The following is a 57671-nucleotide window of genomic DNA, read 5'->3' on the forward strand; positions in this document are numbered from 1 at the left end:
GTATGGGAGGGAACCGGGCGAACTGAAACATCTAAGTAGCCCGAGGAGAAGTAATCAAACGAGATACCCCAAGTAGCGGCGAGCGAACGGGGCATAAGCCCAAACCTGAGGAGGAAACTCCGCAGGGGTTGAGGACCGTCATACGATAAGGAAGCCTAGCCGAATCTCCTGGGAAGGAGAGCCGCAGGAGGTGAAAGCCCTGTAGGCGAAAGGCGGATAAGGACAGACGGCACCAGAGTACCGCGGGACACGAGAAACCCCGTGGGAAGCCGGGGGGACCACCCTCCAAGGCAAAACACAGATATCGACCGATAGCGCATAGTACCATGAGGGAAAGGTGAAAAGCACCCCGGGAGGGGAATGAAAGAGAACCTGAAACCGTATGTTTACAAGCAGTCGGAGACCGCTTAATAATAAGGTCGACGGCGTGCCTATTGAAGAATGAACCGGCGAGTTATGAGGTCCAGCAAGGTTAAGCAGGAAATGCGGAGCCGAAGCGAAAGCGAGTCTTAATAGGGCGAAAAGTTGGACTGCATAGACCCGAAACCACAGTGATCTACCTATGTCCAGGCTGAAACACAGGTAAAAATGTGCGGAGGGCCGAACCTATATCCGTTGAAAAGGGTTAGGATGAGGTGTGGGTAGGGGTGAAATTCCAATCGAACGTGGAGATAGCTGGTTCTCCCCGAAATAGCTTTAGGGCTAGCCTCGAGGTAGAGATTGCAGGCGGTAGAGCACTGATCAGGAGAGGGACCTACCCGGTTACCAAACCCAGTCAAACTGCGAATGGCTGCAATTATACTCGGGAGTCAGACTACGACTTATAAGGGCCGTGGTCAAAAGGGAAACAGCCCAGACCATCAGCTAAGGTCCCAAATGCCGTGCTAAGTGGCGAAGGATGTGGCGTTTCATAAACAACCAGGATGTTGGCTCAGAAGCAGCCACCATTCAAAGAGTGCGTAATAGCTCACTGGTCGAGAGACGCTGCGCCGAAAATGTCCGGGGCTCAAGCACGGAACCGAAGCTATGGCATTGACGAAAGTCAATGGGTAGGGGAGCGTTCTTACAGGGAAGAAGCATTACCGTAAGGAGATGTGGACATGTAAGAAGTGAGAATGCCGGTATGAGTATCGAAAAGAAAGGTGAGAATCCTTTCCACCGAAAGCCCGAGGGTTCCTGAGCAACGATCGTCGACTCAGGGTAAGTCGGGACCTAAGCCGAGGCGGAGACGCGTAGGCGATGGACAACAGGTTGAAATTCCTGTACCGGATAAGAGCGTTTGAGTGAAGGAGCGACGCAGGAGGGTACATGATCGCGCGGCTGGAAGAGCGCGTCCAAGTGCGTATGCGTGGAGGGAGGCAAATCCCCCTTTACAGAAGCAGAGACATGATGGGGAGTTAAAGGCGACTTTGACGAACTCATGGATCCCACACTGCCAAGAAAAACTCCTGGCGAGCGATTATCCGCCCGTACCGTAAACCGACACAGGTAGGCGGGGAGAGAATCCTAAGGTGCGCGGGAAAACCCTCGTTAAGGAACTCGGCAAATTGCATCCGTAACTTCGGGAGAAGGATGACCCTGAGTAGGCGAAAGGGAGAAACCCCCGGAACAGAAAAGGGTGGCAGAAAAGAGGCCCAAGCAACTGTTTACCAAAAACACAGGTGCCTGCGAAAGCGAAAGCTGAAGTATAGGTGCTGACGCCTGCCCGGTGCTGGAAGGTTAAGGAGAGAGGTCAGCGCAAGCGAAGCTTCGAACTGAAGCCCCAGTGAACGGCGGCCGTAACTATAACGGTCCTAAGGTAGCGAAATTCCTTGTCGGGTAAGTTCCGACCCGCATGAAAGGCGTAATGATTTGGGCACTGTCTCAACGAGGGGCCCGGTGAAATTGAAATACCTGTGAAGATGCAGGTTACCCGCGACTGGACAGAAAGACCCCATGGAGCTTCACTGCAGCTTGAGATTGAATCCCGGTGATACATGCACAGGATAGGTGGGAGGCTTTGAAACAATGTCTTCGGATGTTGTCGAGCCGTTGTTGGGATACCACCCTTGTGTTGCTGAGATTCTAACGCGGAGAGTAACGACCTCGCGGACCATCTCAGGCAGGCGGTTTGACTGGGGCGGTCGCCTCCTAAAGTGTAACGGAGGCGCCCAAAGGTTCCCTCAGGCCGGACAGAAACCGGCCGAAGAGTGCAAAGGCAGAAGGGAGCTTGACTGCGAGACCTACAAGTCGAGCAGAGACGAAAGTCGGGCTTAGTGATCCGGTGGTTCTGAGTGGAAAGGCCATCGCTCAACGGATAAAAGCTACCCTGGGGATAACAGGCTAATCTCTCCCAAGAGTTCATATCGACGGGGAGGTTTGGCACCTCGATGTCGGCTCATCACATCCTGGAGCTGGAGTAGGTTCCAAGGGTTGGGCTGTTCGCCCATTAAAGTGGTACGCGAGCTGGGTTCAAAACGTCGTGAGACAGTTTGGTTCATATCCATCGCGGGCGTAAGAAGTTTGAGGGAGGCTGCTCCTAGTACGAGAGGACCGGAGTGGACGGATCAACGGTGTACCAGTTGTCACGCCAGTGGCACGGCTGGAAAGCCGCATCCGGAAAGGATAAACGCTGAAAGCATCTAAGCGTGAAGCCCGTCCCGAGATGAGACTTCTCATCAGCAATGAGTAAGACCCCTTAAAGACGATGAGGTTGATAGGCTGTGAGTGGAAGTGCCGCAAGGCATGGAGCGACGCAGTACTAATAGGTCGAGGTCTTGACTTAGATTTCACGAAACGCGACCGTGGCGAAAGCCTTCGGAGTTTCTTCTGCGCAGTTTTGAGGGAACAGGCCCTCAGAGATTCAGTGGCGACAGCTGTGAGGATACACCCGTACCCATGCCGAACACGGTAGTTAAGCTCACAAACGCCGAAAGTACTTGGCTGGAAGCGGCCTGGGAGGATAGGAAGCTGCTGATTAAGATAAAAGCCCTAACCGAAAGGTTGGGGCTTTTTACTTTATCCTCATTCCGATGCTATTGGCCGGAATGGCTGGGAGGAACAAGCTGCTGATTAACCAAAAGCCCTAACCGAAAGGTTGGGCTTTTTACGTTATCCTCATTCTTGTGATTTTGGCTGGAATGGCTGGGAGGAACAAGCTGCTGATTAACTTAAAGCCCTAACCGATTTACAGGTTGTAGACCTCCCCTCTTTAGAGGGGAGGGGGACCGCGTCAGCGGTGGTGGGGGGTCTGCTCGTATGGATGGAGCTAAGGGTGATGAGCTCTTTCGCTTTGCCCGCCAACGGGGTTGTGGGTGCTTCGCACCGGGGACGTAAGGTGGTTTAGCGGCGTCGCCGCAGAATAAATTACTGTGAAGGTATTTTGCCCAGTGTGAACTATTCCATAACCATGCAGCCCCTTGGAGATGGAAGTCCTGCAGAGGACTTCCAAGTTTGGCCTGAAATACAAAAGGCGCTTAGCCTGCCCATAAAAGCGCCTTCCTTTTATGCCAAACGGCGCGCAGCAAAGGCTAGAATAGATGCCGCGGATCGGCTGATTCTCTGTAAGCGGTAAGCGGATAGCTCTAAGCCTTTAAATAGCTGAGGGGGAAAAAAATACCTTGCGGGCAAGGTGGCTCATCAAATCTGTAAATTTTCCTTTACATCGTTGTATCCATGTGATACTATATAAAAATCAGTGGTGATAGCTGTGAGGTCACACCCGTACCCATGCCGAACACGGTAGTTAAGCTCACAAACGCTGAAAGTACTTGGCTGGAAGCGGCCTGGGAGGATAAGAAGCTGCTGATTAAGGAAAAGCCTTGACCGATTTGGTCAGGGCTTTTTGGTTTATATCAACACTTATACCCTGAAGTCCTGTCATTTTATATCTAGGTTGGTACATCCACGCCCATCATCTCATACAGCTTGCGCTGTTTCTCTGTAATTTCGGACAGATGGTGAGCCCTGCCGGGTTGCTGGTAATACTCGATGGTATCCAGTTCATCCAAGAATTCCTGCATGGTGTAATTCCTGTAGAGGTCATGGATTTCCATTTGGCGTTTGATGTAAGACATCAGCTCCAGTGCAAGGAATTGTACAAACAGCTTGCCTTCGAGATTTTCCTCTGACGATACGGACATTCTCCGCATATCTAAACGCTCTTTAAGGTTTCCAAAGGACTTTTCTATCAGATCCCGCATGCGGTAAATACGGATTGCCTCGACCGGATCCTTAATGGAGTTGGTCAGGAGGGCAAAATAGCCAAAGTCTTTTTCGGCTTCGCGGATAGCTTTGTCATTATATGCGATGGCTATGCCTCTTGCCGGTGTTTCGTGGACAATGAAATACTTGGCATAGGCACCCTCATGTTCCCGTTTGCGTTTTCCGGTCTGCAGCTCTTCTTCATACCGGTCAAGCATATGGTTAAAACGGTTACGGTCATCTGTACAGTGCTGATCATTATAGTAAATATGCAGGTATACCCGACGCTTTCCCGTTTTAATTGTTCCAAGACGCGGCTTCTCTTCTTCATAATCCCACTGTTCTGTGAATGTGCATACATACAGCTGCAATGCAGGATTGTAGTTTGACCGTGTGACAAAGCTGTCACGGATATCGTCCTATGAACCACAAGTGATATTGTCTCAAGTAACCACAAATGAAAATGTCCCAGTCATGGTATAATCTCATCACAATCTTAACGCAAGTGATGGGAGGAATTTTTATCAGAAAGGTTGAATTAACGATGGACGAGCAGTTCAAATATGAAACAATCAAATCTCTTGTTAATCATCCAGATGGCAACAAGCTCGCAGCAGCTGTCCGGCTGGGGTGCACTGTCCGCACCGTGAACCGGTTAATCCTGCGCTATCGTCAGGAAGGTAAAGCAGCATTTGTCCACGGGAACAGGGGTAGACAGCCCGTAACAACACTTCCAGCCTCACTCAGAGAAAAAATTGTGGCCCTTTACCAGAATGAGTACTATGGCGCCAATTTTACCCACTTTACCGAACTTCTGGACAGACATGAGAATATCCATGTCTCCGTTTCCTCTGTAGCCTCCATTCTTGAGGCAGCCTTTATTCTCTCTCCTAAGGCTACACGGGCCAAAAGAAAACGGATCAGGAGAAAATTGGAAGCAATGAAAAGCAACACGAAATCCAAGAAAAAGCAGATGGAAATACAAGTCAATCTTGTGGCTGCTGAAGATGCCCACAGCCGGCGTCCACGGCATGCTTACTTTGGGGAACAGCTGCAGGGTGATGCCACTCCATATGAATGGGTTCCCGGGAAGATCTGGCATCTCCACCTCTTCATTGATGATGCCACTGGCATCGTGACTGGCGGCTATTTTGACACCCAGGAGACCCTGAACGGCTATTACCATGTCCTCTGGCAGACTCTCAAAGATTACGGAATCCCTGTGGAAATCTTCACGGATAAACGCACTGTGTTCATTTACAAACAAAAAGGATCCCCGTCCATCGACGAGGATACCTATACGCAGTTCGGTTACGCTTGCAGGCAACTGGGGATACACCTTGAGTCAAGCAGCGTACCACAGGCCAAAGGCCGGGTTGAGCGGCTCAATGAGACGCTGCAGTCGCGCCTGCCGATTGAGCTGAGACAGGCAGGCATCACGACTATTGCAGACGCCAATGAATTCCTCAAGTCCTACCTAAAAGAATTCAATGCGAAGTTTGCACTTCCCCCCAATAGTACCAAATCAGCTTTTGTGACGCAACCGTCAGATGAGAGGATCAACCTGATACTGGCTGTACTTACAGGCCGTACGGTAGACAGAGGCCACTGCATCCGTTTCCAGCGTCAGTACTATCGTATGCTTGATTCAGAAGGCCATCAGGTGCATTATGCCAGCGGAACCAAAGTACTAGTCATACGGGCTTTCAACGGCGAACTCTACTGCAGTGTTAACGATACCAGTATCTACGCGCTGGAAGCCATCCCTTTGCGCCAGAAGAAATCTCCTGAGCTTGATGCTGACTATACCAAACCAAAGCCTCAGAAACACTGGATTCCACCGATGAGTCACCCATGGAAGCAGGCATCTTTCCGTCATTACGTCCTTACAAGACCGCATCATTCCAGACAAGATCCAGAAGAACTTGCATCGCGTAACATATTTTAGTAACATACTGGCCTAACCACTCAAAATAGCCCCACTATTGCGGGGCTATTAAATGACAATTCTCGGGACATTTTCAAAAATGCTTGACATGTGACAAAGCTGTCACGGATATCGTCCAGGTGTGTTTTTACCAGTTTCAAGCCGGTTCTGGCTCCAATGAGAAACTTATGGTGGTGCTTCATCAGCTCGTTGATGTTCTTCTGGCTAAAGAACCCTCGGTCCATGCAGAGCTGCAGTTTTACGAGGTCGAGAAAATCCACGTCCTTGATCAGGTTGTCAATGGTTTTTACATCCGCAATATTGCCCGGCAGTTTTCGGTAATACACCGGCAGCATGGAAACTTCGCCAAAGAGGAGTGCCAGATTGATTTGGGGAAGGTCATCTCCTTCTTTGTTCTTGCCATATTTCACTTGCTTCAGCAACTCCGAAAATGAGGAAATAGACGTTGTGTCAAAAGCCAGATATTCCGTTTCACAGCGCCTCTTGGCCTGCCTTTTGAAATAGGCCATCTTCGCATCCTCCGTAATCATCCCAAAGAGCCTGCTGATGCGTTGGGACGGAATATCCGCTCCAAATGGGTGCACATGGGTGTGTCCCCATTTCTTGAATCGATACATCGCCTGACCCTCCTCCAGTACGAGATAGAAGGCAAGCGACATAAGTTCTTTGTAAATATCACCAAAGCAGGCTTTCAGGTCATCACGAAGCCCGATCTTCTCGGCAATGCAGGAAAGCAGATAAACAGCGCCGTAGAAAGACCGTTTGCACGAAGTAACCGGAACCGGCCCAGGCTTTGATGTTTTCTGCGTTTCCAGTTGCTTTTCCAAGAGATACTTCTTATTGAAGACCAGTTTGCCTTCAATTACCTTGCCGATGTACTTGCGTTTATGCTCACCGCGTTTTTTCTCTGAATTCCAGTGTGATTTATCTATGAAAGCATATGTTGTGCCATTAATGACTTGTGTTTTATAGTCCATAGCTGTCCACCTCTAGACATATTTTATATCTAGAGCATAAGGCAGTCAAGTGCTATAGAAGATAGAAAAGGCAGTATTTATCGAATCAATTAAGCTTGTCCTGCCGCAGCATAGATATAAAATGTGCGGACTTCAGGTTATACTTTTACCTGTAGTATGTTGTTGTATGGCAAGATTATTCTATTACCTTCGGTCTTTTTCAATACATTCGTTTTTTGCTTACCGTATGGCTTTCAAATTAAAGTCAGTACTTTTTCCCTTTGCGGGGCTCTCGTGTCGCTTATTCTATATCGCTCTAGTGAAAAGCGGAAGCATCGCTAATTGGAATTAAAAAGAAGAGCCTTTTGGGGGCTCTCCTTTTTAATTTTAAAATTGGAATTCGTAGCCCAGCATGAAGTTCCTTCCCTGCGCGATGTAAGCGTAGGTGGTTTCATTGGGGGCGGTGGCAGTGGTGTAATCATCCCGGTCAAGTACATTGTTGATGTGAAGGAAGATACGATGTGCTTCGCCTGGTTTATAGGAAATATCCAGATCAGTGAAAAGCGCCGGCTTTACTTTTGTTTTTCCATCATCCTCTTTATTGTAGCGGCAACCCAGATAGTTGGCAGTGAGGGAACTGCTCCATTTGTCCTTGTGATAGTTAATACCGGAAGTGAATTGGATACGGTTATTGGTATGTATCCAACCGCCGGCCATTCCATTTTCATCCACTGTTCTTTCCTGCGGGTTGCTGTAAGAAATTCCCCAGGTGCTGTTCCAGTTTTCGTTGTGACGGATTTCAGCGGAAAGTTCAATACCTGTATTTTTGCTGTCCGTATTAATATACTGCATATCGCCGGTGAGCGGTGATACCCCTTTGATGCTCTGGATGGAGTCTTTAATGTCATAGTGGAAGATGGCCGCACGCCAGGAAATATTGCCCCGGTTCAGTTTATAGCCCATTTCATAGTGGGTGCCGTGTTCCGGTTTCAAATCTAGGCTGGGGAGCATGGCAGCGCCGCCGAACAGTTTTGTCAGTTCGGGGAGGCGGAAGGATTTTCCTGCTTTTGCATAGAAGGACGCATTGTCGTTCAGCTTTCTGAGGTATTGGATTTCCGGAGTAAATTTATTCTGATTTTTCTGGACAGAATCGGTGACCGTACCATCAGTCATATTGGTGGAAGAACCGTCAGCTCGGCGTACGAAGGTTTCCCGGGCATTGAAGATGAGGCGGTCCCTTTCATTCATCTTCCAGTTATAGGAAGTATAGAGGGAGTATACATCTCTTTCATAAGCCCCTTTCTTTGGTGGCTGGGCAGGGCGGGATCCCATCTTTTTGGTACCTGCAGACTTTATATCCAGGTCTTCCCGGTTAAAGGAGGCACCGATGAGGAACTTGTTCTCTCCGGCGAGATCAAATTCTTTCTGAATATTCAGATTGGTACTGTGAGATTTACGCCAGCTGTAGAGACCAGATTCAGAAATCGCGCCGGTCTTTTTATTATAGGTGTCCTGATCGTAATTCCTTTCCTGCGTGCCATAGGAAGCAAAAGCGGTGAGGCCGTCATGATCATCATAATTCAGCAGGAATGTATTATTGTGGTCTTCATATTTCTTTGCCTGATAGAGGCCGCCTTTATAAGAATCATCAGAAAGGGTGGCGGTGTTCTTGGTGTGAACATAATTATGGCTGAATTTCAATTTGTCTGTCAGTTGATAATTCCAGTATACGCCCCGGTCCTGACCTTCTTTATAGTTATACCAGCGGTTAGATGTTTTTTTCATGGCAGTCACGAGGACCGTACTGGTGGCGTGATTGATAGCGCCCCGGTTTTCCGCATAGGCAGAAATATTGAACCGGTCGGTACCAGCGGTGACTGCGTATCTCTGGCGGTCATAATTGCCTGCAGAAACCTTTACGCTGTTTTTCAGATGAGAGCGGGTAATAATATTGATCACCCCGCCGGTGGCTTCTGAGCCGTAAAGGACAGAACCGCCGCCTCTTACGATTTCGATGTGGTCAATGGCTTCGGCACCGATATCTTCCAGATTGTACTTGCCGTCCTGGTTTATCGGTACCCCATCTACCAGAACCAGAGTCCCCTTGTCTACACCGCGAATATTGATTTTACTTGTCATGGAACCCATGCTGACTCCGTTTGGAAGCTGGGTGCTGGCAAATACGCCCAATGTATTCCTTAATACTTCGAAGGCATTTCCACCACCGGTCTGTTCGATCTTCTCACGGCTGACGACTTCTACAGAAGCCGGCGTATCCAGATCGTGGCTGGCTACACGCTGTGCCGTCACCGTTACTGGATTCAAATCATACACGTTGGCGGCATAGGTGGTTGAACAGAGTGAACAAATCCCCAAAGATGCCAGAATTAAAGCCTGAACCTTTTTCTTCATTACAATCCCTACTCTCCTCTAAAAAAAAAACACTGAATTTTAAAATTCAGTAGAATTATTTTAATTATAATTTAAATATTGAATGGCGTCAAGGCTTGGGATGGTGGAGGCGGTGCATAAATGGGAAGTGCCGCTGATTTATATAGAAAACTTCTCCTCTTTAGAGAGGGGAGGACTGTATCAGCGGTACGCAGTAAACTGATTTTGCAGGGAGCCATAGGCGACTGGGAACCAGTGAGTCCCTTTCCCCTCGGGGGTGGGGTGCCTGATAGGGTGGATGGAAATAAAGGTGGTGGGTCGGGCGTAAGTTGATCGGCCAGCCGCCAAAGGGAAAGCTTTTTGGTGTGCAGTATAAGAGCTAACTTGCGGCTGGCGTGCAGGTCCTCTGTAGGACCTGCACACTTTTTCTGTATATCAAAGCGCCTTCCTTTTGTGCCTGACATGTGGGTGTTATGCACAGCGGCGTGAGGTAGATCAGTGGTTTCGCCGCAGATAAACACCGTGTGTTTATCTGTCTTAAAGTGAGTTAATCGCAACCATGCAGCCCCTTGGAGAAGGGGCGCGGCAAAGCCGCAGGATGGATTGCCGCGAAGCGGAAGTTTCCCTGTAAGCAGTAAGCTGATAGCTGTTAGCGGATAGCCGTTTTTTGGCCTGTTCAAGAGATTGGTGTGGAAGATGATGCTATCATCAGAACCGATGACTCTCTTTTAGTCCCGGTGCCATTGATGGTACAATGGATGTGTAGTTTTCCGTTTATTGTGCTTTCGGAAGAAAGGATACCTATGGAATTACGGTATACCGTGACTGCGCCCCATGAGGGGCAGCAGCTCAAGGGATTTGTGAAGGGACGAAGGGAGCTGTCTTCTTCGCTCTGGAAGAAGATCAAATGGACCGGAGAGACCCTGGTCAATGGGGAAATTGTCCATAATGCCCGCCTGGTACTCCATGAGGGGGATGAGATTCTTTTCCGGTGGTCCGAAGACAACGATATCGTGCCTTCCGATATTCCCCTTTCCATCGTTTATGAGGACCCGGACATTCTGGTGGTGAATAAGGGACCGGGCATGATTATTCATCCCACGTCCCGGGAGGCCCATGATACTCTTGTGAATGCGGTGGCCGGATACTTTCAACGTACTGGTGAAGAAGCAGGCATCCACCCGGTGTATCGGCTGGATCGAAATACTACAGGCCTGGTGGTGGTAGCGAAATCGGCCATTGGGCAGTATGGCCTTTCTAAAAGCCATGATTCCATATATCGGGAGTACCTGGCTCTTGTGGAAGGGGTGGTGGAACCGTCTAAGGGGACCATTGAGCTTCCCATAGGACGGAAACCGGGGAGCATCGTGGAGTGGATGGTCCGGGAAGATGGGAAATGGGCGGGGACAGAGTACCGTGTATTGGCCTCTACTCCCCAAGTAAGTCTACTGCGGATTCATTTACTCTCCGGCAGGACTCATCAGATTCGTGTCCATTTCTCTTATTTGGGCCATCCTCTCCTGGGGGATGATCTATATGGGGGATCTCTGTCAGAAATCGGCAGGCAGGCTCTCCATGCCTTTTCTCTTTCTTTTACCCATCCCCTTACTGGAAAGGCCATGCATTTTACAGCGCCCATGCCGAAAGATATGGAAACCCTGGTCCGCAGGTTCTGGGGTTCGTTGGATATGATCAAGGAGGATACAGAAAATGATTGAAACGAAGGAGGGTATTGCTTTTCTTACATTTTCTATCTTTAGTGGATTTCCATTAAAAGCAGCTGTTTCCTGCAGGACCGGCGGTGTAAGCCGGTACCCTTTTACGAGTCTGAATATGGGGCTTCATGTGGGAGACTGCGTGGAAGATGTGCTTGAAAACAGGAGACGTTATTTCCATGCCCTTGGAATAGAGGCGGAACGGCTGATCAATTGCTGCCAGGTACATGGTACCCATCTGGAAAAAGTATCAGAAAAGGACTGCGGCCGCGGGGCATTGTCGTTGGATACAGCCATTCCAGATACCGATGGTCTGGTTACGGGAGACTTTGGAGTGCCGCTTACCATGAATTATGCGGACTGTACGCCCCTCTTTTTCTATGACCCGCTGAAAAAGGTGGCCGCCCTTTCCCATGGTGGATGGCGGGGAACTGCCGGAAATATTGTGGGAAAAACGGTGGATTTCATGGTTCAATCCTTTGGCTGCCACCGGGAAGATATATTGGGGGCCATCGGACCGGCTATCGGCCTGTCAAACTTTGAGGTAGGAGAAGAGGTCATTGATGCCATGAGGCTGCTTTTTAAGGAAGAGGAATTTTCCAGGCTTTATAGGCAAAAGCAAAATGGAAAATACCTTTTTGCGCTGGCTGACGCCAACTACGTCCTTATGAAGAAAGCAGGGCTCATGGAGGAACATATCGAAGACTGCCATATAGATACATGGGAAAGGAATGATCTTTTTTATTCCTACCGCAGGGAGAAAGGACAGACCGGGCGACACATGGCTGTGCTTATGATGGAACCATGAAAAAATCCATTGCCATTGTTACCGGCGCCTCTTCAGGATTGGGTATGGAATTCGTGAAAGAACTCTCTCTTCAAAGTAATATAGATGAAATATGGATACTTGCCAGGAGGAGAAAAAATCTGGAAACCCTGGCAGAGCGTATTCCCAAAGTTATTCGTATTCTTTCCGGGGACCTGCTCGAGGAGGATACTTTTGAGAAGCTGGACAGGGCGCTTCAGCAGGAGAGACCGGTTATTGCTTTTCTGGTGAATAATGCGGGCCGGGGAAAACATATTTCATTTGAAAATGAATCGGAAAAAGATGTCGTAGATATGATGCGGCTTGATATGGAGGCCCCCGTGAAAATGGCCAAGCATTGCCTGCCCTTTATGGATAGCGGGTCCCACATCCTGAATGTTTCTTCTGCGGCTGCTTTTGTACCGCTTCCGGGGCTTTCTATTTACAGCGCTTCCAAAAGCTTTCTCCTTTCTTTCAGCCGGTCTTTGGGAAAAGAATTAACCGAAAGACATATCACCGTAACCGCCCTCTGTCCTTACTGGATAGGGGACACGGAATTCATGGAAAAGGCAGGTGTAGAAAATCATCCGGCGGGGCTCCTTACGGCCGCCGGGACTGCGAAAGCAGCGCTTCGGGACTGCTGCCGAGGCAGGAGCCTTTCCATTCCCGGGGTTATGGGAAAATTGACCTTTCTGGGAGGCCGTTTCCTCCCGCTCTCTTTCCTCCTGTTCATGAAAAAGATATTCCATGCATGAAATAAGAAAATTCCTGTTTCCAATTGTGGAAACAGGAATTTTTTATTGCAGTGTATTTCTTCCAAACAGGGGATGTGTGGTCTGCCGAAGGCTTCGTTTTTCTATGATTTCTAACGCTTTTTCCATGGGAATATCTTCCCTGCTGCCGTTTTGTTCATAGACAAGCACAGGGGAAGAGGAACCTAGTTCACTTCCCGGCAGATAGACATATTCCTCAGTCCGGCTATCACCATAAATAAAGCCGGCCAGCAGCCGGCTTTCTACCAGTTTATGCATGGGAATCCTCCAGATCACAAATAAAGTGGGGCTTGAAATCGAGATAATCGGCAGAGGTCAGATGGAGATGGATTCCATCCAGTTCCTCCGGAAGATTAACAAAATTGGATGCCCCGTGGATATGGCCATAAATACAGTCTGTTACGTGATGGGCTTTCATGATTTCCAGCATATGGTTTGGCCTTTTCATCTCGTCAAAGGGGGGATAATGAAGGACGGCCATAATACGGGGAGTCCCCATTTTCTCAGCCAGCTCCAGGGAACGCTCCATGCGGCCTTCTTCTCTGGCAATAATCGGTTTGTCAGCTTCCGTCAGTTTTGGGGAAGTTTCAGAAATCCAGCCTCTGGTCCCTGCCAGGGCTACGCCGCCAACATTGATGGCGGAATTAAAAAGGAATTCAAAGGCTCCATCGGTCATACGGGTCATTTTCGTTACCGTATCCCACCAGTAGTCATGATTTCCACGGCCCACTATTTTACGGCCAGGAAGGGTCCCCAGCATCTTCAGGTCGGCAATGGCATCGCTCATATTCATGGCCCAGGACAGGTCACCGGCCATGATGACCACATCATCTTCACGAATTGTATCGAGCCAGGCGTTAATGATTTTTTCTCTGTGGTTTTTCCAGTGATCCCCAAAAATATCCATGGGCTTCGTGGGGGGATCTCCGGACAGGTGAAAATCGCTGAATGCGTATAATTTCATCGAATTGCGGGTTCTCCAAAATATTTATCCGATGCCAGCATATCCATCATCCGTTTTTGGCTTTCACTGTCCATGACATGGGTAATGCGGTATCCCATGTACAGGGGACTTGCCGAATAACGGGGGAATATCTTGGCATTGATATGGTGTTTGACATGATAAAAGAAAATATTATAACTGGTGCAGGGCAGGGGAAAATCATTCAGTACGAACCGGGCCAGCTTCTGGATGGTATCTGCGAATTTTTCCGGAGAAGCATCCTTTTTCAGGGTTACATTCAGTTCCCCCATGCAGCTTAAGGGATAGTCAGAAATGGTGGCATAGCAGTCTTCATCTTCATGGACCACGGGGCCAAAGAAGTTTTCACCCAACAGATTATCCCGGTAATCGTAATCTTCCAATCCGATGATCTGGGAGTGGGGGTGCCGCTGGGAACCACCGGAACCGGGGCCATAATTCTTGAAATAAATGACTGATTTGAAGCGGTGGTCCTTTTCCAGCTCCAGCCAGTGGGAAAGGCCGAAAGAAATGACATCATGCAGCTTCTGGGGCTCATAGGTGGTGAGTTCTGCATTGTGGTCAGCGGTTTCAATAATGACCGTGGGCCAGGTTTTTTCAAAAACGGGGAATTTATTCATGAGCCAGATAATATCCCCTTTTTGTTCCAGTATGCCCGTCAATTTCTCCGGATGGCAGAAGGGACATACCTTCTGGGTCCCGGAATGGGGTTTCCTGCTTCCGATGGATAGGTTGAATGTGATTGGTGTATTCATAATTTTATCCTCAGCTTTCCCTCTTATTATATCACAGGGAAAAGCAGGAAATAGAGTACTCTCAATGTAAAATATCCGTAATATGAGGCAGAATGAAAGAACTCTTCGGTCGGGATTTTATAGCCTTTCCCTCTTGACAACGGAAGAAAAATTGAGTAATATATTGTCATAGCAATTCTTTAACGAAATAAAGTAATAAAGAGAGGGGTAAAGATTATGAATCTGAAGAAAATGGTTATTGCAGGAGTTCTGGCACTGGGTGCGGTTGGTCTGATTGCCGGATGCGGCGGTGGGAATCAGAAAGCTGCCAGCACGGCAAAATCAGCTGCTGCCGGTGCTAAGCCCACCAAGATTATTGCCGGTATGGATGATACCTTTGCGCCCATGGGCTTCCGTGATGATAATGGCAACATTGTGGGTTTTGATATCGATATGGCCAAGGCTATTTCTAAAGAAATCGGCGTAGAAATTGAATTCAAACCGATTGACTGGGCTTCCAAGGAAACGGAACTGAACTCCGGCCGTATCGACTGCATCTGGAATGGCTTCACCATGACTCCGGAACGGCAGAAGAAACTGGCTTTCACAAAGCCCTATATGGATAATATTCAGGAATTTGTGGTGCTGAAAGATTCTCCTTACCAGTCCATGGCAGACCTGAAGGGAAAGAAAATTACCATTCAGGAAGCTTCCACAGCGGAAACTGCACTGAACAGGGATCCCCAGCTGAAGGCCTCTTTCGCGGAAGTTAAAGCTTACCCGGATCTTACGGCTGCATATATGGATCTGGAATCCGGCCGCTGCGATGCCGTACTGGCAGATACGGTGCTGAATGAATACTACATGACAAAGAAACCGGATCAGTTCCGTGAATTGCCGGACCAGGTATCGAAGGATACATTTGCCATCGGCATTAAGAAGGACAACCAGGCACTGGTGGATCTCCTGAACCAGGGCATTGATAAAGTCATCGCCAGTGGGGAAGCGGCAAAGATTTCTGAAAAATGGTTTGGCAAGGACGTTGTTCTTAAGAACTGAGAAACGGAATCATCCATTCCTGCCCCTTTGAGCGGGAATCAGAAAATCACCGGGGCAGGCTGCGCTCCGGTGATTTTCGATTGAATGGACAATTGCGGTTTGACGAGCTGTTGGGGTTTGGTGGTTGGCATGTTTGCGGATAGAGTCACTCGCATGGAGCTCCTGGCTTCTGGCGGCTAGCTGTTAGGAAGGCTGATCCGCCTGCGGTGCTTCCACCCGGTATTTCCGTCAGTCATTCGTGCTGTAGGCTGGCCAGCTTTCCTTGAAGCTAGCAGCTAACAGCTAGAAGCTCTCACGCGTTTGATTCTCTCCACCAGCGTCGCCCCAATAGCTCGACAAACCGAAATTGACACCTATAAGTTTTATAAATTCTGTTTCTCTATCTTGTTAAATGATTGAAGTCAGTGTATGATATTCATACGTGTATAAAGGAAGTGCCTGCCCGGCATTTTCCGGATTTTTGTAAGGAGTCACTGATGGATTATATTCTTCACATTCTGCCGAATATGTTTTCCGGTCTTGGCGTATCGGCAAAGATTTTTATTCTGACCTTTGTATTAGCACTGCCCATAGGGATCCTGCTGGCCATGGTCCGCATTTCCCATGTGACCATTTTTCGGAAGCTGGCGGCCATGTACATCTATGTGATGCGGGGAACGCCGCTCATGCTGCAGATCATGTTTATTTATTATGGCCTGCCGCTTATGCTTCATGTACAGGTGAGCGATTTTCCCGCAGCTATTATTGCCTTTGTGGCCAACTATGCAGCCTATTTTGCAGAAATTTTCAGGGGCGGCATCCAGTCCATCAGCAAAGGGCAGTATGAAGGGGCCAAGGTCCTTGGTTTTTCCTATCGCCAGACCATGTGGCACATTATCCTTCCCCAGGTAGTAAAGAGGGTTATCCCGCCACTGGGCAATGAAACCATTACCCTCCTGAAGGATACATCCCTGGTGTACATCCTTGCCATGAATGATCTCATGCGTGTTACCCGTGCCTTTGTACAGCGGGATTTCGATACCACCCCGTTCCTGGTGGCCGCTGTATTCTACCTTGTATGCACGGCTATACTGACGAAGATTCTGGCATATGTAGAAAAGCGGTATGCCGTTTATGAAGAATGATGAGGTGAAGGCATGAGTTTTATTGAAATGAAAGATATCCGTAAGGACTTTGGGAAACTGACCATCCTTCACGGTGTAAATATGAATCTGGAAAAGGGCGAAGTCCTTTCTATTATCGGTCCCTCCGGTGCAGGAAAAAGTACGCTGCTCCGGTGCCTGATCCATCTGGAGACCATCCAGGGGGGATCTATACGGGTAGATGGCGATACACTGGCGGAAGAAAAGAATGGAACAGTGGTCTATGCGGATGAAAAGAAACAGAAAGAAATCCTTGGGAAAATGGGCATGGTTTTCCAGTCCTTTAATCTGTTTCCCCATATGACAGTGATTGATAATGTGATGGCGGCCCCCATTTATGTAAAGGGCATGAAAAAGGAGGAAATCCTCCCGGTAGCAGAAGACCTCCTGAATAAAGTGGGACTTCTGAACAAGAAAGATGTGTATCCGGGCAGTCTTTCCGGCGGGCAGAAGCAGCGGGTAGCTATTGCCCGTGCCCTGGCCATGAATCCGGACATCATGCTCTTCGATGAACCTACATCGGCACTGGATCCGGAACTCACCGGAGAAGTGCTGAAAACCATCCAGCAGCTGGCCGATGAAAATATGACTATGGCCATTGTGACCCATGAAATGGCCTTTGCCAAATCCGTTTCCGACAAAGTGCTCTTTATGGTAGATGGCAGGGTGGAAGAAGAAGGTACCAGTGAGGAAGTCTTTGACCATCCACAAAATGAACGGACCAAAGCATTCCTGAAATCTATTCTCCGGGCATAAATCAAAACAAAAAACTGCGCTTTTGCGCAGTTTTTTATTGCCTCAATGAAACAGTCATCCATATGCTGGCCTTGAGAATTTTCACCCTTTGGAAAACGAAGAGCATATCGATTGGCGAAAGGGTATCAACGTGGGAACCATAAGATGTAAGGGTTCCTTAGAGTCCCAATACCACTCCGACTACGGCAGAAATAGCAATGTAGATAACCGGATGCCAGCGGAATTTCACAAGCCCCACATAAATGATTACGGCAAGGAGGAGGGAGGGCCAGCGGAAGAGGCTCATGAGAGAACCGGTGGAAGAGAAGAGGGGAAGATTCAGGAGGGAAATCTTGGCAACACCCAGACCGGCAGCCGCGATGAGAGCCGTGGAAGCAGGGCGAAGTCCGTAAAAGATGCGGGCCATGGCATCGGATTCCTTGAATTTCTTAAGAACCGCATATACGATGCTGATGACAATAAGGGCGGGAGCGGTGAGGGAAAGGGTGGTGTAGATGCCGCCCGGGATGCCCAGGGCCTGGAATCCGGCATAGGTAGCCATGTTGACTCCCAAGGGCCCTGGGGTGGATTCGGAAATGGCAATCATATTGGCTATATCTTCTGCAGTGAACCATCCGGTACGCTGGGAAATATCATACAGGAAAGGAAGGGTTGCCAGGCCGCCGCCTACAGCAAAAAGGCCGGCTTTAAAAAATTCCCAGAACATCTGGAGCCAGATCATTTGGAAGCACCTTCTTTCTTATCCGAGGGTTTCAGGAAGAAACCCACAACACCGGCAAGTACTACGGAGAATACCGGAGAGACCGGAGCAAAGAGGGCGACGGCCAGTATAAGCAGGAATATGGCAAGCGTTCTTTTGTCCCGTACCGATTTCTTTCCCAATTTTATGACGGCATCGAGAATCAGTATGCATACGCAGGCGCGGATGCCGGTGAATGCATGGACCACGTAGGGATTCTCCTCAAACTGGGTGAGGAACATGGCAATCACAGTAATGATGATCATGGAGGGGGTAATGACACCGATGGTAGCAAAGAGGCCGCCCCAGAATCCTTTCAGTTTGAGGCCTATAAAGGTGGCTACATTGACGGCAATCATGCCGGGAGTTACCTGGCCAAGGGCATAATAGTCCATAAGTTCTTCGTCAGTGGCCCAGTGGTGGTTATCTACCACTTCCCGCTGCAGGATGGGAAGCATGGCATAACCGCCGCCAAAAGTGATAGCGCCCATCTTGGCAAATATCAGGAACAGCTGGATTAATAGTTTCATTGTTTTTTACCTCCGAAAATGGCTTAGCAGGATTTCAGACTATTGCGGTTTGTAGATATGTTTGGTGGTTGGAATTTGACTCGCATGATTCCGGTCGTAGTCACGAGCCTTGAGCAGTGAGCCTTGGGCCTTGAGCTGTTCGGCGTCTTCGACGCAAATGCACCCCCTCAGCCTTCGGCAGCTCACCCTACGGGAAAGCGACTCACGATGATTTGAGCGTCGCGTTGCTCCTCCAAATCATGTTCGCTGCCACCCCGGTGGGGGAGCCAAGACTTGCTACCCCCTCCGGGGTGGCAAGGGAACTGGATTCGCAGGGAGCCGTAGGCGACTGAGAATCCAGTGACACGCTTCCCTGTGCGGGAAGTCCCGCGTAGCGGGCGAGGGGGGTGCATCTGCCGCGTAGCGGCTATTCAGCTCAAGGCTCAAGGCTAAAGGCTATGACTACAACCATCAGCATGCCAAACTACCTGTCGCAACAGTTTGCAATACTGAAGTTGGCAGTACTTCGGACCATCCACTTATGGAAACACATAAACCCCAACAGTGTTATCCTTAGCATCCTGTCAGCAGCTAACTGTTGCACTCTTTAAGGAATATATGTATCATAACAGGTGGAGAGATATATGAAAAATATTTATTTCATCAATAAGCATATGGAGAAGATATATATGGACTTGAGGCAGCTGAGATATTTTAAAACCATTATAGAGGAAGGAACTATTACCGGGGCAGCCAGGAAGCTTCACATATCCCAGCCGCCCCTTTCGAGCCAGATGCATCTTCTTGAAAAGGAACTTGGCACGTCCCTGTTAGAAAGGGGAGCCCGGCAGGTGACGCCTACGGAAGCCGGCAGCCGACTGTACCGGTATACCCTGGAGATGCTGGATCTGGAGACTGCGGCCAGGGAAGAAATCAGTACGTTGAAGACGGGTCACCAGGGAGTGCTCCGTCTTGGGCTGGTGTCATCCGGCGGTCATAGGAAGCTGTACCGGCTGCTCAAACAGTATGAAGACCGGTATCCCCATATACAGATTAAGGTGGTGGAAGGAAACAGTTATGAACTTCTGGATAAGCTGAGGAAAGGAAAGCTTGATGTTTCCCTTCTTCGTTCCCCCTTTTCTACCTATGGGCTGGAAATGGTGGTACTGGACAAATCTCCTATGGGTGTCGGTATCCTGAGACCATGGAAGGGAGAGGTGTTCCTTAAGGATTTGGGGGATAGTCCTCTTATCCTGTACAGGCGGTGGGAAAAGATCATTCTGGGGGAATGCGAAAAGGAAAAATTCCGGCCTAATGTGTACTGTGTGGCTGATGATGCAAGGACCTGCAGGGAATGGGCAGAAGCGGGACTGGGATTGGCACTGGCACCGATGTCTGTCCTTCAGGAAAGTTCCCGCCTGTCGGTGGGGATACTGAAAGAAGATGCCCTTTTTTCCACCCTCTGTCTGGCCCGGAGAAAGGGGAACGGAGAATCCCAGAGCGGCCGGCTCCTGTTCCGGATGGCTCGTGAGATGGAAGGGGCAGCGGATTATCCTGAACGGATGTAATCATAAGCAGTCATTTCTGTATGGCAGCAAAGCAGGGACCGTAAATTCTCAAAGTAACTTCCGGTCGCCTGAAACTGGCGATAAGTTCGAGAAATTTGCTGGAAGTTAGTTTGGGAAATTGTAAAAATCGCCTTAATTTTCGTTGTTAATTGTGAATTTTAGAGCAATAAGACTGTTTCAGCGCATGCTAAAAGAAACTTTGAATTGTTATTTTTCAAAGTAAATTCCGGTTGACATGAAGTTGCTTTGAGAAATACTCCTGGCTCTAAAACAAGAAGATGCTGTTGAATTTGTTGCTGGTAAAAGCAAGCAGTTGACAATATCCATTCCGGGGCTGCTGATTTTCGCCTGTTCTCCAATGCTTGTCAAGACGAAAGACATGTCTTGACAAGCATTGGAGAACAGGCGGTCAGCTGGCCAGTCCGGAAATGGATTAGAATGCTACAACTCCAAGTATCTGGAGCAGCTTTGTCGTCTGCACAACGTTTTCAGCAGGAACTTTGCAGATTCCTAAAATGTGGGCAGCCTCCGTACCATAGATGTGGGTAAACATTTCGTAGGCGGTTTTGCCATTAAAGACTGCCCTTTTGGTTGAATTTATGTGGGAAAAGATTATATCTACTTTTTCCTGCGTCAGATTGTCGAAGTTGGCTCCTTTCGGCAGGATGTCACGGAGGAGTGTGTGATTCTTCTCCACGCGGGGCTTTTGGCTGGAGCGCATAGGATCGCAATAAAAGAGGCGTGTTTCCCTCGTTCCGGCCGCATTCATCTCGATGCCATCTATATTGGCGAATTCTCCCCCGTTATCTGTAAGGATAAGAGAGAAACAACTGGCAAAGGGAATGCCGGCATCGGTGAATTTCTGACGGAGGGTTTGAAACTGCTCCGTTACAGCCTGGGCCGTCTTGTTGGGCAGCAGCCTGCCAAACATGAAATTGCTGTTGGTAAAGAGCATTGTAAGCAGTACCTTGCCTCCGACACGTCCAATTACAGTGTCCATCTCAACCCAGTGCGTAATATGATTTGCAGCGATATGCTGCTGGAAATCTTCATATGCGCGGCCTTTCTTTGCTCCATACGGCACATATTCAAGCTGACGGGGCTTGCGGGATCTGAATTTGACCATACGGGGAAGTTCGATCGGGCTGAAAGAGCAGTATCCTTTCTTGATATAGCGGTAAACAGTAGCCTGCGACGCCTGAATTTCCTCGGTCTGCATAATGTGGTAAATATGCTGCCCTTTCTTTATCCCTTCCCGGAGCTTCCTGTCAGTATCCCAGAAACTGGCTTTATTAAGTGCAATACCGGTTCTGGATTCTGACCTGAGGGCCTCATAATCTTTTTGGGCAGATTTGGCTCTATAGACCAGACGTTTAAGATGACAGTATGGCTTTTGCTTACAGCCATTGCAGACATAAGGCGAATGGGTGAGTTTGGGACATTCGTCGTTTAAGACACGGCCACTGTCATCGCGGCGAGTCCAGTTGTTTGCAGCCAATTCCCGATGTTTACGTACTTCCTTAGATATTGTGCTGGCATCCTTTCCAATAGTACGTGCAATCTCGGAGAAAGTAGATTGGGATTTGAGCATCGCTTCGATGGTGAGTCGGTCATCAAAGGTGAGATGTTTGTTCTTCCTTGTAGAATTGACAATGTTGCTCATAGTTAACCTCATATTCCACGAGTATTTCTCAAGTTAAATTCTACCAAATGTCAGTTCTCAAAGTAAATTCCAGAATGACCTTCAGAGCTGGAACTTACTTTGCGAAATTGCTGCAAAGCAGGGGCAAATAATAATTATTCTGTAGATATTTGTTTTTTAAGACCTTTTGTGCTAAAATATAACTTGCGATTTATCGTGCATTGTAGGACCCTGAAAAAGGTATCAATTTGTCGGTTAGCCGACTTAAGGAGGAATATTTTTTATGAACGTAAAAGTTGAGGCACTGGATCAGCACAAGGTTTCTGTGAGCATTGAATTGCCGGCTGAAGTTGTACAGAAGGGATTCAAGAGAGCTGTATCCCGCATTGCGAACCAGGTGAAAATCCCCGGTTTCCGTAAGGGCAAAGCAAGCCGCAAGATCCTGGAAATGCATTTCGGCAAGGCCGCTGTAGAAGCAGAAGCTAAGGACATTGTCATCAATGAATCCCTGCAGCAGGCTCTTTCCCAGGAAAAACTGATTCCTGTAACCACACCGGACGTGAAGGAAGGCAAGTTCTCCGAAACCGATGGTGCTGATTTCACTGCTTCCTTTGTAAAACGTCCGGAAGTGGAACTGGGCGAATACAAGGGCCTGGAAGCCAAGAGAGATAACCCGGAAATCACCGATGACCAGGTTCTGGACCAGCTCAAGGCAGCTGCTGAACAGAATGCAAGACTGGAAAAAGCAGAAGACGGCGCTGAACTGAAAAAAGGTGACTTTGCTATTATCGACTTCAAAGGCACCGTTGATGGAAAACCTTTTGAAGGCGGCGAAGGCAAGACCTATCCTCTCGAAATCGGTTCCCAGAGTTTTATTCCCGGCTTTGAAGAACAGCTGGAAGGACATAAGGCCGGTGATGATGTGGTTGTAAAAGTCACATTCCCGGAAAACTATTTCGTGGATGCCCTCAAAGGCAAAGAAGCAGAATTTACCGTTCATATCAGTGATGTAAAGCGGAAACAGCTCCCGGCTCTGGATGATGCATTTGCAAAATCTATCAGCCAGTTTGAAACCATGGATGACCTGAAGGCTGCTGTCAAACAGCAGATGCAGCTTTCCGCTATCCAGCAGGCAGAAGAAGCTTATCATGAAGCTCTCGTAAACCAGGCTGTAGCCAACGCTAAAGTTGATATTCCTAAGGAAATGGTTGAACAGCGCATCGATGAAATCGTAGATGAAATCAAGCTGAATATGGAATCCAGAAATTCTACCATGGAAGATTACCTGAAGAGCATCGGCAAGACCATGGACGATTTCCGCAAGGACTATGAAAAGACAGCAGAAGAACAGGTTCGCCAGGGCCTGGTTCTTGAAACCATTGCTGACAAGGAAGGCCTGGAAGTTACCAATGAAGACCTGTCCATGGAAATCTACAGCATGGCTCACCAGTTCAATGCTGACCCCAACGATGTAATGAAGATCATCAGGGATGAAAACCGCGTAGGCATGCTGGTGAACTCCGTACTCCGCAAGAAGGCTGCTGCGTTCATCTATGGCGCTGCAAAGAAAGCAGAAGCTGACAAGAAGGAAGCAGAAGCTGCTGCGGAAGCTCCGAAGGCTGAAGAAAAGGCCGAGGAGGCACCGAAAGCGGCGGAAGCTCCGAAGACCGATGACTATGAATCCATGACAGTGAAGGATCTCAAAGCCTATGCCGCAGAAAAAGGCATTGCATTGGAATCCAAAGCCAAGAAAGCTGAAATCATCGAAACTATCCGTAAAGCAGAAGCAAAATAACCTGCTTTTCGGCATACAATCCATTTGAATGCAGCATCAGACAGCTGATGATGTGGTTAAAAGAGACGCGGGGATAACCGGCGTCTCTTTCGCCCATATACTGTATTTCCTGTTTACCCTACTTTTCCGATCGGAAAAGAGTGTACCCATAAAGAAAGGGTGTTACACATATGGCATATGTACCGATTGTAGTTGAACAGACAGCACAGGGAGAACGGTCCTACGACATTTACTCCCGACTCCTGAAGGATCGCATTATTTTCCTGGACGGACAGATTGAAGACCACATGGCCAATGTCATTATTGCCCAGCTCCTGTTCCTGGAAGCAGAAGATCCCTCCAAGGATATCCATCTTTACATCAACAGCCCCGGTGGCGTGGTGACCGCAGGCCTTGCTATTTATGACACCATGCAGTATATCCGCCCCGATGTTTCTACCATCTGTATCGGATCCTGCGCCAGCATGGCGGCGGTACTCCTGACGGCCGGTGCCGCAGGCAAGCGCTATGCACTGCCCCATTCCAATATTATGATTCACCAGCCCCTGGGCGGCGTACAGGGCCAGGCTACGGAAATTGAAATTCACGCCCGTGAAATTCTCCGCCTCCGCAGCGAACTGAATGGCATCCTGTCCAAGCACAGCGGACAGCCCCTGGAAACGATCCAGAAGGATACGGAACGGGATAACTTCATGACCGCTGAAATGGCTAAGAATTACGGGCTCATCGATAAGATCCTGACCCGCAATGATCTTCATAAGTTAACTGCCAAATAAAGGAGGCTCCCATTGGATAGAAAAACAGAAGGAACTCCGGTCTGCAGTTTCTGCGGCCGCTCCGGGGATGAGGTAGAAAAACTGATTGCCGGCCCGGGAGTCTATATCTGCAACGAATGCATTGAAGTATGCTCCAATATCCTCCGGGAGGAACTGAAGGCGGACAAGAAGAAATCACTTCCTAAGTTCAAGCTGCCTACGCCGGAAGAAATCAAAAAGTACATGGACCAGTATGTCATCGAACAGGATGATGCCAAAATGGCATTGGCCGTGGCGGTGTACAACCATTACAAACGAATCGAACATGAAGGGGAAGACGATGGTGTGGAACTGCAGAAGTCCAATATCATCATGCTTGGACCTACGGGCAGCGGGAAAACACTTCTGGCCCAGACCCTGGCCCGGTTCCTGGATGTTCCCTTTGCCATTTCCGATGCTACGACGCTGACTGAAGCAGGCTACGTAGGGGAAGATGTGGAAAATATCCTTCTCCGCCTGATCCAGGCAGCGGACTATGATATCGATAAAGCAGAACGGGGTATTGTCTATATCGATGAAATCGATAAGATTGCCAGAAAGTCTGAGAACCCCTCCATCACCCGGGATGTATCCGGTGAAGGAGTGCAGCAGGCTCTCCTGAAAATTCTGGAAGGTACCGTAGCCAGCGTACCGCCCCAGGGAGGACGGAAGCATCCGAACCAGGAAATGATCCAGATCGATACGACGAATATCCTCTTTATCTGCGGTGGCGCCTTTGCAGGCATTGACAAAGTCATCGACCGCCGTCTTACGAAGAGTGTCATGGGATTTGGCGCGGACATTGAAAAGAAAGATGAAAAGGACATGGAGGAACTGCTGCAGCAGGTACAGCCGGAGGATCTCCTGAAATACGGCCTGATTCCTGAATTCATCGGCCGCCTGCCGGTTATCGTTCCCCTTCATCCACTCAATGAAGATGCATTGGTCAAAATCCTGACGGAACCAAAGAATGCACTGGTCAAGCAATACCAGAAACTGCTGGCCATGGACCATGTGGACCTGGAATTTGATGAGAAGGCCATCCATGCCATCGCCAAACAGGCTATCGAACGGAATACCGGTGCCCGGGGACTTCGTGCCATCATTGAAAAAATCATGCAGAAGGTTATGTACGAGATTCCAAGCATGAAAGATGTGACGAAGTGCACCGTTACGGAAGATGTGGTACTCCACCATTCTGATCCGATCCTGACACGGAGCGGGACGAAGGAATAATCGGAATTCTCCCGGAAACAGAGAAAAAGAAAGGGACTGTAAAAAGATGGTTTCATCTATTTACAGCTCCTTTTTCTTTCTTTTAAAAAAGCCGATTCTTCTTCCCCCTTCGGCGGTAGTTTGTAAAAAATCTATTAAATTCATACTCTTCCATGTGATACAATATATGTTATGGAGGAATCATATATGACTGAAATGGTAAAAGAAAACAGTGCCCTCACCCTGCCGCTGGTGGCGCTGAGGGATATAGTGATTTACCCTCGTATGACGGTAAATCTTGATATAGGACGGAAAGACTCCATTGCCGCCGTACGGTTCGCCGGCAAAGGAGATCGCTATATTGTGACGGCCATGCAGAAGAATGGAGCCATAGAGAATCCGGACCCCGATGATTTATATCGGGTAGGGACTGTGGTAAAGATTAACCAGATGCTGCAGCTCCCGGGCGGGCTCATCCGGATCCTTGCAGAAGGGGTATCCCGGGTAGATATTCTTTCTATTACAAATACGGACCATGGTTTTTCGGCAGAGGTAGATGACCTGAAAGAAACACCGGCTGCCGATGAGCTTAAAGCAGAGGCCTATCGGAGGACCATTCTTAAAAATTTCTTTGAATGGCTCCGGAATACAAAACAGGGGCTTCCCGATGACCAGATGGAACAGCTGAAGCTCATCACCGATCCCGGTGAGATGGCGGATTTTATTTCTGCCCAGCTTCTGATTACGCCGAAACGGCGGCAGGACCTGCTGGAAGAGACTGATATCATGACCCGCCTGCAGATGGTGCAGCGGCTTCTTGACCAGGAAATCCAGATTGGCCGGCTGGAAGCGGAAATCAATGGGGATGTCCGTGCCAAAATGGACAAGGAACAGCAGGACTACTACCTGCGCCAGAAAATCAAGAGTATCCACGATCGCCTGGGAGATACGGTGAGCCAGGAGAAAGAGGCCGATGGATACAGGAAAAAACTTCAGGAAACGAATATTCCGAAGGAATACAAAGATAAACTGGAAAAGGAAATCAATCACCTGGCCGCCATGCCGCCTATGATGGCAGAGACCGCGGTGGCCCGGAATTATCTGGACTGGATATTCAGCCTGCCTTGGAACAAAGAAAGCCAGGATAAGCTAGACCTGAAACAGGCCAAAAAGGTACTGGACCATGACCATTTCGGACTGGAAAAAATCAAGGAACGGATTCTGGAATATCTGGCAGTCCGTGTGCTGGCTCCTGATGCCAAGGCACCTATTATCTGTTTTGTCGGCCCTCCTGGCGTAGGCAAGACTTCCCTGGCCCAGTCCATTGCCAATGCCATGGGCCGGAAGTTTGCCAGGATTTCCCTGGGTGGCATCCATGATGAAGCGGAAATCCGGGGCCACCGCCGTACCTATATCGGCGCCATGCCGGGCCGCTTTATTGAAGCCATCGGACAGGCCGGGACAAAGAATCCCCTTATCCTGCTGGATGAAATCGATAAAGTGGGAGCTGATTTCCGAGGAGACCCTGCGTCTGCCCTGCTGGAAGCCCTGGATCCGGAACAGAATAAGGCATTCCATGATAACTACATTGATATCCCCTTTGACCTGTCAAAAGTCTTTTTCCTGGCTACCGCCAACACGGTGTCCACCATTCCACCGGCCCTGCTTGACCGTATGGAACTCATTGAACTGACGGGATACACGGAAGAGGAAAAACTGAAAATCGCCAAGCAGTACCTCATTCCCCGGCAGAGGGAAAGAAACGGTCTCAAGGCTGGTGATATCCGCTTTACGGACCTCATGATTCGCAAGATTATCGAGGGATACACCAGAGAAGCGGGAGTCAGGGAACTGGAGAGAACCATCGGTGCTCTGTGCCGGAAGGTTGGCAAAAAAATCGTCATGGATGACGAGTCCCTGCCTGCCCTTTCTGCAAAGACCCTGGAAAAATACCTGGGGCCGGTGAAATTCATGCCCATGGCGGAAGAGCATCCCGATGCGGTGGGCCGGGTGAATGGACTGGCCTGGACCATGGCTGGCGGTGAAGTGCTGGATACAGAAGCAGTCACTATTAAAGGCAAAGGCCATCTCATCCTGACAGGGCAGCTGGGAGATGTGATGAAGGAATCGGCGGAAACTGCCTATACCTGCATCCGCAGCCGGGCAAAGGAACTGGGGCTGAAAGAGGATTTCTATGAATCCCTGGATACCCATATCCATTTCCCGGAAGGGGCAGTTCCTAAGGATGGGCCCTCTGCCGGCGTCACCATGGCTACAGCCATGGCATCTGCCTATACCGGAAGGAAAGTGAGAGGCGATACAGCCATGACCGGGGAGATTACGCTCACCGGAGAGGTCCTTCCCATTGGCGGTGTCAAAGAGAAGGTACTTGCTGCCAACCGGCTGGGCATTAAACAGATTCTTCTGCCGGAAAAGAATAAGAGGGACCTGGAAGAGCTGCCGGAATCGGTGAAAAATAAACTTCATTTTGTATATGTAAAGAATGTAGACGACGTGCTGGCCCATGCATTGGTGAAGTAAGAAGCGGACCAGCGGCAGGAGTCTAAGTTGAGCTGCTGTATGTCCGGGAGGGGGCGGCGTCCTCTCCCGGAGTAAAAGGAGGTATCCCTGTGGCAGAAGTTAAAGAAATGGATGAATTTCATATATTTTCTTCCGCTTACTTCAGCGCTGCCGTGAATCGGAGCCAGTATGTAAAGGATGGGAAAAAGGAAATAGCCTTTATCGGCCGGTCCAACGTAGGAAAGTCTTCTCTCATCAATTCTCTCTGCGGAAGGCGGAAACTGGCCTTTGTGAGCCGGGAGCCGGGAAAGACGAGGACCATTAATTATTATGCTATTCAGTCAAGGCGGATAGAAGAAGCAAAGGAAGAACGGCAGGACTGGTATCTTGTGGACCTTCCAGGGTATGGGTTTGCAAAAACCAGCCAGCAGAATAAGGACAGCTGGTCCGACTTTATCGGTGACTACCTGGAAAACTCAAAGAGCCTGATGATGATCGGGCTGCTGATCGATATTCGCCATCCGGGCCTGCCTATAGATATGAAGGCCTATGAGTGGCTTCGCCGCATTGCTCCCTGCCTCCAGATTATCGGGACGAAGGGGGATAAATTGAAGCGGAATGAACTGGTAAAGAATAAGAAGCTTCTGGATAAGTATTTCCCCGGCGATGGTCCGGCTATTGCCTATTCCTCTTTAAATGGAGACGGTCGGAATGAGCTGCTCCGGGTCATTGAAGGAAAGATTTGTGACTGATATGAAAAAAACAGCATTTCTTGCAGCCCTCTTTGCAGCGGCATCGATTACCGGCTTTGCCTATAACGTGTATGCGCCGAATTCTTTTGACCCGGTGAGTCCGAAGTCCTGGGATTACCGGACTGTGTATACCCTGACGGAAGAAGGAAAAGCTCCTTCTTATACGAAAGATTTTTTCAGCCGCGGTGGTATTACCCGGTATGAACTGGCCAGCGTGATCAAAAATATGCTGGAACACCATGATGAGAAAGACAGGGACCATGAAGCACTGATGAAATTGAAAAAGGACTATGCCCGGGAATTGGAATCCCTGGGATACAAAGAGGCTAAAGATCTTTCCCCCAGAAAAGGCATAGATTTTTCCGGCGATGGCCGCATCCGCTACAGCGATGGCAGCAGCGTGGATGGTCGGGTCCGGGTCAATACGACGTGGCATATAGATGATGGTACATCCATACAGGCCCGGGGGACAAAGAATGTAAAATGATAGTACAAAGCCCTGGTGAAATGGCAACTCCATTTCATCAGGGCTTTTTGTATGCATACGAGAATCAGCAGATTTTCCGGAATATATCGGCGGGCGGAGAGAAGAGATGAGATGGCTTGGTCATTCTTCCTGCTTCCCTTTTTATTTCTCATGGATTATAATAAAAACGTCAATTTCATGGAAAAATGGGCAACGGGGCCTGCAGCACAGCTTTGCTGCGGGCTTTTTGTGTATTTTCCGGTCAAAAGAGCCAAGAGGCTTCTTTAATTCATGAAGGGGGATTTATTTATGTTCAGTCTGGCAGCACCCCATGCAAAGGGTAAAAGTGCAGAAGATAATATTTTCGCAGCCAATAACAGGGCTATTGCACTGGCAGAGAAAATCGGCAATGACCAGGTAATCAACGGTACCGTAGGTTCCATTCTGGATGAAGATGGAAATCTGGTGGTACTGGATGTCGTCAAAAATGCATTCAAGGAACTGACACCAAAGGAAATCTGTGCCTATGCGCCTATCCAGGGATACCGAAAATTCCTGGACGACTGCATCGACCAGTGCTTTGGTGAATCCCGTCCGGAAGGATATATTGATGCCTGCTCCACTCCCGGCGGTACCGGCGTACTTCATCATGTTATCCACAACTATTCGGAAGTGGGAGACGAAGTACTGATTACGGATTGGCACTGGGGCGCTTATGACAGCCTCATTGATGATAACAACCGGAAAGTCAGAAGCTTTTCCTTCCTGACAGAGGATGGACATTTCAATACATCCGCTTTCCGGGATGCGGTAACGGATATCCTTTCCAGACAGGATAATATCGTCATCATTCTGAATGGTATTGCCAATAACCCTACGGGCTACTGCATGTCTGTGGATGAATGGCAAGCCGCTGTGGATGTGCTGAAAGAGGCCACCAAAGGTGGTGATAAGAATGCGATCCTTGTTCCCGATGTAGCTTATCTTGACTACAGCGGTGAAAAGCAGGAGTGCCGCAAGTTCTTCAAAGTCTTTGGCGGACTTCCGAAAAACATTCTTGTGGTTTGTGCCTATACCCTGTCCAAGGGATTTACCATGTATGGCCAGCGCATGGGTGCCATGATCGGCATTACTTCCGATAAGGATGTTATTAAGGAATTTGTGGATATCAACCAGTATAGCAGCCGGGCTACCTGGTCCAACTGCAACAGTGCGGCCCAGAATGCAATGATCCGCATCTGTGAAGATCCGGAAAAAATCAAGGAACTGGATGCGGACCGCGCCCGGTACTTCCGGCTGATTCAGGAAAGGGCCGCCATCTTCATGAAGGAAGCAAAGGAAGAGGGAGTGAAGTTTGTTCCCTATATTTCCGGTTTCTTCATTACCATTCCGGTCACAAACTCCCAGGCGGTCTGTGATGACCTGGAAAAACAGCACGTATTCCTGGTTCCCTTGAAGAAGGGCATCCGCCTGGCAGTCTGCTCCGTATCCAAGGCAAAAATGGAAGGCCTTGCCCATAAACTGGCCCTCGCCATCAAAGCAGCCGGAGCCAAACAGTAAAAATCCGGTTCTGGCAGGATGAAATTACGGGTCTATGATCGGCAGTATTCCCGGCAAAGAACCTCAGGGAGGAAGGCGGTATTGAATATTCCGCAACAGGTGTACCGCCTATCCGAAAAAGCGGTACCGCCTTTCCGCGGAAAGTGTACCGCTTATCCGCCAAGGTGTACCGCTTATTCTTTAGGTTATGATGTTAAAATAATTTAGTCATTTTTCGCATCGGTGCTATTCAAATATTCTCTCATATTCATTGATCCGCAATTGATGTGGTAGGCATTGTGAATGATTCTGTCCATAATCGCATCGGCCAGAACCCCATCACCGAGGCGCGGATACCATTCTGAGCTTTTGTACTGGGAACAGAAAATAGTAGAATGGGCATCGTACCTGTTTTCCAAGATTTCAAGAAGATACTGCTGCTCCACTTCCGTCGGCATCTCGAGAAGCCATTCGTCGATGATGAGGAGATCGTAGCCGGAGAACTTCTTTACAATGCTGGCCACGCTCCGTCCGACTTCGGTTCCATAATTGAACTGTTCCATAAGCTCCGGCATGCGGAAATACTTGACCCTGTACAGATGGCGGCAGGCCTCTTTCCCTAAAGCACAGGCGAGGTGGGTCTTTCCTACTCCGGTAAATCCGTTGATGATCAGATTCTTATGGCGTTCAATGTAACCGCAGCTGGCATAGCCCAGGATTTCTTCGCGGCTGAAACCTCTGCCCTGCATGATAAGGGTGTGAACATCGGCATCAGGATAGCGAAACTTAGCAATATGCGTCAGCCTCCGGATGCGATCATCCAATTTTACTGAATAGCATTCATCGATGGCCAGTGTCAGCCTCGAATCGAAGTCCAAAGGGGCATAAGATTCCAGATCACTCTGCTGGTTCTGCAGGGCTTCTACCAGAGGTTCCATTTTCATGTTGCGGAGTTTCCGCTGTGTTTCTTCATTGATCATTTTGTCTTTCCTCCATAATAGTCTGCGCCGCGGATGTAAGCGCCTTTTTCGGAAATACTGTGTTTTCCGGTATTTTCATAACGGGCGGAATGTACGCTGTCCAGGATTTTGTCTTGATTGTTCCCTAATACAGCTTTAAGATAGTTGTAGCGGGGCGATGTTGTGTGGGCTAAAGCATACTGGCAGGCATTCTCGAAGCGGTCCTTCGGATATTTCTGACTGAGATGCAGAACGGCCAATGCAGCATTATAGCCCTGCTCTTTTATGGTTACACTGTCAAAAATCCTCCTGATGACTTCCGACGTACAAGGTCCGATCTTCTCTGCCCAGGCACAGATGCGGTCCTTGTCCATTTCCGGCTGGTTGAATGTATCCGGCATATCTCCCGGGCGTGTGGAATAGTGGTTGGTCATGTAGTCAGGAAATCTGATATGGGAGGCAATACGCCGGTTTCCGCAGTAGATTTCCACAAGTTTGTCGGTGTAACGGATATCCACGGACTGCCCGCGGTATACGTAGGGAACGGAGTACCAGTTTTTCTTAAAGGAAACGTGGAAATTGGGATATACTTTCCTTCCCAGAATAACCGAGGCGATTTCATAAGGAGCTCGTGGAAGAGCCCGGAGATATTTCTTCTCGTCCAGCCATACTTCATAGCGGCTTCCCTGCCTTTTCTGGAAGGGCTGCCGGTTGTACTTATCTGTAGCAGTCACTACATCCTTCTGCAGCTCGCCAAGAGTAAAGTAAACCTTATTGCGAAGACGGGCGATGATAGCGGTGGCAATATTTCCAACCGTATTCTCCACGGATGCTTTCTGCTTGGGCTTCCGCACACCGGCAGGCATAATAGCAGTTGAATAATGAAGCCCAAGTGCCTCATAGGCATCGGTGAGAACCACTTCACCCTCTTTGGGATGCTTCACAACGCCGGTTTTGAGATTGTCACAGACTGTCCGCACAGGAACGCCGCCAAATGCCTCGTACATGTGAACATGGCACCGGAGCCATGTATCCATCTTCATATCCAGCGTGGCCTCCACGTAGGCATACCTGCTGTATGTGAGGCAGGAAACAAAGAGATGCACGGAAATGGTCGCGCCGGTATCACGGTCGATGATCTGCATGGTCGGCCCGCTCCAATCGACCTCGCACTGGGCTCCGGGCTTATGCTCCAGATGATTGGTCAGGTCATGGGTTGTGCAGTACCGGCCGTAATCCTCACAGAACTTGGTATGCCCTACAGCAATGTTTCCATTCTGGTGACACCTGTCACGATACTCCGTCCAGAGCAATGAAAGAGTCACACTCGGCTTCTTGAGCTCTTTATGGATGGATTCGTAATCCGGCAGCTCGTACATGTCTGAACCTTCCGGTCGGTCAGGGAAGAAGAGCTTTTGTAGTGCTGCATCATCCAGCTTGCGGATGCCCGCATAAGTGATGCCCTTCTTCCGCGCTGTTCGCAGTACGGTAGTAATCGTACTCCTCGACATGTGACGGGAGCGGGAAATCTCATCTTGAGACATTCCGCGGTCATGGAGCTCCAGGATGAGCCGGATCCTGGCAAAATTAGCCATATTAAAAGGCCTCCTTTCATAGAACAAAGGGAAATACTACGTCCCTGTTTTCATTCTATGGCAGGAAGCCATATATTAATATATTTATTAAAAGAATTTAGGAGTATTTCAGCTGGCATGTACACCAATAGTTCAAGAAGTTACCTAAAAATGGCAAGCGGTACACCTCGGCGGACAAACGGTACACCTTGGCGGACAGGCGGTACACCTACTGCGGAATACTCACGGTATCTTGGAAATCCTTGTTTTGGGCCTGTTCTGCCTTCTTCTCCTGGGGACTGTTTTTTTCAAAGGCTCCCTGGTCTTGGCTCTTTTTGGGGGACTGCTTCTTTTCTGGGGCTATGGACTCTGCCGGAGAATGGCGCCGATTTCTCTACTTCGGATGACAATCCATGGAATCATGGCAGCCAGAAATATTCTCATGACCTTTATGTTTATCGGGGTACTTACCGCATTCTGGAGAGCCAGTGGAACCATACCTGCCATCGTAGGGCAGGCAGCGGAATGGATTTCACCATCTTTGGTGGTGGCGCTGACTTTCGTGATGAATGGCGCCGTTTCTTTCCTTCTCGGCAGTTCCTTTGCCACCGCCGCCACCATGGGAGTCATTTCCATGACCATGGCCCAGGGACTTGGGGCTTCACCCATCCTGACAGGCGGGGCCATGCTGGGCGGCATTTATTTTGGCGATCGATGTTCGCCGGTGTCCACCAGTGCCCTTCTGGTGAGTGAACTGACAAAGACCGATATCTATCATAATATCCGTCATATGTTTCGAAGTGCCCTGGTGCCGGTGGCAGGTTCTATCCTTTTTTATCTCTGTCTGGGAAGGGGCGAAACGGCTGTAGGTGGGCAGAGGGAAATCGTCGATTTCTCCTCCTACTTCTATTTGGGATTTCCGGTGCTTCTTCCTGCTGTGGCCATTCTGGCCCTTGGATTTTTCCATGTGGCTGTGAAAAAGACCATGGCCATCAGTATTCTTTTGGCCGGAATCTGTGCAGTCTGTTTCCAGCACGTACCATTGTCATCTCTTTTCCATATGGCCCTGTTTGGATATCATCCGGCTCATGGAGAATTGGACTCCGTTCTTGGGGGCGGTGGACTGGTATCCATGGTAAAAGTGGCTGCCATTGTCTGCCTTTCTTCTTCCTTTGCCGGCATTTTCCAGGGAACCGGCATGCTGGACCGGATCCGGGACAAAATAATGGATTTATCGGAGAGGACGGGACCCTTTGGGGCTTTGGTTCTGGTATCAGCCGCTGCTGCCGTTACAGCCTGCAACCAGACTCTGGCTATCATGGTGACCTGGGAACTGGGAAAAACGCTTATGGAGGACAGGGAAGAAATAGCACTGGCCATGGAGGACTCTGTAGTGGTCATGGCAGCCCTGGTTCCCTGGTCCATTGCCTGCGCTATGCCATTGGAATCTGTGGGAGTACCGGCTGCTGCCATTCCGGCGGCCATATACCTGTGGCTTCTTCCTTTGTGGCACTGGGGAATGGAAGCTTCAGGGCACAGATGGATCTGAAACCTGAAAGCCATTATTCATATTCACTGTGTAAAATTTGTTGTAACAGAAAGGAAAAAGAGCTATGGAAAACTTATTCGCCGCACTGAATGCGGTCTTGAGTTTCGTCACTCCGGTTTCTGACTTCTTCTGGGACTTTCCCAAAATGTTCAGCTTCTGGAAGAATATCCCCGTACTGGGCTCTTTCTCACTGGCCATTATCGTACTGGTGGGTTCCGGTATCTATTTCACTTTCCGCCTTGGCTTTGTCCAGGTACGGCTTTTCAAGGCGGGAGTCCATACGCTGGCTGCGAAAAGAAGCATTAAGACCGGGATATCTCCATTGGCAGCCTTTCTCCTCAGTACGGCCATGCGGGTGGGTCCGGGTAATATGATCGGCGTCACCGGCGCCATTGCTGCCGGCGGTCCGGGGGCTCTTTTCTGGATGTGGATATCCGCCTTTTTCGGTATGGCTACGGCATTCACGGAAGGGACGCTGGCCCAGCTCTTTAAGGAAAAGCGGGGGAATACCTTTGTCGGTGGCCTTCCGTTCTATGCAAGAAAGTTATGCGGCAACAAGGTATGGGTTGGTACCATTCTGTCCCTGGTTTATATTATCTATGCCCTTATGTGCCTGCCTGCCCAGGGATTCAATGTAGTTACCTCTATTGGTGCCATTGCGGGACTGGCGGAAAATGTAAAAATCCCGCTGCAGTCTACATTTACCTATGTGGTATCGGTACTGGTCATTGTGCTTGTGGCATTCATGGCATTCGGCGGTATCCGCCGGGGCTCCCACTGGGCTGATATCCTGGTGCCGGTGATGGCGGTTATTTATGTTGTGACCGCTCTCCTCCTTATTATCTCTAATCTGGGGAGCGTTCCCTGGTTCTTCAAAGCTGTCTTCGAGGGGGCTTTCAAACCGGAAGCTATTTTTGGAGGATTCTTCGGTACCGCCCTTCTCCAGGGGGTCAAACGGGGACTTATGTCCAATGAGGCTGGCCAGGGCACCATTACCATGGCCGCCGCTTCTGCAGAAGCCCATCATCCCTGTGAACAGGGAATCATTTCTGCCCTGGGGGTCTTCCTTGATACCCACGTTATCTGCACCATGACCGGCTTTATCATCGTCATGGCCCACGAATGGGCAGTGGATCCGGCGGCATGGAAGGCAGCCGGCACTTATGCGAAATTCCTGACATCGGTGAATGGCCTGTCTCCGGAAATGATGCAGGTGCTCATCCAGATTATGGTTTCTGTCTGCTTCTGCCTTTTTGCCTATACCTGCGTCATCGGCTTTGTTTCCTTCTCGGAAATTTCAGCCAACCGCATTTCCTCTTCCAGGGGATTTATTAACTTCATCCGCTGCCTCTGCATATTTGTGGCAGCATTCGGTATCGCCTGCAACATTGCGGGCTATGATCTGTCTAACCTTTGGGCATTCTCAGACCTGGGTAATATCATCATGGTGTACTGCAACGTGCCTATGCTGTACCTGGGGCTGAAATATGTGAAGAAAGCGGCAGCCCAATACAGCAAAGATACGGAAGCATCCTTTGACTCTGAAAAGGTGCTGGGTATCCGGACTGACTATTGGGACGGAAAAGAGAAATAGACCTCTTTTCTATCCATGAAAAAACTGTGAGGAATGAAAAATTCTTCACAGTTTTTTTATAGTAAATATGAGTGGTGTCAGAATACAGATAGCCCTATCTTCTTTTCCGTACCAGTTTTTGGACGTAGTAGGCCATAGCCGCATAGAGAGAAATGATGAGCAGGTGACCGAACGTGAAAGTCCACAGGGTGACAGGAATACTCCGGGCATTGGGGATAGACTTCAGGAGGATCCGGCTTCCTACACTGTAGTAGAAGGAAAAATAAATGCCTCCGACAGCAAGCAGGACGAGAAGCAATTTATAGAGAAGGGGCAGGAAGGAAATTTTTGAGAATCCCATGGCCCGTTCCATTCGGGGAAGGATAGCGCTCCAGTGAAGGCCGAGATGGAAACCGATAGCCGGGACCATGAGATAGCCTGCTACATGGTGAATCTGGTGTACCAGGCGGGGAGCAGAGCCGAAAATGTGTGGCAGGGTATGGGAAATCAGTATTCCCGTTACAATGACCGCTGCGAAGGAACCGAGGAGCAGGATATCTGCCAGAAAAGTCAATTTTCGATCCCTGTTCCAACGTCCCCGGGGCAGGGACCGGTACCATTGCCTGTTAAACCAGGTATGGAGAAGGAAGAGGATAAAGAATACAAGGGCAAATCCCTCGTGGCCCACATTTCTTACATACCGGTAGTCCAAAAGGACTAGAAATGACAGAAGCATGCCCACATCCACGACGATCCGTTTATTCATGATAAGCCTCCTTCAGATTCACAGTTTTCTATATTTTACCATATTGGGAGAGAAAACAGATTGGAATATTTCAGTATTGCGAGCTGTTGGGTTTGGCCGTTAGTATGCTTGCGTGTAGAGTCACTCACACGGGGCTGCTGGCTTCTAGCGGCTAGCTGTTAGGAAGGCTGATCCGCCTGCGGCGCCTTTCTTTCCGCTATTTCCGCCAGTCATTCGTGCCGTAGGCTGGCCAGCTTTCCTAGAAGCCAGAAGCTAGCAGCTAGAAGCTCCGTGCGAATGACGCTCCTCATCAGCGCACGATACAACAGCTCGACAAACCGCAATTTGTGTTCTTCCCATTGCTCCCGGTCATGGGGTCCTTTATAATAAGAAAGATGATTCCTGTGATTCCATGCCGGAGGGTGAAAATGGGGAAAAGCTTCACTGGGCGGATTTGTTCCCGAAAGCATATTTTATATCTCATATATGGTACCTTATTTCTGCTGCCTCTTCATCCTTTCTTTTTCTATGTGACCCTGGTGCCGGCTGTTATCTGCTGGCTGGTCAATTACAAGAAGGAAGGGGAGGTTTCTTTTGTGCTGCCTTCCTTATGGCAGCCGGGGGCCCTGTTTCTTCTGTGCGCATTCCTGTCGGGATTTGTGTCGAAAAACATCGGTTTTTCCCTGATGAACTGGCTGTTCCAGCCTTTCATGTATGCTTTTCTTTATCTTCTGGTATATACCACCATTTCTTCGGAAAGGGAGAAGGAAAAGGCACTCTATGCCTTTCTGGCGGGGGCAGTGGTAACAGCAGCCTATGGATTCTTCCAGTATGCCAATGCGGCAGGTATGGCGGCGGATATGGAAGCCCAGAGCTGGGTGGATCCGGAAAGGTTTCCCCTCCTTCGGCGCCGCATGTATTCCACACTGGAAAATCCGAATCTCTTTGGTGCCTATCTTCTGATGATTATCAGTATCCTTACTGCCTTTTTCCTGCGGGAAAAGGAAAAGCGGCGTAAGACAGCTTTTGCGGTGATTCTCCTTGTGCTCCTTTTATGCCTTGCCCTGACCTATTCCCGGGGAGCCTGGGTGAGCCTGGCAGCCATTGTGCTGGGGCTGACCCTTTTCTATGATAAGCGGTTTGGCCTGCTCTTTCTTCTGGTGCCCCTCATACTGGCTGTATACCATGGCCAGATTGCAGAGCGTTTCCTTTCCCTGTTTTCCGGGGAAGATACGTCGGTGGACCTCCGTTTTGCCCTGTGGGAAAGCACGATGGCCATGATTGAGGAACATCCGCTTCTGGGAATCGGTTGGGGGACCTATTTCCTTGCCTATCCGGATTATAATTTTTTCATCCAGGACGAGGGAGTGCTCATATTCCATGCCCACAACATGTACCTGAATATGCTGGCGGAAGTGGGGATACCCGGAGGCCTGGCATTTCTGGCTGCCTTCTTCGCCCAGGCGGTGCTGTCATGGGGGATTTACAAGCATGGCCAGGACAGTTTCGACCGGTCCATGGGCCTTGGCGGGGTTCTCATGGTCATGGCCCTGGCGGTGATAGGAATGGGAGATCATGTGCTCTTCAGCCGGTCCGTTTCTTTCTGCTTCTGGAGTCTGTCTGCTCTCTGTGTATCCTGTGGAAAAGGAAGTAGACGGTGAGAAGTTATTTCCGGTTTATCGGTAAATTGGAAGCCCGGTTCGGGAATCATACAGGAAATGGGGTAATTATTTACCTGATTCATAAATTTCTATATAACTGTGATTGGAGTGTATAAAGTAGGGAAAGCGCGTAAAGAAATGATACATGAATAGGTAGATTTGTAAATAAAGGGTTATAGGTCACGGAAATCATAATTTGTCTAATAGGAATTATTTATAACCACTACTAAGGATTTTAAGCAACAAACCGCCCATTTGAGGGGTTCCATCAGTTCAAAGTGTGCTATAATATAACTGATGATTGAATGAACCAAAATGCAGTCAGCAAATCTATTGATTGGAGGGTTTGGTCTAATGATTATAGTATTACACAAAGCGGCTATACATAATCTTAAGCTAAATTCATTCCATATATAGTTTGCGGCTGCTTTTTTTGAGGGTAAAAAGTTCTGCGGCCATGCGGAGGAGAGCAATCGGATTTCGACGCTGCGGACTTTTATATAATTATTTTTATTTTTGGGAGGATGATAGTAATGATCGACACCAATGATAGTGAATTCCTTAGCAGAATTGAAGACAAAGGTCTTCTCTCCAAGGTATGCGATGCAAAAACCGCTGCTGCCATGTTCAAGGGCGGCGACATCATTGGTATTTCCGGATTTACGCCCTGCGGCTATCCGAAAATTACAATGCATGAACTCGCAGAACGTATGAAACAGACCCCATTCCAGGTTGATATCTGGACCGGCGCTTCCACCGGTTCCCAGATTGATACGGAACTGGTAGCAGTCAACGGCGTTAGAAACCGTATGCCTTACCAGACCAATGCCAACCTGAGAAAAGCCATCAACGCAGGCAAAGTTAACTACTACGATCTGCATCTGTCCCACGTTGCCCAGCAGGTTCGCGCCGGATTCTTCACCAACGTTAAGGGTGAACATGTAACCGGCCCGGATTACGCTGTTGTTGAAGTCTGCAAGATCGGACCGAACGGCGAACTCTATCCGACAACCGCTATCGGTAACTCCCCGGTATACGTAGATACCGCAAAGAAAGTCATCGTTGAAGTCAACACCACCCAGCCTCTGGACCTGGTAGGCATGGCTGATATTTACATGCGTAAGAATCCGCCATTCTGTGAACCGATTCCGATTCTCCATGCAGGCGACCGTATCGGCACACCGTACATCCCCTGCGATCCGTCCAAGATCGTTGCTATCGTTCCCTGCGATATGCCTGATGTAACCCGTACACTGGCTCCCCTCGATGACGATGCAGAAGCTATGGGCAACAACCTGGTAGACTTCCTGAAGAACGAAGTCAAACACGGCAGACTGCCGGAAAACCTGCTGCCGTTGCAGTCCGGCGTAGGCAACGTAGCAAACGCCGTTATCCATGGCCTCGTTGAATCTGATTTCCGGAACCTCTCTGTATACACCGAAGTTATTCAGGATGGCATGTTCGATCTGATTGATAAAGATAAGATCGATATGATTTCCGGTACTTCCCTGTCCCCATCCCCGGATGGACTGAAACGGTTCTATGCAAACATCCAGAAATACAACAAGAAGATCGTTCTTCGTCCGCAGGAAATTTCCAACAACGGTGAAGTCGTTCGCCGTATCGGCGTTATCGGCATGAACACCGCTCTGGAAATGGATATTTACGGTCATGTAAACTCCACCCATATCACCGGCACCAAGCTGATGAATGGTATCGGCGGATCCGGCGACTTCGCACGTAACGCATTCCTGTCCTGCTTCTTCTGCCACAGCACCACAAAGGGCGGCAAGATTTCTGCCGTCGTTCCGATGTGCTCCCATGTTGACCACACCGAACATGATACCCACGTATTCATTTCCGAACAGGGTGTTGCAGATGTTCGTGGCCTGACCCCGAAGGAAAGAGCAAAGGTTATCATCAACAACGTTGCTCATCCGTCCTACAGAGACCAGCTCATGGATTACTACGAAAGAGCATGCGCTGCCTGCGGCAACAGCCAGACCCCGCATCTCCTCAAAGAAGCTTTCAAATTCCATGAAAGCCTGGCTGAAACCGGAGATATGCATTTCAAGAAATAATTTAATATTTCAAGAACTGCGTTAATGCTTTACAAATAATACAAATAATGTATAATAACCTATGGTGACAGCTGCCAATGGCAGAGTCATATACATGGGTCTCGCAAGAGTCCGAAAGCTGCTGCAAGAAGATTCAAACGATCGCTGCAGCAGCGAAAGGCTTTGCGGAACCCTGACGGAAAACGAATTCCTGAAATGCATCGAGAAGAGCACAAAGCCGCCGCTGCAGAATACGAAGGAATGCGGGTTCCAGATAGTTACATACTTACTTTTTTAGGAGGAAGATGAACTCATGTCTAACGAATCCCTGAAAGCAAAACTTGACGCTTACAACAAAGAATACGATGCTCAGTGCGCTAAACATCCGGAAAGAGTTGGTCTGAAACACAAGAATCTGTACACACCACTCGATCTCGAAGGTTTCGATTATGAAAAAGACCTCGGCTTCCCGGGCGAATATCCTTACACCCGTGGTGTACAGCCCACCATGTATCGTGGCCGTCTGTGGACCATGCGTATGTACGCTGGCTTCTCCACAGCAGAAGAATCCAACAAGCGTTATAAATACCTGATTGCTAACGGCGGCACCGGTCTGTCCGTAGCATTCGACCTGCCAACCCAGATCGGCTACGACTCCGATGATAAGATGTCCGCTGGCGAAGTTGGTAAAGTAGGCGTTGCTATCGACTCCCTTTACGATATGGAAAGACTGTTCGACGGCATCGATCTTGGTAAAGTTTCCACTTCCATGACCATCAATGCTCCTGCTTCCATCCTGCTGGCTATGTACATTGCAGTAGCTGAAAAACAGGGTGTACCGATGAGCGCACTCCGCGGCACCATTCAGAACGATATTCTGAAGGAATACTCCGCACGTGGCACCTACATTTTCCCGGTTAAACCGTCCATGCGTCTGATTACCGATATCTTCGAATTCTGCCATCAGAACGTACCGAAGTGGAACACCATTTCCATTTCCGGTTATCATATCCGTGAAGCTGGTTCCACTGCTGTTCAGGAAGTTGCATTCACCATTGCCGATGGTATTGCATACATCGAAGCAGCACTGAAAGCTGGCATGAAGATCGATGATTTCGCTCCAAGACTTTCCTTCTTCTGGAACGCTCACAACAACGTACTCGAAGAAGTTGCTAAATTCCGTGCTTCCCGTCGTATCTGGGCTAGAATCCTGAAAGAAAGATTCCATGCTGAAAACCCGAAGTCCATGAAACTCCGTTTCCACACCCAGACCGCAGGCTCCATGCTGACCGCTCAGCAGCCGAACAACAACATCATCCGTGTTGCTCTCCAGACCGCAGCAGCAGTTATGGGCGGCACCCAGTCCCTGCACACCAACTCCCGCGATGAAGCTCTGGCTCTTCCGACCACTGAATCCGTAACCATCGCTCTCCGTACCCAGCAGATCGTAGCTTACGAATCCGGCCTGGCTGATGTAGTTGACCCGCTCGGCGGCTCCTACTATGTTGAAGCACTGACCAACCAGATCGAAGAAGAAGTTATGAACTACATCAAGAAGATTGATGAAATGGGCGGCGCTGTTGAAGCTATTGATAAAGGCTACATCCAGAAAGAAATTCAGGATTCCGCTTATGCTTGGCAGATGGCTGTTGAATCCGGCGAAAAGACCATTGTTGGCGTTAACAAGTTCACAATGGAAGAACCACCGGTTACCGGCCTGCTGAAGATTGATGCTTCCGTCGGCGAAAAGAAGAAAGCACAGCTCGCTAAGGATAAGGCAAACCGTGACCAGGCTAAAGTTGCTGAAGAACTGGCTAAACTTGAAAAAGCAGCTCAGACTCCGGCTGAAGGTCCAGATCATGTTAACCTTATGCCAGTCATCCTCGACTGCGTACGTGCTTACTGCACCGAAGGTGAAATCTGCGGCGTTCTCCGTAAAGTATTCGGCGAATACAAACCGCACAACACCCTTTAATTGTAGGGCAGCCTGAAACAAGAGAATAATAATATTACTCAAATATTTCTGGAGGTAATTTACAATGGCAGACAAACGTATCAGAGTACTCGTAGCTAAACCGGGCCTTGATGGACATGATCGTGGTGCAAAGGTTATTGCCCGTGCACTTCGCGATGCAGGCATGGAAGTAATTTACACCGGCCTTCGTCAGACCGTTGAACAGATCGTTGAAGCAGCAGACGCAGAAGACGTTGATGTTGTAGCTCTGTCCCTGCTCTCCGGCGCTCACAACACTCTGTTCCCGGAAGTTGTTGAAGCTCTGAAAGCTAAAGGAATGGGCGACGTTCTCGTAATCGGCGGCGGCGTAATTCCTGAATCCGATATTCCTGGCCTCGAAAAAGCTGGCGTAAAAGCTATCTTCACTCCTGGCACACCAACCAAGAAAGTTATTGACTTCATTAAGGAAAACGTTAAGAAATAATTCGTCCCTGACGATTACCATTGACGTTCATTAGTGTTGTATAATTTAGCTGCAGGGGGCTGGGAGGAGTCCCAGCCCCCTTGCAACTATATTATTTATTTACTCTTCGAAAAGGCGGCTTATCCATGGAATTCTCAATGAAAGATTTTTGGAATGGAAACAGACGTGCCTTAGCGAGAGCAATTACCATCGTTGAAGACGAACGGGATGGATTTGAAGATATCATGAAAGATATCTATCATCATACCGGTCGTGCACAGGTCATCGGTATCACTGGTGCACCTGGTGCGGGTAAGAGCACACTGTCAGATGCCCTGATCAAGAAGTTCCGCTCTCAGGGTAAAACGGTAGGTATTGTAGCAGTCGATCCTACAAGTCCATTCTCCGGCGGCGCCATTCTTGGCGATCGTATCCGTATGAATGATCTGACCTTGGATAAGGGTGTTTATATCCGTAGTATGGGCACGCGCGGCAGCCTTGGGGGACTTTCCCGTAAGACAGCTGATGCGGTAAAACTGATGGATGCTTTCGGTCTCGATGTTGTGTTAATCGAAACAGTAGGCGTAGGACAGTCAGAAGTCGATATCGTCAAAAATGCGGATACAACACTTGTTGTGCTCGTACCTGGACTTGGTGACGATATTCAGGCTATAAAAGCAGGTATCCTTGAAATTGGTGACGTATTCGTCATCAACAAATGTGACCGCGACGGCGCTGATCGTCTGAATGTAGAAATCGAAATGATGCTCGACCTGGGCGAAGCCCAGAACTGGCGTCCTCCGATTGAACGGACGATCGCGAACAAAGACCAGGGTGTAGATGATGTAGTAGCAGCCCTGGGTGATCATCGTAAGTATCTCGAAGAATCCGGACTTCTTGAAGAACGGAGACGCGAACGCGCTAGATCCGAAATGCTTGAGATGATTCACGATCGCATTTCCCGTCATATTGAAGAGAACATCTCCAAGACGGGTGAATTTAGTGACTACGTGGAACAAGTCTTTGAACGGAAAACTGATCCGTACACAGTCGTTGATTCCATTGTGGGCAAAATATTCAAATAATTTTAAAGGAGGAGTTATTATGGCATTCAAAGTTTTAACTGTCGACCATGTTGGTGTAGCTGTTAAAGATCTTGCAAAGATTAAACAGCAGATGAAAGACATTTTCGGACTTGAACCTTCTCTGCCGGATGAAACCGTTGAAGAACAGCATGTAACAACAAGCTTCTTCAAACCGTCCGCTCAGACCGAAGCTTGCGAACTCGAATTCCTGGGTTCTACAACTCCGGACGGCCCGATTGCCCGCTTCATTGAAAAAGCTAACAATGGCAAAAACGGCTTCCAGCATGTAGCACTTCGTGTTGATGACATCGAAGCTGCTCTCGCTGATCTGCAGGCTAAAGAAGTTCCGCTCATCGACAAGAAGTTCCGTGTCGGTGCAGGTGGCTGTCATATCGCATTCTTGCATCCAAAGGCTACTGGCCTTCTGCTTGAACTGACAGAACGCCCCGGCGGCCCATCCTTCAAGAAATAATCTGAACGATGGCATATGACCTGTCTTCGGGCAGGTCATCCCCCCTGTGGGGGACCCTAATATTTTTGGAGGTGTAAGAATGGCAACTGTTGAAGAAAGAATTGAACTTCTCCATAAAAACCTCGCTCATGTAGAGGCTATGGGTGGCGAAAAACGTATTGAAAAACAGCATGCAAAAGGCAAGCTGACTGCTCGTGAAAGACTTGCTCTTCTGTTTGATGAAGGCACTTTCGTAGAAGTCAATGCGCTCGTTAAATCCCGCTGCCACAACTTCGGCCAGGAAAAGAAAGATCTCCCTGGTGAAGGCGTTGTAACAGGCTACGGCACTGTTGATGGAAGACTTGTATTTGCATTCGCTCAGGACTTCACCGTTGAAGGTGGTTCCCTTGGTGAAATGCATGCAGCTAAGATCGTTCACGTAAATGAACTGGCTCTGAAAGTCGGTGCACCTTGCGTAGGCCTGAACGATTCCGGCGGCGCTCGTATTCAGGAAGCTGTCGATGCTCTCTCCGGCTACGGCAAGATTTTCTGGTGCAACACCATTGCTTCCGGCGTAATTCCCCAGATTTCCGCAATCATGGGACCATCCGCAGGCGGCGCAGTTTATTCCCCGGCTCTGACCGACTTCATTTACATGGTTAAGAAAACATCCCAGATGTTCCTGACCGGCCCGGCTGTAGTTAAATCTGTAACCGGTGAAGTTATCACCGCTGAAGCACTCGGTGGCGCAATGACCCACAACCGTACATCCGGTGTAGCTCAGTTCGCTGCTGAAAACGACGAAGACTGCATTAAACAGATTCGTTACCTGCTCTCCTTCCTGCCTTCCAACAACATGGAAGATGCTCCTATCGTTGAAACCGGTGATGATCCCACAAGAACCGATCCGGCTCTCGATAAGATTATGCCTGAAAGCTCCAATGCACCGTACAACATGTACGATGTCATTAAATCCATCGTTGATAACGGTGAATACTACGATGTAGCTAAGGAATTCGCAAAGAATATCATCACCTGCTTCGCTCGTATGGACGGACAGACCATTGGTATCATTGCTAACCAGCCGTCCTTCATGGCAGGCTGCCTTGACTATAACGCTTCCGATAAAGCAGCTCGTTTCATTCGTTTCTGCGACTGCTTCAATATTCCTGTAGTTAACCTCGTCGATGTTCCTGGGTTCCTGCCCGGCAAACAGCAGGAATACGCCGGCGTAATTCGTCACGGCGCTAAGATGCTGTTCGCTTACTGCGAAGCTACTGTTCCGAAGATCACCATGATTCTCCGTAAAGCTTACGGCGGTTCCTACATCGCTATGTGCTCCCGTGAACAGGGCGCTGACCAGGTATTTGCTTGGCCGACCGCTGAAATTGCAGTTATGGGACCTGCAGGCGCTGCAAACATCATCTTCAAGAAGGATCCGAACAAAGAAGAACGCACAAAGGAATATGTGGAAGAATTCGCTACTCCTTACAAAGCTGCAGAACGTGGCTATGTAGATGCAGTTATCGATCCGCACAACACTCGTCCGACAATCATCAATGCACTGAAGATGCTTGCTTCCAAGCACGAAGTACATCCGGCAAAGAAACACGGAAACATTCCGCTCTAATATTTGCCGCTTAAATACTTTAATTGAAAGGATGGGTACAGATGGATAACAGTACAGTTATGTATATCGCGGTATTTGCTGCTGTTGTTGCAGTAATTGCCCTGATCATGATCTGGCAGGTACGTTCATCTCTCAATCAGTCCGCAGCACCGGCACCGGCTGCAGCTCCTAAGAAAGCTGCAGCTCCTAGAGCAGCAGCTCCTAAAGCCGCTGACAATGGTGCAGTTGTAGCAGCAATCGCTGCTGCTATCGTTGCTATGGGTGGCGGCGAAGTCGTCTCCATCCGCCCGGCAGCTAGACCCGGCTGGACAACCGCAGCCCGCATTGCAGGCGTTCAGTCCAACCAGCAGTTCTAATTGAAAGTTGAACTTATCATCATTTAGGAGGAAAGACAATGAGAAAATTTACTGTAACAGTTAACGGCCAGGATTACGATGTTGTAGTTAAAGACGGCGGCGCTGCAGCAGCAGCTCCGGCTCCGGCAGCAGCTCCGAAAGCAGCTCCGGCTCCGGCAGCAGCTCCGGCTCCGGCAGCAGCTCCGGCTCCGGCTCCCGCACCGGCTCCGGCTCCGGCAGCAGCTCCTGCAGGCGCAGGTGAATCTGTTGAAGCTCCAATGCCTGGTAAAGTCATCCGCATTGAAAAACATGTTGGCGACGCTGTAGCAGCAGGCGACGAAGTCCTCGTCCTCGAAGCTATGAAGATGGGCAACCCGATCATGGCTCCTTGCGATGGCAAAGTAACCTCTATGCAGGTTTCTGAAGGCCAGAGCGTACAGGGCGGCGATCCCCTGTTCACAGTTGGCTAATCCTTACAGGATTCCGGCTTGACACTAAAAGGAGTGATGCCTGCGCATCACTCCTTTTTCTTGTCCTACCAGTAAAAAAGCCCACTTTCCATGTTCTGGAAGGTGGTCTTTTTTTTATTATACTTAGAGGTCTGAGTCTTCTTCCCTGCTTCTTGTAATGAGCAGTCTCAGCATGGTAAGGCTTGATTTATCGATCGTGTAGTTTTTATCAAAGGCGGCGGTAATTCCATAATGGAAAAGTACAGGTCTCTCGGACTCTGTAACCGGAGCAGCGGCTACCAGGATATCATCTCTTCCCAGCATGGTAAGATATTGGATGAGTTTCACCAGAAGGCTAGTCCTGCTTTTGGCGGTGGAATAGTAGTAGATAAAATGGACGTCGTTGTCTGCCGCATTCTGCGCCGCATCTTCCGGTGGTTCAGGAGAGCCTACGTCCACATCCCATCCTGCATCGGCAAAGGTGGTTGCCGCTTCCTTTCGCTTTTCGTGTTCCCCATCGTCTTCCATTTCCGGTATGTAAATGCGAGGACGTCGTCCTTCTATTTCTGCAAACTGGCGGCTTAAGGTTACAGATTCTTCTCTGTCCTTTTCCTGCAATTTATCCATGTTTTCCTCCTCTTATATTTATTAACTCTAGCCTTGCCTGATATTAATTATAGCTTTATTATACCAGCGAATATGTGATGAGTCCATTAGAAATTGGAAATAGCAATTAAATGGTAATAGAAAGATAACATCTACATTATTATTAAATAATTGACAGTTAGAGAATAATGAATTATACTGTAACTGTAGTCACTTAGACAATTTCATATTTCTGACAGATGCGTAAGCATAAAAGAGAATCCGGTATAAGCCGGAGCGGTCCCGCCACTGTAAGGGGGAGTTTCTGTTCATATATGTCACTGGGGAAACCTGGGAAGGCGAGCAGGAATGGTGATCCCGAGCCAGGAGAACTATCTGTCAATGAATCACCGTTAAACCTGCGAGCGATGGGGAGGGGATTTGGGATGCAGGATCCCATATTACCGGCTGCCATTTTCAGGTGCCGGCTTTTTTCTTGCAATCATCTTAAATCCTGGAGGAGGTGAATCCCTGTAAGCTGTGAAATTGTCTAAGGAAGCACCAATTTTTGCCATCATGTTCTTTTGCGCTATCGGTGTTCATCATTTTATACCGTGCAAATTTGAAGTTTTAGAACACAGGACTGCGCAGGATTTGATTTCATTGAATTGGCTGCTCCGTCAATATTTCAAAGGAGGATATATTCATGGATGAACAGAAATCCCAGGAACCGGTAAAACAGCTGACTGATAAAGAGCTGGAGGAGATCCTTAAAAAATCAGAAGGGAATACGGATTTTCCCGCTGTTAAATTTGATGAATTTACGCCACCAACATGGGATGAATGGGTGGAGGCCTGCAATGTCCTGCTGAAGGGCAAGCCTTTTGATAAACTCATGTATACCAAGACTTATGAAGGTATCACTTTCGATCCTATTTATACATGGAGAACCGGTCCGGTAGCTATGGACGACAAGCTGCCTACCGATGATTATCCGGGCATGGGAGATTATCTCCGCGGCGCTACGGTGAATGGATATAAGGAAGCTCCTTGGGGAATTGCCCAGGCCTGTGATGAAACTCTTCCTAAAGAAAATAACGAACTTCTTAAACATGAAATCGATAAAGGTTCCACTGTATATAACGTCCGTCTCGACAGTGCTTCCACCGATGGCGTTGATGTAAAGGATGCAGAAAAACCAGGGGACACCGGTGTATCCATTACGACACTGGAAGATATGGCCCAGCTTCTTGATGGCCTTGACCTGGATAAATATCCATTCATGATGTACTGCGGTGCCACATCGGTCCGCATGATTGCGCTGGTAGCTGCTGCGTTAAAAGCTAAGGGAAAAGATACCAGCAAACTCCATGGCGTGATTGGTGCCAACCCCCTGTCCCAGCTGGCAAAGAACGGCACCCTGCCAAAACCTCTTTCTGCCTGCTACGATGACATGGCTGATTCTATCCGTTGGGCAAGGAAAAACGCACCGGGTCTTCGTACCATTATGCCAAGAAGTGAAGTCTTCTCCCGTGGCGGTGCCAATGCGGTACAGGAAGTAGCATATACTTTTGCCATGGCTGTGGAATATATTCGGGAAATGGAAAAAAGAGGAATTTCTATTCACGATATTGCCCAGTCCATCAATTTCGGCTTCAACGTGGGAACTATTTTCTTCATTGAAATTGCGAAACTTCGGGCTGCCCGTGAAGTGTGGGCGAATATCATGAAAGCCTTCGGTGCGGAAGAAGCAGATAGAAGCTGCAAGATCCATTCCCGCCCCGCTTATTTCTACCGCACCATTTTCGATGCCGGTGTTAATATGCTTAGAAATACTACGGCCATGTTCTCCGCTGTAGTAGGCGGTGTAGATACCTACGAAAATGAACCGTACGATGAGACAGTAAGAAAGGGCGATGAATTCTCCCGTCGTATTGCCAGAAATGCGCACATTATTCTCCAGGAAGAATTCGGTATGCTTCGTCCAATCGACCCGTCCGGCGGCTCCTGGGCACTGGAACACCTGACCATTGAAATGGCCCAGAAGATCTGGGCGGAATTCCAGAAGATTGAATCCATGGGAGGCTTTACGGCAGCTCTTAAGGCAGAGTATCCGCAGGAACAGATCCTGGATATCCTCAAACAGCGTTTCAAGGCTCTGGACTTCCGTAAAGACCGTGCTGTAGGCAATAACATGTACCCGAACATGGCGGAAGAACTGATCGAACCGAGGCCGGAAGATACGAAGACCCTGAAAAAGATGCTGTCTGACGGCGTAGAAACTTACCGCAAGGATATTGATAAAGAATATCTGGGCAAGAAGCTGGAAGAACTGGAAGCAGCTCCAGCTGAGGAAAAGCTGGCTAAAGCCATCGAAGCCTTTTCTGCCGGCGCAACCCAGAATGAAGTTTACAAGGCCATCACTCCGGATGGCGAACCGGAAAAGGTCAGAAAGATTACGGAACATCGCTGGACCGAACGGTTTGAACGGCTCCGCTTCGATACAGAAAATTACAAGAAAGAAACCGGTAAAAATGTGGAAGTATTCCTGGCAAATATGGGCCGTATTCCGCAGCATAAAGCAAGAGCCGACTTCTCCACTTCCTTCCTGCAGGTCGGTGAATTCAATGTCCACCTCAACAACGGCTTCCAGGATGATGAAGGAAAACCGGGCTCCCGTTGGGATAAGTGCGTAGAAGCACTGAAGAAAGGCTGCGATGATAAGGGTACCCCCTATGACTGCGCTGTTATCTGCTCCAAGGATGATACCTATCCGGAAGATGTACCGGCACTGGCACCACGGCTGAAAGAAGTGCTTGGCAAAGGGAAAGTATTCCTCGCCGGTGCAGCACCAAAGGATCTGGAACAGAAATACCGGGATGCCGGTGTTGATGATTTCATCAGTGTGAAAGCAAATTGCTATGAGATCATCCGTGAACTTCAGAGAGCCAAAGGCATGAAGATTACGGAAGAGGAGGTAAAATAATATGGCAATGAATCCTGACTTTACAAAACTGAATCTGGAAGACCATCCGAGATGTGACTACAATGTCTGGAAGGACGATCTGGAAAAAACCACGGGCAAGAAATATGATGACCTTTATGACACCACACTGGAACGTATTCCGGTAGCACCGCTCTATACGAAGGATATTTATAAAGAATGCAATCACCTGGATTTCATGAGCGGCATTCCTCCATTCCTTCGCGGACCTTACTCCACCATGTACGTATTCCGTCCATGGACAGTCCGTCAGTATGCAGGGTTCTCCACTGCTGAAGAATCCAATGCATTCTACAAAAGAAACCTGGCAGCCGGACAGAAAGGGTTGTCCATTGCATTCGACCTTCCGACCCACCGCGGCTATGATGCCGATAACCCCCGTGTAGTCGGCGATGTCGGTAAAGCAGGCGTATCTGTATGTTCCATGCTGGACATGAACATCCTTTTTGATGGGATCCCGCTGGACCAGATGTCCGTATCCATGACCATGAACGGCGCCGTACTTCCGATTCTGGCATTCTTCATCTGCGCCGGCATTGAACAGGGCGTAGACAGAAAGATTCTCCAGGGCACCATTCAGAATGATATCCTGAAGGAATTCATGGTCCGTAATACCTACATTTATCCGCCGGCCATGTCCATGCGTATCATCGGTGATATTTTCGAATACACCACCAAGTATATGCCGAAATTCAACTCCATTTCCATTTCCGGCTACCACATCCAGGAATGCGGCGCCACCTGTGACCTGGAACTGGGCTACACCCTGGCCGACGGCATGGAATACATCCGCTGCGGCGAAAAAGCAGGACTTCCGGTAGATGCCTTTGCCAAGCGCCTCTCCTTCTTCTGGGACCAGGGCAAGAACTATTTCATGGAAGTGGCCAAGATGAGGGCTGCCAGAGTGCTGTGGGCGAAGATTCTGAAGGGCTTCGGCGCCAAGAATCCGAAATCCATGGCCCTCCGCACCCATTCCCAGACCTCCGGCTGGTCCCTCACCGAACAGGATCCCTTCAACAACATCACCAGAACCTGCATGGAAGCCATGTCCGCAGCCCTGGGTCACACCCAGTCCCTCCATACCAATGCGCTGGATGAAGCCATCGCCCTGCCAACAGACTTCTCCGCCCGTCTGGCAAGAAATACCCAGCTTTATATCCAGGATGAAACGAAGGTCTGCAAGATTATCGACCCCTGGGGCGGTTCCTACTACCTGGAATACCTGACCAATGAAATGATTAAACGGTCCTGGGCCCATATCCAGGAAGTGGAATCTCTGGGCGGCATGGCCAAGGCCATTGCCACTGGCCTTCCGAAGATGCGCATCGAGGAATGCGCTGCCCGCCGCCAGGCGGACATCGACTCCGGCAGGGAAACCATTGTGGGCCTGAACAAGTACCGCCTGGCCAAGGAAGATCCGCTGAACGTTCTGTCCATTGATAACACCGCTGTACGTAATGCCCAGATCAAGAGACTGGAAAAACTCCGCTCTATCCGGGATCCGGAAAAAGTCCGCCGGGATCTGGAACATATCACCAAGTGCGCAGAGAGCCGTGAAAACGGCAACCTTCTGGACGCTGCTGTCCAGGCTGCCCATGACCGCTGCTCCCTTGGCGAAATCTCCGATGCCGTCGAAAAGGTTTCCGGCCGTTACAATGCCACCATCCACACCGTATCCGGCGTTTATTCCAGTGAATTCCAGGACAACGGCCAGTTTGAAAAGGCTAAAAAGCTGATCGATGAATTTGAACAGCTGGAAGGCCGCCGTCCCCGTATCTTCTTCTGCAAGATGGGCCAGGATGGCCACGATAGAGGCCAGAAAGTACTGGCATCCTCCTTTGCCGATATGGGCTGGGATGTCGATGTGGGCCCGCTCTTCCAGACACCGGAAGAAGCGGCGCAGGATGCCGTAGATAACGATGTTCATATTGTTGGTTTCTCCTCTTTGGCTGCAGGCCATAAGACTCTGCTCCCTGCCCTGGTAGAAGAACTTAAGAAACGGGGCCGCGATGATATCCTTGTCTGCATCGGCGGCGTCATTCCTCCCCAGGATTACCAGTTCCTCTATGATCATGGAGCTACGGCAATCTTTGGGCCGGGCACCAACATCCCGAAGTGCTGCATTGAACTTCTGCAGATTCTTGTAGACCGCGCCAAAGCTGAAGCCAAGGAAGGTTAAAGGTGCGCTTATGCCTGAAAATGATGATGACCTCCGGCCAAGCTGGGTACCTAAAGAAAAGAATCCCGAGTTTGCCTGCTCTGTGATGCGTGGCATTGACAGTGCGGTAAACAGTGTTACTGACACCAAGTACTATCCGAAAGAACCTCTGCGCCGCGTACCTCTTCGTAAGAAACTTTCCGTAGAGGAGTATGTGGAAGGTGTAAAACGGGGAGACCGGATGATTCTTGCCAAAGCCATTACCCTGATCGAGAGCAATGCGCCAAAGGATTTCGATAAGGCCCAGCGTGTATTACAGGCATTACTTCCCAGAACCGGCCATTCCCTCCGTATCGGAATTACCGGTGTCCCAGGGGCTGGTAAAAGTACGTTCATCGAGGCTTTCGGACAGCTCCTCTGCCAGCAGGGCTACAAGGTAGCCGTGCTGGCGGTGGATCCTACCAGTTCCATTACCGGCGGATCCATTCTGGGAGATAAGACCAGGATGCAGAAGCTGTCCCGGGAGCCGAACTGTTTCATCAGACCTTCTCCCTCCGGCGGCACCCTGGGCGGTGTGGCCCGGAAAAGCCGTGAAACCATGATGCTCTGCGAAGCGGCAGGCTGCGACGTCATCCTGGTGGAAACGGTGGGCGTAGGCCAGTCGGAAACCACGGTCCGCTCCATGGTCGATTTCTTCATGCTGGTAGTCCTGACCGGTGCCGGCGATGACCTCCAGGGGATCAAGAAGGGAATCATGGAACTGGCAGACGCCATCGTAGTCAATAAGGCTGACGGTGACAACCTGGAAAGGGCCAAAGTCACCCAGGGCGAATATGAACGGATGGTAGAGTTCATCCGTCCTGCCACGGAAGGATGGAAAACCCATGCCTATCGATGCTCTGCCCTGAAAAAAACGGGGCTCCTCGAGCTCTGGGCGGTGATGCGGGAATTTGAGAAGGTCACGAAGAAATCCGGCGCCTTTGAAAACCGCAGAAAACGGCAGATCATTTCCTGGGTTCATACCATGATTGACGAACATCTCCACAACCTCTTCTATGAAGATCCTGTCATTAAAGGCAGGCTTCCGGAAGTGAAGGCTGCCGTATTGGCGGGAGTTGTATCGCCCAGCCAGGCCGTGGCGGAACTTATCAGGACATTTGATATCGATCGGGCTGCTGCGCGGCAGCGGGAAACGACCGGTAAATAAGTCAATATGCGCAGGAACCGGGGCTGTGGTGAATCTTTTCATCGCAGCTCCTGTTTCTTGTATTCCAAGCGTTTTTATTAGAAAGGAGGAACCGCCATGTACATGAATGGAGCGTTCATGAAAGAACTGTACCTGGCCGGCGGTCCTTATTACGGGTTGCAGGAAGTGTTTTCCCGGGTCAAAGGTGTGGCTCAGGTAACCGCCGGTTTTGCCAACTGCAGCAGTCCGAATCCTTCCAAAGAGGACATTTATAGTGGCAGAGTGGAAGGCCGGGAATGCATCAGAATTGTATACAATCCCAAGAAGATTGATATTGTGAGCCTTCTTGCCCTGTTTTTCACCATCATCAATCCCTATACCGATGGCATCCAGGGGAAGGCTGTGGGACCCCAATACAGAAGCGGTGTCTATTATACTTCCCACGAGGATACTATGCAGATCAGCTACTACCTCCTGTTTCTCCAGAATCGGGGAGTCTCGAGGAAAATGACCGACGCCGCTATCGTGTTCAATGAATTCGAAGGAGAAGGACGGAAACCACCGAAGGTCCGGACGGAAATGAAGGGGCTGGAAAATTTCTATGAAGCACCGGAGGAGGAACAGTATTACCTGCGGAAGCACCCTGATGCCTATACGCCAATCAATATTCCTCTCCTGGAAAAGTTGGGCTCCATCGGACCGATAGTGGAATAGTCCGGGAAGAAAAGGAATATTTCAGTTTGTCGAGCTGATGGGTTTGGCGGTTAGTATGCTTGCGTGTAGAGTCACTCACACGGGGCTGCTAGTGTCTAATTTCGTAAGTTTCCGATTGTATCCCTAAGTTGCGAACCCTTGACCTCACGTTTTTTCCAGCGGAACGGTTCTGCATGCTCATTGTAGGCAGCAATAAACTTTTTAATCGCTGACACAAGATCCGAAACAGAGTCAAAACTTGCCCCTCGGAGCACTTTTCGCGACATAATGTTAAACCATATTTCCACTTCATTCAGCCAGCTTGCTGACGTTGGTGTGTAATGAAAATGGACATTAGGATGCTTTTCCAGCCAGTCGTTTAAGCGCTTGTGCGTGCAGTAATTATCGACAATAATATGATATTGCACTTTGTCTCCACCCGGCTCACTTTTCAATAAGTCATCTAAAAATTCTTCAAAGTCCTCTCTGGTTTTTCTCTTTGTTGTCTTTCCATAAATTTGTCCGGTAGCTACCTCCAGTGCACCGAATAAATTTATTGTTCCATTCCTCCGATATGTGCTTTTCAACCCGCGCACAATTTTCTTGTTATGAGTAAGTACATATCCTTGGGCTCTACTTAAGGCCTGTATCGATGGTTTCTCATCAACGCTGATTACGACAGCATTCTCTGGCGGGTTCAAGTAAAGTCCCACGATATCAGCAGACTTTTTAGTAAACTCCGGATCAGTACTGACACACCAGGAACGCTGCCTTGCCAGCTGTATTCCTTCCTTTCTCATAAGTCGCCAAATGGCAGCCTTTGAGACATTCAGAACTCTTGCCAGTGTAGGACCATCCCAGTGTGCTAGCCCGTCTGGAGGCGCTTCCTTCAGCTTATTTAACACCATTTCGCGGAATTCCGGTCCATATTGAGCAGTACGGCCCCGCCTTTTCTTATCCTGTAGTCCAGGGATGCCCTGTTCAGCGAAACGATTCCGCCAAAGGCTAACGGTATTGGGGCGTTCCCCCAACTTAGCCGCGATATCCTTGATTTGCATTCCATCAAGACATAGAAGAACCATTTTTGCACGTCTTACAATGCGATGCTCTGTTTTTTGAGAGTTTACGATTTTATGCAGTTCTATGCGTTCGCTTTCGGAGCAGCGTATTTGCTTAGCAACTTTTGGCATAACGTTATCCCCCCCTGCAATTTGCATTTATCTGGAATAAGTATACCATTATTTGCTGTGTCCGGCAATACAATCTATTATTTATGAAATTAGACACTAGCTCCTAGCGGCTAGCTGTTAGGAAGGCTGATCCGCCTGCGGCGCTTATTTCCGTCAGTCATTCGTGCCGTAGGCTGTAGAGCCTTCCTAGAAGCTAGCAGCTAGAAGCTAGAAGCCCGCACGAATGACTCTATCCATCAGTACCGCTCCAGCAGCTCGTCAAACCGCAATAGGCACAGTTACATTTCATCTTTTCTAAATCCGTTCTGCGGTATATAATGAATTTCGATAGAGTTCATGATCCGCGGGACGGATTTTTTTATTGGAGTGGTATTTATGGAACTGTTTTCCCTGCAATTCTGGATCGGCGTAGGATCTATTATACTGATGGACCTGTCCCTGGGAGGGGACAATGCGGTGGTTATTGCCATGGCTTCAAACCGGCTGCCCCATAAGGAACGAAAAAAGGCCATTCTCATCGGTACCATCGGGGCCGTGGGGCTTCGGATGGTGCTCACATTTTTTGCGGTATGGCTGCTCACTATTCCTTACCTGCAAGTGGCAGGGGGCCTGCTTCTTATCCCTATTGCTATTCGCCTCATTGCTCCGGGCGATGAGAATCCCCATGTGAAGGCAGCGGATAATCTTTGGTCAGCTGTGAAGACGATTATTTTGGCGGATTTTCTCATGTCCATTGACAATATCCTCTCCGTAGCAGGGGCTGCAAACGGGGATTTCCTGCTCGTAGTTTTCGGCCTTATGGTGAGCATCCCCATCATTGTCATGGGCAGCCAGCTCATTGGTAAAGTGCTGGACAAATTTCCTTTCCTCATGTATGCCGGCGCAGCCATGATCGGCTGGACTTCGGGAACCATGTTCCTTCACGACAAGGCCCTGGGTCCTGTGATTCTTGGCATGACGGGGGATTGGGTTACCTGGGCCCTTCCGGGATTCCTGGCTGTCTTCGTCTGCGTGGCGGGCTATATGCTGGAGCAGAGAAAGAATCGGAAATAAACTCACCAATTTCAGTTTGTCGAGCTGTTAGGGCTTGGCGGTTAATATGCTTGCGTATAGAGTCACTCATACGGGGCAGCTAGCTTCTAGCGGCTAGCTGTTAGGAAAGCTGATTTGCCTGCGGCGCTTTCTTTGCGTTATTTCCGTCAGTCATTCGTGCCGTAGGCTGGCCAGCTTTCCTAGAAGCCAGGAGCTAGCAGCTAGAAGCTCCGTGCGAATGACGTTACCCATCAGCGCATGATACAATAGCTCGACAAACTGCAATAGTTCGATTATATGTGCAAAGTATTCTTAAATTTCCATTTGACACGGTCCTTATATGGTGCTACTAT

General features: G+C 49.1%; 45 protein-coding genes, 3 rRNA genes and 1 riboswitch (1 of these 49 cut by a window edge). Of the genes, 34 read left to right on the forward strand and 14 right to left on the reverse strand.

Annotated features, from left to right (window positions below):
• The 3 genes from ACFWUL_RS01280 to rrf (ACFWUL_RS01290) all read left to right on the forward strand — a co-directional run.
• A 23S ribosomal RNA gene (locus ACFWUL_RS01280) occupies nt 1-2764 on the forward strand; it begins 163 nt to the left of the window's first position.
• 77 nt (nt 2765-2841) lie between these two features.
• Nucleotides 2842-2958 (forward strand): 5S ribosomal RNA (gene rrf / locus ACFWUL_RS01285).
• 714 nt (nt 2959-3672) lie between these two features.
• Nucleotides 3673-3789: ribosomal RNA gene (gene rrf, locus ACFWUL_RS01290) — 5S ribosomal RNA — on the forward strand.
• Between the two features lie 80 nt (nt 3790-3869).
• Here the strand turns inward: rrf (ACFWUL_RS01290) and ACFWUL_RS01295 are convergent.
• Nucleotides 3870-4553 carry a hypothetical protein gene (locus tag ACFWUL_RS01295; RefSeq protein WP_416177566.1) on the reverse strand — a complete coding sequence of 228 codons (684 nt, stop codon included), beginning with the start codon at nt 4551-4553 and terminating at the stop codon, nt 3870-3872.
• An 86-nt stretch (nt 4554-4639) separates the two neighbouring features.
• Between ACFWUL_RS01295 and ACFWUL_RS01300 the strand changes: the two genes are divergently transcribed.
• Nucleotides 4640-6130, forward strand: coding sequence for an ISNCY family transposase (locus ACFWUL_RS01300; RefSeq protein ID WP_416176766.1), 1491 nt, complete (start codon nt 4640-4642; stop codon nt 6128-6130).
• 20 nt (nt 6131-6150) lie between these two features.
• Here the strand turns inward: ACFWUL_RS01300 and ACFWUL_RS01305 are convergent, their stop codons facing one another.
• Together ACFWUL_RS01305 and ACFWUL_RS01310 are read right to left on the reverse strand one after the other, a co-directional pair.
• A complete protein-coding gene (locus ACFWUL_RS01305) occupies nt 6151-7107 on the reverse strand; it encodes a transposase (protein ID WP_416177567.1) in 957 nt (318 codons plus the stop codon).
• A 366-nt stretch (nt 7108-7473) separates the two neighbouring features.
• A complete protein-coding gene (locus ACFWUL_RS01310; RefSeq protein WP_297020442.1) occupies nt 7474-9498 on the reverse strand; it encodes a TonB-dependent receptor in 2025 nt (674 codons plus the stop codon).
• A 782-nt stretch (nt 9499-10280) separates the two neighbouring features.
• Here ACFWUL_RS01310 and ACFWUL_RS01315 point away from each other — a divergent pair.
• Genes ACFWUL_RS01315 through ACFWUL_RS01325 form a run of 3 tightly spaced genes read left to right on the forward strand, consistent with a single transcriptional unit; the run spans nt 10281 to nt 12752 of the window.
• Nucleotides 10281-11195 carry an RluA family pseudouridine synthase gene (locus tag ACFWUL_RS01315; protein WP_297020441.1) on the forward strand — a complete coding sequence of 305 codons (915 nt, stop codon included), beginning with the start codon at nt 10281-10283 and terminating at the stop codon, nt 11193-11195.
• A complete protein-coding gene (gene pgeF, locus ACFWUL_RS01320; RefSeq protein ID WP_297020440.1) occupies nt 11188-12000 on the forward strand; it encodes a peptidoglycan editing factor PgeF in 813 nt (270 codons plus the stop codon). Before ACFWUL_RS01315 ends, pgeF begins: the two co-directional genes overlap by 8 nt.
• Nucleotides 11997-12752, forward strand: coding sequence for an SDR family NAD(P)-dependent oxidoreductase (locus ACFWUL_RS01325; RefSeq protein WP_416177568.1), 756 nt, complete (start codon nt 11997-11999; stop codon nt 12750-12752). The genes pgeF and ACFWUL_RS01325 overlap by 4 nt, the downstream gene beginning before the upstream one ends.
• 42 nt (nt 12753-12794) lie before the next feature.
• Here the strand turns inward: ACFWUL_RS01325 and ACFWUL_RS01330 are convergent, their stop codons facing one another.
• Genes ACFWUL_RS01330 through ACFWUL_RS01340 form a run of 3 tightly spaced genes read right to left on the reverse strand, consistent with a single transcriptional unit; the run spans nt 12795 to nt 14507 of the window.
• Nucleotides 12795-13028 (reverse strand): hypothetical protein, encoded by a 234-nt coding sequence (locus ACFWUL_RS01330; protein WP_416177569.1) that lies wholly within the window; start codon nt 13026-13028, stop codon nt 12795-12797.
• Nucleotides 13021-13734 (reverse strand): metallophosphoesterase, encoded by a 714-nt coding sequence (locus ACFWUL_RS01335; RefSeq protein WP_416177570.1) that lies wholly within the window; start codon nt 13732-13734, stop codon nt 13021-13023. The genes ACFWUL_RS01330 and ACFWUL_RS01335 overlap by 8 nt, the downstream gene beginning before the upstream one ends.
• Complete coding sequence (locus ACFWUL_RS01340) at nt 13731-14507, reverse strand: DUF4931 domain-containing protein (protein WP_416177571.1); 777 nt, start codon at nt 14505-14507, stop codon at nt 13731-13733. Before ACFWUL_RS01340 ends, ACFWUL_RS01335 begins: the two co-directional genes overlap by 4 nt.
• Before the next feature lie 216 nt (nt 14508-14723).
• Here ACFWUL_RS01340 and ACFWUL_RS01345 point away from each other — a divergent pair, with 216 nt between their 5' ends.
• The 3 genes from ACFWUL_RS01345 to ACFWUL_RS01355 all read left to right on the forward strand — a co-directional run bounded on the left by ACFWUL_RS01345 (nt 14724) and on the right by ACFWUL_RS01355 (nt 17443).
• On the forward strand, nt 14724-15545 hold the full coding sequence (locus tag ACFWUL_RS01345; RefSeq protein ID WP_297020435.1) for an amino acid ABC transporter substrate-binding protein: 822 nt from the start codon (nt 14724-14726) through the stop codon (nt 15543-15545).
• 476 nt (nt 15546-16021) lie between these two features.
• Nucleotides 16022-16669, forward strand: a complete 648-nt coding sequence (locus ACFWUL_RS01350; protein WP_416177572.1) for an amino acid ABC transporter permease — start codon at nt 16022-16024, stop codon at nt 16667-16669.
• Between the two features lie 12 nt (nt 16670-16681).
• Complete coding sequence (locus ACFWUL_RS01355; protein WP_416177573.1) at nt 16682-17443, forward strand: amino acid ABC transporter ATP-binding protein; 762 nt, start codon at nt 16682-16684, stop codon at nt 17441-17443.
• A 157-nt stretch (nt 17444-17600) separates the two neighbouring features.
• On the opposite strand, the gene ACFWUL_RS01360 is transcribed toward ACFWUL_RS01355, so the two are convergent.
• Nucleotides 17601-18164: a chromate transporter gene (locus ACFWUL_RS01360; protein ID WP_416177574.1), complete on the reverse strand. Its 564-nt coding sequence runs from the start codon at nt 18162-18164 to the stop codon at nt 17601-17603.
• Nucleotides 18161-18712, reverse strand: a complete 552-nt coding sequence (locus tag ACFWUL_RS01365; protein ID WP_416177575.1) for a chromate transporter — start codon at nt 18710-18712, stop codon at nt 18161-18163. Before ACFWUL_RS01365 ends, ACFWUL_RS01360 begins: the two co-directional genes overlap by 4 nt.
• Nucleotides 18713-19335: 623 nt before the next feature.
• Between ACFWUL_RS01365 and ACFWUL_RS01370 the strand changes: the two genes are divergently transcribed.
• Nucleotides 19336-20259: a LysR family transcriptional regulator gene (locus tag ACFWUL_RS01370; RefSeq protein ID WP_416177576.1), complete on the forward strand. Its 924-nt coding sequence runs from the start codon at nt 19336-19338 to the stop codon at nt 20257-20259.
• A gap of 433 nt (nt 20260-20692) precedes the next feature.
• Here the strand turns inward: ACFWUL_RS01370 and ACFWUL_RS01375 are convergent, their stop codons facing one another.
• On the reverse strand, nt 20693-21922 hold the full coding sequence (locus tag ACFWUL_RS01375) for an IS30 family transposase (RefSeq protein WP_416177577.1): 1230 nt from the start codon (nt 21920-21922) through the stop codon (nt 20693-20695).
• Between the two features lie 262 nt (nt 21923-22184).
• Here ACFWUL_RS01375 and tig point away from each other — a divergent pair, with 262 nt between their 5' ends.
• The 7 genes from tig to ACFWUL_RS01410 all read left to right on the forward strand — a co-directional run bounded on the left by tig (nt 22185) and on the right by ACFWUL_RS01410 (nt 31003).
• Nucleotides 22185-23696, forward strand: coding sequence for a trigger factor (gene tig, locus ACFWUL_RS01380; RefSeq protein WP_416177578.1), 1512 nt, complete (start codon nt 22185-22187; stop codon nt 23694-23696).
• 170 nt (nt 23697-23866) lie between these two features.
• The gene (clpP, locus tag ACFWUL_RS01385; RefSeq protein WP_297020422.1) at nt 23867-24472 is read left to right on the forward strand and encodes an ATP-dependent Clp endopeptidase proteolytic subunit ClpP; all 606 of its coding nucleotides are present in this window, start codon (nt 23867-23869) and stop codon (nt 24470-24472) included.
• 12 nt (nt 24473-24484) lie between these two features.
• On the forward strand, nt 24485-25726 hold the full coding sequence (gene clpX / locus ACFWUL_RS01390; RefSeq protein ID WP_297020420.1) for an ATP-dependent Clp protease ATP-binding subunit ClpX: 1242 nt from the start codon (nt 24485-24487) through the stop codon (nt 25724-25726).
• A 186-nt stretch (nt 25727-25912) separates the two neighbouring features.
• Complete coding sequence (gene lon, locus ACFWUL_RS01395) at nt 25913-28246, forward strand: endopeptidase La (RefSeq protein ID WP_416177579.1); 2334 nt, start codon at nt 25913-25915, stop codon at nt 28244-28246.
• An 89-nt stretch (nt 28247-28335) separates the two neighbouring features.
• Complete coding sequence (gene yihA / locus ACFWUL_RS01400; protein WP_416177580.1) at nt 28336-28977, forward strand: ribosome biogenesis GTP-binding protein YihA/YsxC; 642 nt, start codon at nt 28336-28338, stop codon at nt 28975-28977.
• A 1-nt stretch (nt 28978) separates the two neighbouring features.
• Entirely contained in the window at nt 28979-29464 is a 486-nt protein-coding gene (locus ACFWUL_RS01405) for a hypothetical protein (protein ID WP_416177581.1), read from the forward strand.
• Between the two features lie 288 nt (nt 29465-29752).
• The gene (locus ACFWUL_RS01410) at nt 29753-31003 is read left to right on the forward strand and encodes a pyridoxal phosphate-dependent aminotransferase (protein WP_416177582.1); all 1251 of its coding nucleotides are present in this window, start codon (nt 29753-29755) and stop codon (nt 31001-31003) included.
• Between the two features lie 203 nt (nt 31004-31206).
• On the opposite strand, the gene ACFWUL_RS01415 is transcribed toward ACFWUL_RS01410, so the two are convergent.
• Both ACFWUL_RS01415 and istA read right to left on the reverse strand, forming a co-directional pair.
• Nucleotides 31207-31962, reverse strand: coding sequence for an ATP-binding protein (locus tag ACFWUL_RS01415; protein ID WP_416177583.1), 756 nt, complete (start codon nt 31960-31962; stop codon nt 31207-31209).
• Nucleotides 31959-33536 (reverse strand): IS21 family transposase, encoded by a 1578-nt coding sequence (istA, locus tag ACFWUL_RS01420; protein WP_416177584.1) that lies wholly within the window; start codon nt 33534-33536, stop codon nt 31959-31961. Before istA ends, ACFWUL_RS01415 begins: the two co-directional genes overlap by 4 nt.
• Before the next feature lie 232 nt (nt 33537-33768).
• On the opposite strand from istA, the gene ACFWUL_RS01425 reads away from it, so the two are divergent.
• Together ACFWUL_RS01425 and ACFWUL_RS01430 are read left to right on the forward strand one after the other, a co-directional pair.
• Nucleotides 33769-35064, forward strand: a complete 1296-nt coding sequence (locus ACFWUL_RS01425) for a Na+/H+ antiporter NhaC family protein (protein ID WP_416177585.1) — start codon at nt 33769-33771, stop codon at nt 35062-35064.
• 64 nt (nt 35065-35128) lie between these two features.
• Nucleotides 35129-36658 (forward strand): alanine/glycine:cation symporter family protein, encoded by a 1530-nt coding sequence (locus tag ACFWUL_RS01430; RefSeq protein ID WP_416177586.1) that lies wholly within the window; start codon nt 35129-35131, stop codon nt 36656-36658.
• 94 nt (nt 36659-36752) lie between these two features.
• On the opposite strand, the gene ACFWUL_RS01435 is transcribed toward ACFWUL_RS01430, so the two are convergent.
• Complete coding sequence (locus tag ACFWUL_RS01435) at nt 36753-37403, reverse strand: DUF4405 domain-containing protein (protein ID WP_297020402.1); 651 nt, start codon at nt 37401-37403, stop codon at nt 36753-36755.
• Nucleotides 37404-37978: 575 nt separating this feature from the next.
• Here ACFWUL_RS01435 and ACFWUL_RS01440 point away from each other — a divergent pair.
• From ACFWUL_RS01440 to ACFWUL_RS01480, 9 genes are all read left to right on the forward strand, one after another.
• Entirely contained in the window at nt 37979-39043 is a 1065-nt protein-coding gene (locus tag ACFWUL_RS01440; protein WP_297041507.1) for an O-antigen ligase family protein, read from the forward strand.
• 533 nt (nt 39044-39576) lie between these two features.
• A complete protein-coding gene (locus ACFWUL_RS01445) occupies nt 39577-41124 on the forward strand; it encodes a succinate CoA transferase (RefSeq protein ID WP_416177587.1) in 1548 nt (515 codons plus the stop codon).
• A 292-nt stretch (nt 41125-41416) separates the two neighbouring features.
• Nucleotides 41417-43078 carry an acyl-CoA mutase large subunit family protein gene (locus ACFWUL_RS01450; RefSeq protein WP_416177588.1) on the forward strand — a complete coding sequence of 554 codons (1662 nt, stop codon included), beginning with the start codon at nt 41417-41419 and terminating at the stop codon, nt 43076-43078.
• A gap of 64 nt (nt 43079-43142) precedes the next feature.
• Nucleotides 43143-43541, forward strand: a complete 399-nt coding sequence (locus tag ACFWUL_RS01455) for a cobalamin B12-binding domain-containing protein (protein WP_296096733.1) — start codon at nt 43143-43145, stop codon at nt 43539-43541.
• 125 nt (nt 43542-43666) lie between these two features.
• Nucleotides 43667-44605, forward strand: coding sequence for a methylmalonyl Co-A mutase-associated GTPase MeaB (meaB, locus tag ACFWUL_RS01460; protein WP_297020392.1), 939 nt, complete (start codon nt 43667-43669; stop codon nt 44603-44605).
• Between the two features lie 19 nt (nt 44606-44624).
• Entirely contained in the window at nt 44625-45077 is a 453-nt protein-coding gene (locus ACFWUL_RS01465; RefSeq protein ID WP_008859878.1) for a VOC family protein, read from the forward strand.
• A gap of 79 nt (nt 45078-45156) precedes the next feature.
• Nucleotides 45157-46686: a methylmalonyl-CoA decarboxylase subunit alpha gene (gene mmdA, locus ACFWUL_RS01470; RefSeq protein WP_296096723.1), complete on the forward strand. Its 1530-nt coding sequence runs from the start codon at nt 45157-45159 to the stop codon at nt 46684-46686.
• Between the two features lie 41 nt (nt 46687-46727).
• The gene (locus ACFWUL_RS01475; RefSeq protein ID WP_297020389.1) at nt 46728-47042 is read left to right on the forward strand and encodes a hypothetical protein; all 315 of its coding nucleotides are present in this window, start codon (nt 46728-46730) and stop codon (nt 47040-47042) included.
• Between the two features lie 38 nt (nt 47043-47080).
• Nucleotides 47081-47491 (forward strand): biotin/lipoyl-containing protein, encoded by a 411-nt coding sequence (locus ACFWUL_RS01480; protein WP_416177589.1) that lies wholly within the window; start codon nt 47081-47083, stop codon nt 47489-47491.
• A gap of 123 nt (nt 47492-47614) precedes the next feature.
• Here ACFWUL_RS01480 and ACFWUL_RS01485 read toward each other — a convergent pair whose 3' ends face one another.
• On the reverse strand, nt 47615-48097 hold the full coding sequence (locus ACFWUL_RS01485; RefSeq protein WP_416177590.1) for a hypothetical protein: 483 nt from the start codon (nt 48095-48097) through the stop codon (nt 47615-47617).
• Between the two features lie 199 nt (nt 48098-48296).
• A riboswitch (cobalamin riboswitch) is annotated at nt 48297-48470 on the forward strand.
• A gap of 291 nt (nt 48471-48761) precedes the next feature.
• Between ACFWUL_RS01485 and ACFWUL_RS01490 the strand changes: the two genes are divergently transcribed.
• The 4 genes from ACFWUL_RS01490 (at nt 48762) to ACFWUL_RS01505 (ending at nt 55117) form a co-directional block, all read left to right on the forward strand.
• Nucleotides 48762-51041 (forward strand): methylmalonyl-CoA mutase family protein, encoded by a 2280-nt coding sequence (locus tag ACFWUL_RS01490; RefSeq protein ID WP_416177591.1) that lies wholly within the window; start codon nt 48762-48764, stop codon nt 51039-51041.
• Nucleotide 51042: 1 nt separating this feature from the next.
• Nucleotides 51043-53238: a methylmalonyl-CoA mutase gene (scpA, locus tag ACFWUL_RS01495; protein ID WP_416177592.1), complete on the forward strand. Its 2196-nt coding sequence runs from the start codon at nt 51043-51045 to the stop codon at nt 53236-53238.
• Between the two features lie 10 nt (nt 53239-53248).
• On the forward strand, nt 53249-54424 hold the full coding sequence (meaB, locus tag ACFWUL_RS01500; RefSeq protein ID WP_416177593.1) for a methylmalonyl Co-A mutase-associated GTPase MeaB: 1176 nt from the start codon (nt 53249-53251) through the stop codon (nt 54422-54424).
• A gap of 96 nt (nt 54425-54520) precedes the next feature.
• Nucleotides 54521-55117 carry a peptide-methionine (S)-S-oxide reductase gene (locus tag ACFWUL_RS01505; protein WP_416177594.1) on the forward strand — a complete coding sequence of 199 codons (597 nt, stop codon included), beginning with the start codon at nt 54521-54523 and terminating at the stop codon, nt 55115-55117.
• Between the two features lie 95 nt (nt 55118-55212).
• On the opposite strand, the gene ACFWUL_RS01510 is transcribed toward ACFWUL_RS01505, so the two are convergent.
• The gene (locus ACFWUL_RS01510; protein WP_416176725.1) at nt 55213-56286 is read right to left on the reverse strand and encodes an IS630 family transposase; all 1074 of its coding nucleotides are present in this window, start codon (nt 56284-56286) and stop codon (nt 55213-55215) included.
• Between the two features lie 375 nt (nt 56287-56661).
• Here ACFWUL_RS01510 and ACFWUL_RS01515 point away from each other — a divergent pair, with 375 nt between their 5' ends.
• A complete protein-coding gene (locus tag ACFWUL_RS01515; protein ID WP_416177595.1) occupies nt 56662-57339 on the forward strand; it encodes a TerC family protein in 678 nt (225 codons plus the stop codon).
• Nucleotides 57340-57671: the final 332 nt, after the last annotated feature.

Origin of the sequence: Dialister sp., from assembly GCF_047832375.1 — a bacterium.
Lineage (GTDB): Bacteria > Bacillota > Negativicutes > Veillonellales > Dialisteraceae > Dialister.

What these genes read in the sequence shown, in the direction of transcription:
- ACFWUL_RS01300 (WP_416176766.1), top strand. Translation starts at nt 4,640, where the DNA reads ATGAAAATGTCCCAGTCATGGTATAATCTCATCACAATCTTAACGCAA.
- ACFWUL_RS01305 (WP_416177567.1), bottom strand. Translation starts at nt 7,107, where the DNA reads ATGGACTATAAAACACAAGTCATTAATGGCACAACATATGCTTTCATA.
- ACFWUL_RS01310 (WP_297020442.1), bottom strand. Translation starts at nt 9,498, where the DNA reads ATGAAGAAAAAGGTTCAGGCTTTAATTCTGGCATCTTTGGGGATTTGT.
- ACFWUL_RS01315 (WP_297020441.1), top strand. Translation starts at nt 10,281, where the DNA reads ATGGAATTACGGTATACCGTGACTGCGCCCCATGAGGGGCAGCAGCTC.
- pgeF (WP_297020440.1), top strand. Translation starts at nt 11,188, where the DNA reads ATGATTGAAACGAAGGAGGGTATTGCTTTTCTTACATTTTCTATCTTT.
- ACFWUL_RS01325 (WP_416177568.1), top strand. Translation starts at nt 11,997, where the DNA reads ATGAAAAAATCCATTGCCATTGTTACCGGCGCCTCTTCAGGATTGGGT.
- ACFWUL_RS01330 (WP_416177569.1), bottom strand. Translation starts at nt 13,028, where the DNA reads ATGCATAAACTGGTAGAAAGCCGGCTGCTGGCCGGCTTTATTTATGGT.
- ACFWUL_RS01335 (WP_416177570.1), bottom strand. Translation starts at nt 13,734, where the DNA reads ATGAAATTATACGCATTCAGCGATTTTCACCTGTCCGGAGATCCCCCC.
- ACFWUL_RS01340 (WP_416177571.1), bottom strand. Translation starts at nt 14,507, where the DNA reads ATGAATACACCAATCACATTCAACCTATCCATCGGAAGCAGGAAACCC.
- ACFWUL_RS01345 (WP_297020435.1), top strand. Translation starts at nt 14,724, where the DNA reads ATGAATCTGAAGAAAATGGTTATTGCAGGAGTTCTGGCACTGGGTGCG.
- ACFWUL_RS01350 (WP_416177572.1), top strand. Translation starts at nt 16,022, where the DNA reads ATGGATTATATTCTTCACATTCTGCCGAATATGTTTTCCGGTCTTGGC.
- ACFWUL_RS01355 (WP_416177573.1), top strand. Translation starts at nt 16,682, where the DNA reads ATGAGTTTTATTGAAATGAAAGATATCCGTAAGGACTTTGGGAAACTG.
- ACFWUL_RS01360 (WP_416177574.1), bottom strand. Translation starts at nt 18,164, where the DNA reads ATGATCTGGCTCCAGATGTTCTGGGAATTTTTTAAAGCCGGCCTTTTT.
- ACFWUL_RS01365 (WP_416177575.1), bottom strand. Translation starts at nt 18,712, where the DNA reads ATGAAACTATTAATCCAGCTGTTCCTGATATTTGCCAAGATGGGCGCT.
- ACFWUL_RS01370 (WP_416177576.1), top strand. Translation starts at nt 19,336, where the DNA reads ATGAAAAATATTTATTTCATCAATAAGCATATGGAGAAGATATATATG.
- ACFWUL_RS01375 (WP_416177577.1), bottom strand. Translation starts at nt 21,922, where the DNA reads ATGAGCAACATTGTCAATTCTACAAGGAAGAACAAACATCTCACCTTT.
- tig (WP_416177578.1), top strand. Translation starts at nt 22,185, where the DNA reads ATGAACGTAAAAGTTGAGGCACTGGATCAGCACAAGGTTTCTGTGAGC.
- clpP (WP_297020422.1), top strand. Translation starts at nt 23,867, where the DNA reads ATGGCATATGTACCGATTGTAGTTGAACAGACAGCACAGGGAGAACGG.
- lon (WP_416177579.1), top strand. Translation starts at nt 25,913, where the DNA reads ATGACTGAAATGGTAAAAGAAAACAGTGCCCTCACCCTGCCGCTGGTG.
- ACFWUL_RS01405 (WP_416177581.1), top strand. Translation starts at nt 28,979, where the DNA reads ATGAAAAAAACAGCATTTCTTGCAGCCCTCTTTGCAGCGGCATCGATT.
- ACFWUL_RS01410 (WP_416177582.1), top strand. Translation starts at nt 29,753, where the DNA reads ATGTTCAGTCTGGCAGCACCCCATGCAAAGGGTAAAAGTGCAGAAGAT.
- ACFWUL_RS01415 (WP_416177583.1), bottom strand. Translation starts at nt 31,962, where the DNA reads ATGATCAATGAAGAAACACAGCGGAAACTCCGCAACATGAAAATGGAA.
- istA (WP_416177584.1), bottom strand. Translation starts at nt 33,536, where the DNA reads ATGGCTAATTTTGCCAGGATCCGGCTCATCCTGGAGCTCCATGACCGC.
- ACFWUL_RS01430 (WP_416177586.1), top strand. Translation starts at nt 35,129, where the DNA reads ATGGAAAACTTATTCGCCGCACTGAATGCGGTCTTGAGTTTCGTCACT.
- ACFWUL_RS01435 (WP_297020402.1), bottom strand. Translation starts at nt 37,403, where the DNA reads ATGAATAAACGGATCGTCGTGGATGTGGGCATGCTTCTGTCATTTCTA.
- ACFWUL_RS01445 (WP_416177587.1), top strand. Translation starts at nt 39,577, where the DNA reads ATGATCGACACCAATGATAGTGAATTCCTTAGCAGAATTGAAGACAAA.
- ACFWUL_RS01450 (WP_416177588.1), top strand. Translation starts at nt 41,417, where the DNA reads ATGTCTAACGAATCCCTGAAAGCAAAACTTGACGCTTACAACAAAGAA.
- ACFWUL_RS01455 (WP_296096733.1), top strand. Translation starts at nt 43,143, where the DNA reads ATGGCAGACAAACGTATCAGAGTACTCGTAGCTAAACCGGGCCTTGAT.
- meaB (WP_297020392.1), top strand. Translation starts at nt 43,667, where the DNA reads ATGGAATTCTCAATGAAAGATTTTTGGAATGGAAACAGACGTGCCTTA.
- ACFWUL_RS01465 (WP_008859878.1), top strand. Translation starts at nt 44,625, where the DNA reads ATGGCATTCAAAGTTTTAACTGTCGACCATGTTGGTGTAGCTGTTAAA.
- mmdA (WP_296096723.1), top strand. Translation starts at nt 45,157, where the DNA reads ATGGCAACTGTTGAAGAAAGAATTGAACTTCTCCATAAAAACCTCGCT.
- ACFWUL_RS01475 (WP_297020389.1), top strand. Translation starts at nt 46,728, where the DNA reads ATGGATAACAGTACAGTTATGTATATCGCGGTATTTGCTGCTGTTGTT.
- ACFWUL_RS01480 (WP_416177589.1), top strand. Translation starts at nt 47,081, where the DNA reads ATGAGAAAATTTACTGTAACAGTTAACGGCCAGGATTACGATGTTGTA.
- ACFWUL_RS01485 (WP_416177590.1), bottom strand. Translation starts at nt 48,097, where the DNA reads ATGGATAAATTGCAGGAAAAGGACAGAGAAGAATCTGTAACCTTAAGC.
- ACFWUL_RS01490 (WP_416177591.1), top strand. Translation starts at nt 48,762, where the DNA reads ATGGATGAACAGAAATCCCAGGAACCGGTAAAACAGCTGACTGATAAA.
- scpA (WP_416177592.1), top strand. Translation starts at nt 51,043, where the DNA reads ATGGCAATGAATCCTGACTTTACAAAACTGAATCTGGAAGACCATCCG.
- meaB (WP_416177593.1), top strand. Translation starts at nt 53,249, where the DNA reads ATGCCTGAAAATGATGATGACCTCCGGCCAAGCTGGGTACCTAAAGAA.
- ACFWUL_RS01505 (WP_416177594.1), top strand. Translation starts at nt 54,521, where the DNA reads ATGTACATGAATGGAGCGTTCATGAAAGAACTGTACCTGGCCGGCGGT.
- ACFWUL_RS01510 (WP_416176725.1), bottom strand. Translation starts at nt 56,286, where the DNA reads ATGCCAAAAGTTGCTAAGCAAATACGCTGCTCCGAAAGCGAACGCATA.
- ACFWUL_RS01515 (WP_416177595.1), top strand. Translation starts at nt 56,662, where the DNA reads ATGGAACTGTTTTCCCTGCAATTCTGGATCGGCGTAGGATCTATTATA.